General features: G+C 70.0%; 44 protein-coding genes, 2 tRNA genes, 1 other RNA gene and 1 pseudogene (2 of these 48 cut by a window edge). 26 read left to right on the top strand and 22 right to left on the bottom strand.

The window, feature by feature from the left end:
- The 5 genes from cobN to ACFW9Z_RS25830 form a co-directional block, all read left to right on the top strand.
- A protein-coding gene (gene cobN, locus ACFW9Z_RS25850; RefSeq protein ID WP_384644898.1) for a cobaltochelatase subunit CobN crosses the window boundary here: on the top strand, positions 1 to 1,691 show its 3' portion. It extends 1,915 nt beyond the left edge of the window; only the last 1,691 of its 3,606 coding nucleotides appear in the window; the start codon falls outside the window, past its left edge; it ends in the stop codon at positions 1,689 to 1,691.
- 213 nt (positions 1,692 to 1,904) lie between these two features.
- The gene (locus ACFW9Z_RS25845) at positions 1,905 to 2,984 is read left to right on the top strand and encodes a hypothetical protein (protein ID WP_384644976.1); all 1,080 of its coding nucleotides are present in this window, start codon (positions 1,905 to 1,907) and stop codon (positions 2,982 to 2,984) included.
- Between the two features lie 68 nt (positions 2,985 to 3,052).
- Positions 3,053 to 3,556 (top strand): hypothetical protein, encoded by a 504-nt coding sequence (locus ACFW9Z_RS25840; protein ID WP_384644896.1) that lies wholly within the window; start codon positions 3,053 to 3,055, stop codon positions 3,554 to 3,556.
- 9 nt (positions 3,557 to 3,565) lie between these two features.
- The gene (locus tag ACFW9Z_RS25835) at positions 3,566 to 5,389 is read left to right on the top strand and encodes an alpha/beta hydrolase (protein WP_384644894.1); all 1,824 of its coding nucleotides are present in this window, start codon (positions 3,566 to 3,568) and stop codon (positions 5,387 to 5,389) included.
- 217 nt (positions 5,390 to 5,606) lie between these two features.
- Entirely contained in the window at positions 5,607 to 6,146 is a 540-nt protein-coding gene (locus ACFW9Z_RS25830; RefSeq protein ID WP_384644892.1) for a hypothetical protein, read from the top strand.
- Between the two features lie 73 nt (positions 6,147 to 6,219).
- Here ACFW9Z_RS25830 and ACFW9Z_RS25825 read toward each other — a convergent pair whose 3' ends face one another.
- Positions 6,220 to 8,085, bottom strand: coding sequence for a lysyl oxidase family protein (locus ACFW9Z_RS25825; RefSeq protein WP_384644890.1), 1,866 nt, complete (start codon positions 8,083 to 8,085; stop codon positions 6,220 to 6,222).
- Positions 8,086 to 8,456: 371 nt separating this feature from the next.
- On the opposite strand from ACFW9Z_RS25825, the gene ACFW9Z_RS25820 reads away from it, so the two are divergent.
- The 3 genes from ACFW9Z_RS25820 to ACFW9Z_RS25810 are packed head-to-tail and all read left to right on the top strand — an operon-like array spanning position 8,457 to position 11,151.
- Positions 8,457 to 8,921: a hypothetical protein gene (locus tag ACFW9Z_RS25820; RefSeq protein WP_384644888.1), complete on the top strand. Its 465-nt coding sequence runs from the start codon at positions 8,457 to 8,459 to the stop codon at positions 8,919 to 8,921.
- Positions 8,922 to 8,929: 8 nt separating this feature from the next.
- A complete protein-coding gene (locus ACFW9Z_RS25815; RefSeq protein ID WP_384644886.1) occupies positions 8,930 to 10,441 on the top strand; it encodes a hypothetical protein in 1,512 nt (503 codons plus the stop codon).
- On the top strand, positions 10,438 to 11,151 hold the full coding sequence (locus ACFW9Z_RS25810; protein ID WP_384644884.1) for a hypothetical protein: 714 nt from the start codon (positions 10,438 to 10,440) through the stop codon (positions 11,149 to 11,151). The genes ACFW9Z_RS25815 and ACFW9Z_RS25810 overlap by 4 nt, the downstream gene beginning before the upstream one ends.
- 657 nt (positions 11,152 to 11,808) lie before the next feature.
- On the opposite strand, the gene ACFW9Z_RS25805 is transcribed toward ACFW9Z_RS25810, so the two are convergent.
- The 9 genes from ACFW9Z_RS25805 to ACFW9Z_RS25765 all read right to left on the bottom strand — a co-directional run bounded on the left by ACFW9Z_RS25805 (position 11,809) and on the right by ACFW9Z_RS25765 (position 22,931).
- Positions 11,809 to 12,705: a hypothetical protein gene (locus ACFW9Z_RS25805; protein WP_384644882.1), complete on the bottom strand. Its 897-nt coding sequence runs from the start codon at positions 12,703 to 12,705 to the stop codon at positions 11,809 to 11,811.
- Positions 12,702 to 14,831 carry a hypothetical protein gene (locus ACFW9Z_RS25800; protein WP_384644880.1) on the bottom strand — a complete coding sequence of 710 codons (2,130 nt, stop codon included), beginning with the start codon at positions 14,829 to 14,831 and terminating at the stop codon, positions 12,702 to 12,704. Before ACFW9Z_RS25800 ends, ACFW9Z_RS25805 begins: the two co-directional genes overlap by 4 nt.
- Entirely contained in the window at positions 14,828 to 15,763 is a 936-nt protein-coding gene (locus tag ACFW9Z_RS25795; RefSeq protein WP_384644878.1) for a hypothetical protein, read from the bottom strand. Before ACFW9Z_RS25795 ends, ACFW9Z_RS25800 begins: the two co-directional genes overlap by 4 nt.
- 269 nt (positions 15,764 to 16,032) lie before the next feature.
- Positions 16,033 to 16,161 carry a hypothetical protein gene (locus ACFW9Z_RS25790; protein WP_384644876.1) on the bottom strand — a complete coding sequence of 43 codons (129 nt, stop codon included), beginning with the start codon at positions 16,159 to 16,161 and terminating at the stop codon, positions 16,033 to 16,035.
- Positions 16,151 to 16,606, bottom strand: coding sequence for a Crp/Fnr family transcriptional regulator (locus ACFW9Z_RS25785; protein ID WP_384644974.1), 456 nt, complete (start codon positions 16,604 to 16,606; stop codon positions 16,151 to 16,153). The genes ACFW9Z_RS25790 and ACFW9Z_RS25785 overlap by 11 nt, the downstream gene beginning before the upstream one ends.
- A gap of 191 nt (positions 16,607 to 16,797) precedes the next feature.
- Positions 16,798 to 18,963: a hypothetical protein gene (locus ACFW9Z_RS25780; RefSeq protein WP_384644874.1), complete on the bottom strand. Its 2,166-nt coding sequence runs from the start codon at positions 18,961 to 18,963 to the stop codon at positions 16,798 to 16,800.
- 786 nt (positions 18,964 to 19,749) lie between these two features.
- On the bottom strand, positions 19,750 to 20,172 hold the full coding sequence (locus tag ACFW9Z_RS25775; RefSeq protein WP_384644872.1) for a PIN domain nuclease: 423 nt from the start codon (positions 20,170 to 20,172) through the stop codon (positions 19,750 to 19,752).
- Complete coding sequence (locus ACFW9Z_RS25770; RefSeq protein ID WP_384644870.1) at positions 20,169 to 20,384, bottom strand: type II toxin-antitoxin system VapB family antitoxin; 216 nt, start codon at positions 20,382 to 20,384, stop codon at positions 20,169 to 20,171. The genes ACFW9Z_RS25775 and ACFW9Z_RS25770 overlap by 4 nt, the downstream gene beginning before the upstream one ends.
- A gap of 105 nt (positions 20,385 to 20,489) precedes the next feature.
- Positions 20,490 to 22,931 carry a helicase-associated domain-containing protein gene (locus ACFW9Z_RS25765; RefSeq protein WP_384644868.1) on the bottom strand — a complete coding sequence of 814 codons (2,442 nt, stop codon included), beginning with the start codon at positions 22,929 to 22,931 and terminating at the stop codon, positions 20,490 to 20,492.
- Positions 22,932 to 23,788: 857 nt separating this feature from the next.
- On the opposite strand from ACFW9Z_RS25765, the gene ACFW9Z_RS25760 reads away from it, so the two are divergent.
- A complete protein-coding gene (locus ACFW9Z_RS25760; protein WP_384644866.1) occupies positions 23,789 to 24,613 on the top strand; it encodes a hypothetical protein in 825 nt (274 codons plus the stop codon).
- A 194-nt stretch (positions 24,614 to 24,807) separates the two neighbouring features.
- Positions 24,808 to 25,650, top strand: a complete 843-nt coding sequence (locus ACFW9Z_RS25755; RefSeq protein ID WP_384644864.1) for a PE-PGRS family protein — start codon at positions 24,808 to 24,810, stop codon at positions 25,648 to 25,650.
- Here the strand turns inward: ACFW9Z_RS25755 and ACFW9Z_RS25750 are convergent.
- From ACFW9Z_RS25750 to ACFW9Z_RS25740, 3 genes are all read right to left on the bottom strand, one after another.
- On the bottom strand, positions 25,580 to 27,241 hold the full coding sequence (locus ACFW9Z_RS25750) for a PE-PGRS family protein (protein WP_384644862.1): 1,662 nt from the start codon (positions 27,239 to 27,241) through the stop codon (positions 25,580 to 25,582). The two genes, ACFW9Z_RS25755 and ACFW9Z_RS25750, sit on opposite strands and share 71 nt — an antisense overlap.
- A gap of 111 nt (positions 27,242 to 27,352) precedes the next feature.
- Positions 27,353 to 28,294: an SUMF1/EgtB/PvdO family nonheme iron enzyme gene (locus ACFW9Z_RS25745; RefSeq protein WP_384644860.1), complete on the bottom strand. Its 942-nt coding sequence runs from the start codon at positions 28,292 to 28,294 to the stop codon at positions 27,353 to 27,355.
- A 65-nt stretch (positions 28,295 to 28,359) separates the two neighbouring features.
- Positions 28,360 to 29,133 carry an aminotransferase class IV family protein gene (locus ACFW9Z_RS25740; protein ID WP_384644858.1) on the bottom strand — a complete coding sequence of 258 codons (774 nt, stop codon included), beginning with the start codon at positions 29,131 to 29,133 and terminating at the stop codon, positions 28,360 to 28,362.
- Between the two features lie 355 nt (positions 29,134 to 29,488).
- Between ACFW9Z_RS25740 and ACFW9Z_RS25735 the strand changes: the two genes are divergently transcribed.
- The 4 genes from ACFW9Z_RS25735 (at position 29,489) to ACFW9Z_RS25720 (ending at position 33,166) form a co-directional block, all read left to right on the top strand.
- On the top strand, positions 29,489 to 30,925 hold the full coding sequence (locus ACFW9Z_RS25735; protein ID WP_384644856.1) for a hypothetical protein: 1,437 nt from the start codon (positions 29,489 to 29,491) through the stop codon (positions 30,923 to 30,925).
- Between the two features lie 42 nt (positions 30,926 to 30,967).
- Entirely contained in the window at positions 30,968 to 31,684 is a 717-nt protein-coding gene (locus ACFW9Z_RS25730; RefSeq protein WP_384644854.1) for a class I SAM-dependent methyltransferase, read from the top strand.
- Positions 31,681 to 32,607: a glycosyltransferase family 2 protein gene (locus ACFW9Z_RS25725; protein ID WP_384644852.1), complete on the top strand. Its 927-nt coding sequence runs from the start codon at positions 31,681 to 31,683 to the stop codon at positions 32,605 to 32,607. Before ACFW9Z_RS25730 ends, ACFW9Z_RS25725 begins: the two co-directional genes overlap by 4 nt.
- Before the next feature lie 76 nt (positions 32,608 to 32,683).
- On the top strand, positions 32,684 to 33,166 hold the full coding sequence (locus ACFW9Z_RS25720) for a nuclear transport factor 2 family protein (RefSeq protein ID WP_384644850.1): 483 nt from the start codon (positions 32,684 to 32,686) through the stop codon (positions 33,164 to 33,166).
- Between the two features lie 58 nt (positions 33,167 to 33,224).
- On the opposite strand, the gene ACFW9Z_RS25715 is transcribed toward ACFW9Z_RS25720, so the two are convergent.
- From ACFW9Z_RS25715 to ACFW9Z_RS25695, 5 genes and pseudogenes are all read right to left on the bottom strand, one after another.
- Positions 33,225 to 35,846, bottom strand: a complete 2,622-nt coding sequence (locus ACFW9Z_RS25715; protein ID WP_384644848.1) for a valine--tRNA ligase — start codon at positions 35,844 to 35,846, stop codon at positions 33,225 to 33,227.
- Between the two features lie 97 nt (positions 35,847 to 35,943).
- Entirely contained in the window at positions 35,944 to 36,555 is a 612-nt protein-coding gene (locus ACFW9Z_RS25710) for a hypothetical protein (protein WP_384644846.1), read from the bottom strand.
- Positions 36,556 to 36,853: 298 nt separating this feature from the next.
- Complete coding sequence (locus ACFW9Z_RS25705) at positions 36,854 to 37,225, bottom strand: hypothetical protein (protein WP_384644844.1); 372 nt, start codon at positions 37,223 to 37,225, stop codon at positions 36,854 to 36,856.
- A gap of 113 nt (positions 37,226 to 37,338) precedes the next feature.
- Positions 37,339 to 38,317, bottom strand: a pseudogene (locus tag ACFW9Z_RS25700) (relaxase/mobilization nuclease domain-containing protein).
- A gap of 228 nt (positions 38,318 to 38,545) precedes the next feature.
- Positions 38,546 to 40,042 (bottom strand): hypothetical protein, encoded by a 1,497-nt coding sequence (locus tag ACFW9Z_RS25695; protein ID WP_384644842.1) that lies wholly within the window; start codon positions 40,040 to 40,042, stop codon positions 38,546 to 38,548.
- 243 nt (positions 40,043 to 40,285) lie between these two features.
- Between ACFW9Z_RS25695 and ACFW9Z_RS25690 the strand changes: the two genes are divergently transcribed.
- Positions 40,286 to 41,548, top strand: coding sequence for a hypothetical protein (locus tag ACFW9Z_RS25690; protein WP_384644840.1), 1,263 nt, complete (start codon positions 40,286 to 40,288; stop codon positions 41,546 to 41,548).
- A gap of 91 nt (positions 41,549 to 41,639) precedes the next feature.
- Here the strand turns inward: ACFW9Z_RS25690 and ACFW9Z_RS25685 are convergent.
- Positions 41,640 to 41,727 (bottom strand) — tRNA-Ser (locus tag ACFW9Z_RS25685).
- Between the two features lie 133 nt (positions 41,728 to 41,860).
- Here ACFW9Z_RS25685 and ffs point away from each other — a divergent pair.
- The 11 genes from ffs (at position 41,861) to ACFW9Z_RS25630 (ending at position 55,955) form a co-directional block, all read left to right on the top strand.
- An RNA gene (ffs, locus tag ACFW9Z_RS25680) (signal recognition particle sRNA small type) lies at positions 41,861 to 41,955 on the top strand.
- Positions 41,956 to 42,082: 127 nt separating this feature from the next.
- On the top strand, positions 42,083 to 44,359 hold the full coding sequence (locus ACFW9Z_RS25675; protein WP_384644838.1) for a DNA polymerase III subunit gamma and tau: 2,277 nt from the start codon (positions 42,083 to 42,085) through the stop codon (positions 44,357 to 44,359).
- Positions 44,360 to 44,590: 231 nt separating this feature from the next.
- Positions 44,591 to 45,841, top strand: a complete 1,251-nt coding sequence (purD, locus tag ACFW9Z_RS25670) for a phosphoribosylamine--glycine ligase (RefSeq protein WP_384644837.1) — start codon at positions 44,591 to 44,593, stop codon at positions 45,839 to 45,841.
- A 445-nt stretch (positions 45,842 to 46,286) separates the two neighbouring features.
- Entirely contained in the window at positions 46,287 to 48,038 is a 1,752-nt protein-coding gene (locus ACFW9Z_RS25665; protein WP_384644835.1) for a hypothetical protein, read from the top strand.
- A gap of 285 nt (positions 48,039 to 48,323) precedes the next feature.
- Positions 48,324 to 49,787, top strand: a complete 1,464-nt coding sequence (locus tag ACFW9Z_RS25660; protein ID WP_384644833.1) for a N,N-dimethylformamidase beta subunit family domain-containing protein — start codon at positions 48,324 to 48,326, stop codon at positions 49,785 to 49,787.
- 278 nt (positions 49,788 to 50,065) lie between these two features.
- On the top strand, positions 50,066 to 50,485 hold the full coding sequence (locus ACFW9Z_RS25655) for a hypothetical protein (RefSeq protein ID WP_084747901.1): 420 nt from the start codon (positions 50,066 to 50,068) through the stop codon (positions 50,483 to 50,485).
- Entirely contained in the window at positions 50,479 to 51,456 is a 978-nt protein-coding gene (locus tag ACFW9Z_RS25650) for a hypothetical protein (protein WP_384644831.1), read from the top strand. The genes ACFW9Z_RS25655 and ACFW9Z_RS25650 overlap by 7 nt, the downstream gene beginning before the upstream one ends.
- A complete protein-coding gene (locus ACFW9Z_RS25645) occupies positions 51,428 to 52,867 on the top strand; it encodes a peptidoglycan-binding protein (protein WP_384644829.1) in 1,440 nt (479 codons plus the stop codon). Before ACFW9Z_RS25650 ends, ACFW9Z_RS25645 begins: the two co-directional genes overlap by 29 nt.
- Positions 52,864 to 53,604 carry an ABC transporter ATP-binding protein gene (locus tag ACFW9Z_RS25640; protein WP_384644827.1) on the top strand — a complete coding sequence of 247 codons (741 nt, stop codon included), beginning with the start codon at positions 52,864 to 52,866 and terminating at the stop codon, positions 53,602 to 53,604. The genes ACFW9Z_RS25645 and ACFW9Z_RS25640 overlap by 4 nt, the downstream gene beginning before the upstream one ends.
- Positions 53,601 to 54,884: an ABC transporter permease gene (locus tag ACFW9Z_RS25635; RefSeq protein ID WP_384644825.1), complete on the top strand. Its 1,284-nt coding sequence runs from the start codon at positions 53,601 to 53,603 to the stop codon at positions 54,882 to 54,884. The genes ACFW9Z_RS25640 and ACFW9Z_RS25635 overlap by 4 nt, the downstream gene beginning before the upstream one ends.
- A gap of 156 nt (positions 54,885 to 55,040) precedes the next feature.
- Complete coding sequence (locus ACFW9Z_RS25630) at positions 55,041 to 55,955, top strand: phosphoribosylaminoimidazolesuccinocarboxamide synthase (protein WP_384644823.1); 915 nt, start codon at positions 55,041 to 55,043, stop codon at positions 55,953 to 55,955.
- 61 nt (positions 55,956 to 56,016) lie between these two features.
- On the opposite strand, the gene ACFW9Z_RS25625 is transcribed toward ACFW9Z_RS25630, so the two are convergent.
- From ACFW9Z_RS25625 to ACFW9Z_RS25615, 3 genes are all read right to left on the bottom strand, one after another.
- Positions 56,017 to 56,092: transfer RNA gene (locus ACFW9Z_RS25625), tRNA-Gly, on the bottom strand.
- A gap of 22 nt (positions 56,093 to 56,114) precedes the next feature.
- A complete protein-coding gene (locus tag ACFW9Z_RS25620) occupies positions 56,115 to 56,762 on the bottom strand; it encodes a response regulator (protein ID WP_384644821.1) in 648 nt (215 codons plus the stop codon).
- A 302-nt stretch (positions 56,763 to 57,064) separates the two neighbouring features.
- Positions 57,065 to 57,671 carry the final stretch of a sensor histidine kinase gene (locus ACFW9Z_RS25615; RefSeq protein WP_384644819.1) on the bottom strand. 710 nt of this gene lie beyond the right edge of the window, so only the last 607 of its 1,317 coding nucleotides appear in the window; the start codon falls outside the window, past its right edge — the gene reads right to left on this strand; it ends in the stop codon at positions 57,065 to 57,067.

Genomic DNA, 57,671 nt, shown 5'->3' with positions numbered 1-57,671 from the left:
ACCGCCCGGAGGACGAGGGCTTCGACGACTTCATCATGCATCTGGACGGCTGGCTCTGCGAGATCAAGGACGTCCAGATCCGCGACGGCCTGCATGTCCTGGGCAACCCGCCCGCCGGGAACGACCGGGTCAACCTGGTCCTCGCTGTCCTCCGCGCCCGCCAGATCTGGGGCGGTACGGCGTCTCTCCCCGGCCTCCGCGAGGCGCTCGGCCTCGACGAGTCGGCCGCCACCCGCACGGACGCCGACGCGATCGAGGAGCAGGCCCGCGCGCTCGTCCAGGCGATGGACGACGCGGACTGGGACCCGGCGGCGGTGGCAGGGGTCGCGGCGGACCTCCCCGACGCCGTGGCGGACATCCTCACCTTCGCGGCCACCGAGGTCGTCCCGCGCATGGCGGCCACGACCGACGAACTCACCCACGCCGTCCACGCGTTGAACGGTGGCTTCGTGCCTGCCGGTCCCTCCGGCTCCCCGCTGCGCGGCCTGGTCAACGTCCTCCCGACGGGCCGCAACTTCTACTCGGTCGACCCCAAGGCCGTTCCCTCCAAGCTGGCTTGGGAGACGGGACAGGCCCTGGCAGACTCCTTGTTGACCCGCTACCGCACCGACAACAGCGACTGGCCCACCTCGGTCGGCCTCTCCCTCTGGGGTACGAGCGCGATGCGCACGGCGGGCGACGACATCGCCGAGGCCTTCGCGCTGCTCGGCATCCGACCCGTCTGGGACGACGCCTCCCGCCGCGTGACGGGCCTGGAGCCCATCCCGTACGAGGAGTTGGGCCGTCCCCGGATCGATGTGACGCTCCGCATCTCGGGCTTCTTCCGGGACGCGTTCCCGCACACGATCGGGCTGCTCGACGACGCCGTACGGCTGGCCGCCTCGCTCGACGAACCGGCCGAGCAGAACTACGTACGGGCGCACGCCCAGGCCGACTTGGCCGAGCACGGTGACGAACGCCGGGCCACCACCCGTATCTTCGGCTCGCGCCCCGGCACGTACGGCGCCGGGCTCCTCCAGCTCATCGACTCCCGCGACTGGCGCACCGACGCCGACCTGGCCGAGGTCTACACGGTCTGGGGCGGTTACGCGTACGGCCGCGAGCTCGACGGCCGCCCGGCCCGCGAGGAGATGGAGAGCGCCTACAAGCGCATCGAGGTCGCCGCGAAGAACACCGACACCCGCGAGCACGACATCGCGGACTCGGACGACTACTTCCAGTACCACGGCGGCATGGTGGCCACCGTGCGCGCGCTCAAGGGCAAGGCCCCGGAGGCGTACATCGGGGACTCCACCCGCCCCGAGACCGTCCGCACGCGCACGCTCGTCGAGGAGACCTCCCGCGTCTTCCGCGCCCGGGTCGTCAACCCCAAGTGGATCGAGGCGATGCGCCGCCACGGCTACAAGGGCGCGTTCGAGCTGGCCGCGACCGTCGACTACCTCTTCGGGTACGACGCCACGACCGGGGTCGTCGCCGACTGGATGTACGACAAGCTCACCGAGACGTACGTGCTCGACCCGGAGAACAAGCAGTTCCTCCAGGAGGCCAACCCCTGGGCCCTGCACGGCATCGCGGAACGCCTGCTGGAGGCCGAGTCGCGCGGCATGTGGGCCAAGCCGGACCCGGCGGTCCTCGAAGCGCTGCGCCAGGTCTACCTGGAGACGGAAGGCAACCTGGAGGGCGAGGACTGACGGCCTCTCCTTCCCCCTGCCCCAACTCGCCCTGGAAACGGCACAATCACGTTCATGGGGACGATGGGGCAGGGGCAGGGGCAGGGGCAGGGGCAGGGGCAGGGGCAGGGGTCGGGTCTGGGCCCGGGTTCGGGTTCGGGTTCGGGGGACGGTTCCAACGCGCTTGATACGCCGACGCGTTCGGCCGCACGCGGATTCCTGGCCGCCCTGCGCATGGCGGTTCTCTGGGCCGTGACCGGTGCCGCGCTCGCCGCCCTCGTGGTCGGGCTCGTCCTGGGCCGGGCGCCGGTCTCCGTCCCCGGGGGCGCGGTCCTGGCCGTCCTGGTCCTCGCCGTCCTCCTCGGCGGGCGGAACGCGGAGCGCCGGAAGCCGCCCGTCACCCGCATCGCCCTCGCCCGCATCGAGGACCTGCGGGCGACGGGCGGCGGCGAAACGGCCGACGTGCCGGTGGAGTTCAGACTCACCGTGGCACCGGAGCCGGAGCCGGAGTCGGAGCCGAAGGACGAGTGGCCGGACGCCCGGCCGGCGTACCGCGTGAAGATCACCCAGCACATCAACCTGGCCGACCTCCCCGCCTACCGGCCGCGCGGTACCGCGGTCGTGGAGTACCACCCCGAGGAGCCCTGGAAGGTGCGGGTCATCACCCGCCCGACCCCGGAGTGGAGCCGCCGGGCGGAGGAGGCGGAGATCGACTCGGCCCCGGAGTCCACTCTGGTGAGCGACCCGGACGCCGGGGGAGGCTCCTGGTGCGCGCTGGGCCTGCTCGCGCTGCTGGCGGGGGCGGCGGTGGTGGTGCTGGTGTTCCGGGGCGAGCTGTTCGCAACCGATGAAGACACCCCGGCCACCTCCTCCCGCACCTTCTCCACCTCCACCACGGTCTCCGGGCCCTCGTCCTCCCTGCTCACCCCGGGGCGGATGCGGGCGACAGCGATGGATCTGGAGACCCGGGTGGACACCCCGTACGTCACCGGGATCACCATCGAGGACCACCGCATGGCCGTGCGTGGCGACTCCGCCCGCCCGGTCTCCGAGACGGTGCACCTCCAGTCACTCCCGTACGAACTGTTCCCCGCCCTGGTCCGCGAGGCCCGCACCACCCTCGGCGTACGCGACCCCGAGAGCTGGCGTATCGACATCACCCCCGGCAACGGCAACGACAACAGCAACGGGGGCGGGGGCGGGGACGGCCCGAGGATCCGGGTCACGGTGAGCGGTCAGGAAGGCACGGCCCACCTGGACGCGGATGCCACGGCCCGGATCACCGACCGGCGGGCGGTGGGCGAGGAGGGGTGAGGTCCGGTTCCGGGAGACCGGGCTTGGTACGTTGCCGGGGCGACACCCGACGAGGGGGAGACAGACACATGCCATGGGAAGAGTGGGAGCAGCTGAAGCAGGACGCCTCCCAGCGCCAGGAGGCCGGGACGCAGACCGAGACCCGGACCGGGATGCGGCTCAACCAGCTCGCACCGGACGACGGCCCCGGAACGGGCCCCGCAACCGGAGCCCCCACCAGCAGCGTCACCGGCGGAGTGAAGTCCACGAAGAAGGCATGGAACGACGCGGGCGCGGGCGTCGGCGCGCTGCGGGAACCCCTCGACAAGGCGGTGGGCAAGCTCCAGGACGGGCAGCAGGGCCTCGGCGCAGGTGACGGCTGTCTGACGGCCGGGGCGCAGAAGACCGTCCTCACGTCCTGGGAGCGGTACGTCAAGGACCTCGGCAAGCGGTGCGGCAGCGTCAAGGGGATCCTGGAGAAGACCGGACACGACCTGCTGCTGACCGACCAGGCAGTGGTCGGCGAGTTCGGGAAGATCAAGGCCGAGTACGCGGACACGCCCGCCATCGGCGGCAAGAGCGCGGGGCGGTGACGGGGCCCGGTGAACCTCACGACGCTCAAGCAGCTCAAGCCCGCCGAGTGGGAGCAGGCGGCCGACGGCTACCGCGCCACCGGTGACATGGCCGCCGAGGCCAAGGACCAGGTGGAGAACGTCGTCGCCGCCGGGATACGGAAGTCGCTGCGGGGCGAGGCGGCCGACGCGGCGCTCGCGGAACTGAAGCTGCTCGCTGCCAACTTCCACTACACCCAGGTGCAGTGCGGCCTGGTCAGCGCCGCGCTGAACGGGTTCGCCCACGACATGGACGCGGCCCGCAAGAAGCTGCTGTCGGCGCTCGACGACGCCGAGTCCCGTAAGTTCACGGTCGGTCCGGACGGCAGCGTCACCTACCCGGCGGCCGCGCCCAGGAACGGTGTCGAGCTGCCCCCCGAGGGCGGCTCCACCAACGGGGCCACCGACCCCACCGCACAGGCGGTCGGCCGCCAGGCGGCCGGTTTCCACCCCAACCCGCACGCGGCGGTGGCCCAGGAGATCGCCAACCGGATCGCGGACGCGCTGAAGGCGGCGGGCGAGGCGGACGCGAAGTGGGCGCCGAAGGTCCGGGCGCTGGAGGCGGACGACGACCTCACCGTCTCCGACGCCGACTGGAAGGACGCGCGGTCGGACATGGAGGGGGTCCGGGAGGCGGGCAAGGCGTATCTGGACGCGATCGGCGCCCCGCCGAAGGACGGCACCCCGAAGGAGAACGCCGACTGGTGGGCGGGGCTCAGCCCCGAGGACCGCGAGGCCTATCTCTCCCTGGACCCGGCGCTGGTCGGCAGGCTCGACGGCCTCCCCTCCGACATCCGGGACGAGGCGAACCGGGTCGTCCTCGACGAGACGCAGGCCGCCCACCGCCTCCAGCTGAACGGCATCCCCGCCCCGCCCGCCAACGAGTGGACCTGGATCACCGCGGGCCGCTACCCCGCCAAGGTCCACACCGACGAGTGGATGGCCTGGGACAGGAAGTACGGGGACGACTACCGCCGCCTCACCGCCTCGCTCAAGGGCATGGACGCGATCCGGGGCCGCTTCGACCAGACCGGCGAACGCGGCCTGCCCGAGGCGTACTTGCTCGGCTTCAGCGCCGAGGGCAACGGCCGGGCCATCATCGCCACGGGCAACCCGGACACCTCCGAGCACCAGGCGGTGTACGTGCCCGGCACCACGTCGAACCTGAGCAAGGTCGAGGGCGACATCAACCGGATGACCCAGCTCTGGCGTCAGACCCAGGAGGCCACGCCCGGCGCGTCCGTCTCGGCGATCACCTGGCTCGGCTACGACGCCCCTCAGGACATCGTGAAGGACGCGCCCTTCGCCCACTACGCGTACGACGGCGCCCCCGCCTACCGGCAGTTCCTGGACGGCCTGGAGACCTCCCACAGCGGCCCGGGCGAGCCGCACCGCACGGCCATCGGCCACTCGTACGGCACCACCCTCATCGGGGCCGCCGCACAGGAGGGCGAGCTGAACGCGGACGACGTGATCTTCGCCGGGAGTCCGGGCGTCAAGGTCGGATCGGCCGAGGAGATGGACGTACCGAAGGGGCATGTGTGGAACGCGGAGGCCGACGGCGACCCGGTCCCCGACATCGGCCGCTGGGGCCACGGCGGCAGCCAGTGGAGACTGGGCGGCGGGGTGTTCCTCATCCCGAGCGACGAGGTCTTCGGCGCCAACCAGATGAACACCGCCCCGGAGGGCGCCGGACCGTCGGCGACCAAGGGGGTGGAGGGCCACAGCGGCTACTGGGACGAGTCCTCGACGGCGCTGAAGAACCAGGCGCTGGTGGTGGTGGGTGAATACGGTGACGTCACGAAGCCGGAGTAAGGCGCTTCCCATTCCCGCCTCTTCAACTCCCGCCCGCTCCCGCTCCTTCCCCCTCCCCCCACCGAGGTTGTCCGTGCTCCGAATCCGCCCCCGCTCCCGACCCCGCTCCCGACCCCGGCCCCGACTCCGTACCCCCGCGCGCCGCGCCCTCCGGGTTGGCGCCGCCCTCCCCCTCGCCCTGACCGGCCTTCTCCTCCTCAGTCTCAGTGGATGTGGCATGACCGACTCCGACAGCAACAGCAACGCAGGCCCGAGCTCCGGCCCCGACTCCGCTACGAACAGCGGGGGTTCGGCGGAATCCGGCGGACCGTCCGGGGGCCTCCCGTACGCGGGTGTCGCCACCACCGACGAGGCGGCGGACGCGCTCCAGGCCGTCTCCAGCCGGATCTACACCTACCTCGGCGTGCCCGGGAAGGCGTCCGAGCCGGGCCCCGGGGTCAAGGAGTGCGAGGGGAAGGACCCCGAGCGCTTCTTCAGCGTGTACCACCCGTGGAACTTCCTGCCCGCCTCCGCCGAGGACACGGACGTGGCGATGGAGAACCTCAAGAAGAAGCTGAACACGGGTGGTTGGGTGCTGAAGAGGGAGTACCGGGACAACAGCGAGAACAAGAACCTGAACCTTGTCGCCGACAACGACAAGAAGAAGGTGAGTGCCTGGATCGTCCAGTACCGGGAGCGGGCGAAGCCGAGCCTGGGGATCACCCTCACGTCGGGCTGCTACGAGGTCCCGGAGGGCGCGGAGGTGGAGAAGTTCTGAGGGGGCAGGGGCGGCTCGGGTGCCTTCCCTCTCGGGGAACGGAGCCGCCCCTCCCCACCGCCGCACGGGTGGGTCAGTTGGCGTCCACCAGGTGGTGGGCGGGGACCTTCACCGTACGGGCGCCCTTCTTTCCGCCGAGGACGACCTTCCGCAGGGCGCTGTTGTTGCTGTAGTCGGTCTCCTTGAGCTGGTTCTCCGGGTTGGCGAGGACCTGGATGTAGTACGTGCCGTTCGGCAGGTCGGTGATGTCGAAGGACTGGCCGGGCAGGTCCTGGGTGTAGGTGTCGCCGGAGCCGACGTCGAGCACCTCACGTACGGAGATCGAGTTCTCCTGGCCGCACGCGGTGGACAGGTCGGTGTTGCCGGGGTGCCAGTTGGCGTTCTTGACGGTGTAGTCGACGGCGTCGGTGTTGGCGAGGCAGAAGGCCTCCTTGCCGCTGCGCACGGTCTCGTTCCTGTCGGCCTTCAGCAGCCGGTAGCTGGCGAAGTCCGTGAAGTGCCAGTGCTCGTGGCCGGGGCGCGGGTCCCACTCCATGGTGCCGGTCGGGGTGTAGCCGACCTGCTTGCCCTTGGCGTCGTAGAAGTACTGGTAGGCGTCCATCAACTCCGCGCCCGGGGACCGGAATCCGTCCACGACGAGCTTGGCCGGACCGGCGTTCCAGACGTTGGCGCTGAAGGCGAGGTAGTCCTTGCCGGGCACGTCCTCGTAGCCGTCGCTGATGGTGATGCCGTACGCGGGCAGCGAGCGCAGGTCGGGCTTGGGGACGTCGGGCACGGTGGCCTTGCCGGTGGGCCGCTTGGCGTTGGGCTGCACCCCGGGCGCCTGGCGCGACCCGTCGGTCTGCCCGGTACGGTCCCCGATCCCGGCGGCGGAGAGGCTCTGCCGCCCGGAGGCGTCCTTCCCGGTGGCCTGCTTCTTGAGCGCCCAGGGGAGGGCGGGCGGCGCCGGGGGGTAGGGCCCGTGACCGACGTTGTACGTGGGCCCGGCGCCGTTCGTCGCGGTGGCGGGGGCGTCGGGGCGGACGGGGGCGCCATGGCCGGCGTGGGCTGCGTGGGCTGCGGGGGCGTCCTGGGCGTCCTGGGTGCGCTGGTCGTGCTGGGTGCTGTGCCCGGCATGGGCGTCCTGGGAGCCGTGGGAGCCGTGTCCCGCGTGGGCGGACCTGGCGGCGGCCTCGGGGGAATCGGCGGTGGCCGCCCCCTCACCGCTGCCGCTCTCCTCCTCCCCGTCCCAACTCCGCTCGCGGACAGTCACCTTGACACTCTGCGGCTTGTTCTCGATCCCGAAGAGATCGCGGTACTTCTTGGTCACGGAGACCGTGGCGGTGTACGTCCCGACGCCCAGGGGGACCGGCTCGGAGTAGTACCCGGCATAGGTGTTGGCCGCCCACCCGTTCTCGACGCCCCAGACGGAACCGAGGGTGAAGGGGTTGACCGGACAGCTCTGCGGATACTTCGAGTTGGCGGGAGCGTCGGGCCGTACGCGCCCGGAGGCGTTGTTGGGACAGAAGGCCTCGGTCTTCTCCAGCACGGCCCGGCCCGCCGCGTCGACGATATTGACCTGCACGAAGTCCGGCAGCCCGGTGAAGTCCTTCACCAGCCCGGCGGGAAGCGCCTTGGTCCGGGTCTTCTTCCCGTCCCGGATGACCTGCGAGGCGACGACCGGGTCCTTGTAGGACTTACGGGTCACCTTGAACTCGAAGGCCCCGTCTTCGGAGGTGAGATAGGTCCCGAGATCGAGATAGACCCCGGGTTCCCCCTTCCACGAGTCGAGCGTCACCGAGGTGGAGGCGGCGATCAGGCTGATCTTCGGCCCCGGCGTCTCCGTCTTCGCGTCGGGCGCAGCGGCGACCACACCCGCCGTCACGGCGATGGCGGCGGCAACGGCGATGGAGGGGCGGGTCAGGCGGGCGGCGCGGTTCTGCTGTGGTCTGGTCATCATTCCTCGTACTTCCGGCTTTTCCGAGTGCGTGATGGGACATGGACGAGCAGCACGGCCCCAACTCACCTGTGGCGACGCTGTGTCCGGCCTGTGAGAGGCGATGTTCGATTCCCGGGGTTGTCTGATGTCCCCCGGATGGGCGGGGGTTGTCCGAAAAGCACCCTTCGGCTGTCGTACGGGACATCGGGCTGGCATGCCTCGTCACCTGGCGTTCTGTCTGGGGCCCTTGCGCGGGGTGCCGGTGGCACGTGGTCGGTGAGGCCTCCGGGACCGAGGCCGAACAGGAACGGTTGACGGCGGCTGATAGCTTTTTCTGCCCGACGGGCCGTCATCGAAGCAATGCCCGTCGCTGTATGACGGGGGCGAAGCGCATGGCTTGGGATGAGTGGGAGCGTGCCAAGGGAGCGGTGACACAGGGTCACACGGGGATGCGGCTGAACGAGACGGCCGGGCCGGGAGGCACCGCCGCACCGGACCTGGTGGTGCACCAGGACGATCTGGGCGCCGTGGGCCACGAGGCGTTTGTTCTCCACGGTGAGCTGAAGAAACGGGCCGACATCGCGGGGGCGGGCACGGACAAGAGCGGTGCCGGGTCCACCATGCAGGCGGCCGCTGCCCTCAAGAGCCACAACCTGGGGATCGGGTCCGAGCTGGAGACCACCGTCGAGGTCTGGACCTCGCAGGTAAAGCATGTGCTGCAGGCATGTGCTCACATCTCCAACCACCTCGACTTCACCAAGAAGTCGCATCTCCGGGAGGACGTCAAGATCGCAGCCGAGATCAGTGGCCGTGCGGGCCCTGTGCCTGTATCCGTCCTGAACGACTACTTCAGGTAGGAGGCGACATGGCTCAACTCACTTACTCGGACCTTATGGCCATGGACCTCGGCAAACTGGCCACGGCGGTCTCCGACTGGCAGGCCATGGCTGCCAAAATGTCCGAACTCACCACGTCCGTACGCGACGGACTTGCCAAGAAGGCAGCCGGTGCGCGCTGGCAAGGTGTCAACGCCACGGTCACGAGGGAATTCGTGGGCAGGACCGCCAAGGAGTTCACGGACCTCCACAGCGAGGCCGAGAGCATAGCCAACGTCCTCACCGATGCGCATGCCGAACTGGCGCGGTATCAGAAGCAGGTGAAGACCCTCACCGATTCGGCGCGCAGGGGCGACCCGGGGCACAATCCGCCGGATCCCGGGCTCATCATCTCCGACGGCCCGGGCGGCACGGTCCGGGTACTGGAGGCGATGTGCACGCCCGAGGGCCCCCACCAGCGCACCAGGGACCGCATGCAGTGGTACGCGGATACGATCACCGGCATCGTTCAGCACGCTGCCGAGGTCGATGCCGCTGCCGTACGCGCGCTGCGTAAGAGCCACGGCAACAACCCGCACAACGCGGGGCACGCCACGTACACCTCACTCGATCAGGAACAGCTCCCGCGCGCGAAGGAGCTGGCGGGCCTCGGAAAGGACGCGAACGAGAAGCAGCGGGCCGAGCTGCGGCGCCTGTGGGAGTCCCTGAGCCCCGAGGCGCGCGCTCAGCTCTGGCTGAGGCAGAAGGATGACCTCACTGCCGCGGGGATTCTGAGCCCCACCATGCCGCAGATCGCGGCGGACGGCGGCGCCGGGAAACACGACTCGCAGTCGGTGGGCTTCGACGAGTGGGTATCGAAGCAGAAGATGCAGCTGCTGACGGAGGGCGCTGACTGGAAGGGCATGACGGACGCGTCCCGGCACATGGATCACTACCTGGGCAACAGCGGACGTCCCATGCAGCTGCCGGTGGACAAGATGATGGCGGACGTTCCGGCCTTCAAGTCCTACGTCGACGACACCGTGCGCCTGAACCAGGAGAAGTGGCGCAGGCAGGCCGTCGAGGAGTTCACGAAGAACGGCGGGAAGCCGGTCGCCTTCCCGGTCGAAGCCAAGCAGCCCAAGGGTTTCTACTTCACCGAGAAAGACAACGAGAACTGGTTCTATGCGGTGGGCGGCGCCAACAGCAGTGTCACCGGAGTGGTGACGGCCGTCCCGGACGCCGACGGCAACCCCAAGGTCAGCCTCGACTACCAGGCGAATGTGTGGGACCGCTACAACTGGGACGAGGGCAAGGGCGTCAACGTCGGTCCGCTGGAGATCCCCGACGGGCAGATGGCCAAGCTGCACCGGGTCGGGCTGGCCCAGGAGTTCGACATGGCGGGCAGCAGCGCCGTCCGGCACTACGATCTCGGCTCCGCGCAACCTCATGACGCCCCGCTTCCGGGGCCCGGCGAAGGCAGGGACGGACGTACGGACCCGGGCCGGGAGCAACAGCAGGACCGTACGACCCACAGGCCGGGAAGGACTTCTGCCAGGTGAACGACGTCTACGCCTACCAGCCCCCGGAGAGCCCCCCCGGGGCCGGCGGCGGCCGCGACAGGCGCCGGTGGATCATCGCGTCGGTTGTCGCCGGTCTGCTGGTCCTCTCCGGCTCGGTGGTCGCCGCCGGTCTGCTTCTCCTCGACGGGAGCGGTGAGAGCACATCCGGCCGCGTGAAGGACCACGGGGCGGACGTCGGCTGGGCCGAGGGCATCACCCCGGCCTGGATGAGCGGTCACATGGACCTCGACATCCCGGCCACCGCCCAGTCCCCGCAGGCCGCCTACGAGGTCACCTCCCGCTTCGACACCGGCATCCTGACCTTCACCCTGACCAGGCCCGAGGCAGAGGCGTACCTGACCGAGAACCCGCCGCAGGGCAAGTGGCTGGAGCCCACAGCGGCGCAGACCGACGTACCCGCCCACGACTTCACGCACCTTGGGCTCCCGGAACCGGAGACCTTCAAGAAGGGCGTCCGCTACGGATACGTCTGCCCGGGCGCCGCAGAGACCACCGCGAGCCCGGAGCCCTCCGGTGCCCCGGACATGCCGTACGAGATGGAGGACGGCTTCGACACGTCCGACAAGCGGTGCGTACGCCTGTATGCCCACGAGTACTCACCGCAGCGCACCCGCGTCTACCTCCGCGCCCACTTCGATCCGGGTATCAGCCCTCTCCCGGCCGCTTCCCCCGCGGCATCGGCGGGCTGAGGTCCTACCGGTGGGCGAGCACGCCTGATCGCCTTCGCGCGGGTGCGCCGACCGGGAGCCGACGCTGCGGGAACAGCCGACGCATAGGCGGTGCAGCGGGAACAGCCGACGCAGAGCCGACTTCTCCTGACGCCCGCTGAGGGAACCGGCGATCACCCGCCTCACGACGGCCTCGCGAAAGCGAGGGCCCGCCGACGTGATCGCCGGTCCGTGTCCCCAAACTTGCGAGCACCCGGGGCCCGCTCAGCACAGGGAGCCCTTCCCACCCGCCGCCGCCGAGATCCCCGGCCTCGACCTTCCTTTTGCGTCCGGAGCCACCGCCAGGACCCGGTGCCTCGGCCGACCACCGGGCGGTACGCCGACGGCGGCGCCCTCCCTCCCGTTACAGGACTCACACTCTCGGCTGCGGGCCACTCGCTTTCCGGTAGGGGCCTCGCGACCTCTCCGTTGGCCCGCCCGTTCTCCAGGCCGGAACGTGCACCGACGGCCAGCGCTTCTCCCAAGGGCTCCGCCACACGTTCGCGACGCGTGTAGCTCCTCGGCGCCGTCACCCGTACCGGCCATCGCGCGGCTCAGGAGGTACGCCACGCGGTCCGCTTCCATGCGCTGCGGGCTTCTTGAGGCGAGGAGGCCCTCGACCGCCTGGTACAGCGTCATCTACCGCGTTCCGCTGCCCTCCCCCGGGCCATCCGTGCCGCTGATCCGGCGCAGAACCTCGTCGCCCTGCGGCACTCCCACCTCGCTGAGCACACGTGCCAGATTGACGCCGACGAACCCCCGGTCCTCCGGTGTCAGTGACTGAAGGGTCGCGGCGAGGGTGTGCTCCCAGCTGTTCTTGTCGGTGAGGAGATCGCGATGGTTCACCGTCCAGTCGAGCACCTCCCGTGCCTGTTCCGGCCGGATCAGCAGCCAGAGGGCCGCCAAGCCCACGGGGCCGCCCGCGACCACCTCCCGGTAGAAGCGGTACGCCTCGCGATGGGCTTCGCCGAAGCCTTCGGGAAGGGTCGGTTCCGCACCGGGGCCGGCTGTGGGCAGGAAGGCGGCAGGCGGGTCCAGGAACCAGTACACGAGGCCGAAGTGTTCGAGCACCTGGGGCTGCCCGGGCGGTGCGACCTCGACCGTGCCGAAGTACGGCGGCGGCTGCCGCAGCGGATCGGCGGTGCCGGGCAGGGTGGCGGGCCCCTTGATGTGATCGATCACCAAGCCCTGGGCCCGTTCCTCGGTGAGCCGCTCCCTCGCCGCGACGACCGGGTCGGCGACCTTCCAGACGACTCCGTAACGGGCAGGGGGTTTCGGCGGCCGCCGCGGGATGTCGACCGAGATCCGCCGCTCCGCGAGCGAGACCCACACGATGTCGTAGAAGTCCCCCTCGCGCGCGGCGCGCACCGTCGGGCGCGGATATCCCCAGTGGTCGCCGCTCCGGGGCGGCATCATCCGGTCGGCCCCGTCGTTCGTGAGGAACACCAGGGCCCGGTCGTCCGAGGCGCCGAGACGGTTGCGGAACAACTGCCAGGCGGGCGAGGAACGCAGGGGCGAGATGAGCGGACCGGTCATGAGGCGAGCCCTTCTGCTGAGGGAGAGGTCCGGGTGCGGTGGCGGCGCAGGACGAACCGCAGAACGCCGCGGTGGCTGCGGGCCACGCCGGAGAGCGCGCCGAGCAGGTGCGGGAAGAAGGTCCGCTGCCGCAGCTCGGGGTCGTTCTCGATCAGGGACAGGCCCATCGCCGTCGCCTCGTGGGTGGCCGGGTCGTTCAGGGCCGCGACCACGAGGCCGAACGCCTGCTCGGGGTGGCACACGAGCAGGTCGGAGAGCCGGATGCGCTCCTCGGCCGGGGCGCCGGGCGGGGGGAAGGCCGTCAGGCTCATCGAGGTGACGGCGTGCACCGCCAGGCGGTGGCGCCGGGTCCCCGGCTCGGCGCCCTGCCACTCCCGCAGGCGTTCGAGAACGGGGAGGCGGTTGGCGGTCTCGGAGAGAAGGGCGCTGAGGGCGAAGGAGACGGCCGTGCGCAACCCGTCCTCCAGTTCCTTGCCCGGCTTGTCGAGCACGGCGTCCAGGAGTGCCAGCGCGGTGGCGGGACGGGCCAGGCCGTAGACGCCCGCACAGGTCTCGGCCACCGTGCAGTGGAGGTGCACGAGTTCGCTCCGGCTCCACTGCCGCAGCTGCCTCCGTACGGCCGCGGTGAGGTCGGGGCGCTCGACCATCTCTCCGAGCGCGTAGGCGACCAGCCGACGCCGCCAGCGCCTGTCCGAGGCGGCGAAGGGGGCCAGCTGCCGCAGCGTGTTCGGCCCGGTGGCGTGCGCCAGGACCTTGCCGATGGCCTGGCCCGCCGCCAGTTCGATGCCGGAGCGGTGAGGCGTATCGTCCAGGGCCTTCCACAGCAGCCCGGCCATGCCCTCGTACTCGAGCCACAGGAACCGGAGCAGGACCTCCGACCGGTGGCGGCCGGAGAAGACGACCGGCTGGACCGGGTAGCGCTGGGCCGCTCCGAGAAGAGGAGGAAGGAGGCGTGCGCCCACGGCCTCCAGCCGGTCCTCGAAGGACAGCCCGAGAACGTTGCGGGGCGGGCGGGCCCCTTCCCCGGCGGGCGCCGGACCGCCGCGTTCGTCGATGCGGGGGCGCAGGATCGCGCTGAACTCCTCGATGACCGTCCGGTCCTGGCCGGCCAGCAAGGAGATCGCCGCCATCAGTGAGAGGCTGTCGGCCCGGTGGGACGATTCCGCCAGTGCTCTGCGGGCCGAGTCCGGGCTGCCGGTCTGCAACTCGTCGAGTGCTGTTGCGGTGGGCCTGCCCGACACGACGAGCTCGCCCAGCTTCTCCGCCGCGGCGACGGCGTCCCGAGGCAGCGGGTGGGCGTGCAGGTAGCCGGTGAAGTCCGCCGAGGTGAGGTGTTCCAGCGCTTCGGCCTCCTGCTCGGGGGTGAGTTTCCCCGCCTCGGCCATGGAGCGCAGCCACTTGGCTGCCACCTCGGCCGGCAGTGGCGGGTGGTGCACGACCTGCCAGGGCTCCGTGTCGGCGGGCAGCGGGGTGTCCACCCGTACGGTGATGACCAGATGGGCGCGGAGCCGTTCCAGCAGGCCGGCCAGCCCGTTGAGCACGACCTCACCGAGCGCGGCGGCGGCCGCGGGGGACAGCCCCTGGAGCAGGTAGCCGCACCGCTCCCTGGGGCGCCAGCGTGCGAGGTCGTCCGGGGAGTCCAGGCCGGTGATGCCACCGGCCCCGTGGCGCTCCTCCAGCAGGGCGAACGCGGTGGTGCCCGCTCCCGTACCGCTGCCTGCCCTCAGCACGAGGATCCTGCTGTCCAGCACCTTCCGGCTCCGCACGTAGGAGGCGGGTTCGACGAATCCGCTCAGACGGTCCCGGACCTCGCCCTCGGGGTACGGGCCCTCCCGCAGCCGGGGTTTGATGATCCGGTCCGTTACGGTTTCGTCGAGCGGGGTGTTGATCACGGTGACGTCCCCCGCGATGCCGCCCATCACCGCCATGCCCTGGTCCAGCCGCTGCTGATTGTCGCGGTAGGAGTTCTCCGGCTCCGCCCGACCGCTGTCGTCCGGGCCCCCGTCGTCCGGGCCCCTGTCGTCCCGACCGTCGTAGTCCCGGTCGCTGTTGTCTGGGCCGCCGTAGTCCCGGCCGCCGTCGTCCCGGTCGTCGGAGTGGGGAGCGGGGCCCGCGCCGGTGCTCACCGGTGGTCTCCCGACTCGCCGACCCGCTTGTCCCCGGCCACGTTGTCGCCGCCGCCCCAGTGCTGGTTGGTGCCCCGGTACGTGGTGGAGCCGCCGGTGTAGTTGATGTCCCGCCCGACGTTCCCCATCACGGCGGCACCCTCGCCCACCCGCTGGGTGTTGCCGCTGTAGTGCGTGACGGGCCGCGTCACGGGCTCCTGCTCCTCGCGACCTTCCTGCCCTTCCCGGCCTTCTTGATCTTCCCGCTCGGTCTGCTGTGCAGCGTCCTCGCGCGGCCGTACACCGGCCTGGACGAGGTTCCCGGACGGCGACGGAACGTACAGCCATGCCCGCTGCGAGAAGGTCTTCCCCTCCACGGTGGCCGGTACCTCCACACAGCGATCGGGGTGCAGCCCGGTGTACCCGCCGAGCACCGCGTCCTCGTAGACCCGCTGGGAGACGATCGCCACGAGATGGGTGACCTCTTCGCTCGCCGCGGCGAGGATGGCCTTGACCGGACGGGAGTCCAGGAGCCGGTGCGTGTCGTTGCGGGCCGTTCCGTTCCCGTCGCCGGGGCTGTCGGTGTCCGGCAGCGGCCCGACGTGGACGCTGGCCCGGAGCCGGATACGCGGCCCCACGCTCTGCCGGTTGTACGCGCCGAGAATGTCGTCCAGCACCCCCAGGAACGGCCAGAGGACGAAGGGCAGCAAGGCCGGGTCGAAGCCGAACACCACCCCGTCCCCGGTATTGGCCGGAAACCGCTTGGAGTCGCGGAGCTCGTGCAGGCCTGCCCGCTCCAGCGCCTGGTCGACGAGCTGGGGGATCAGTCGGCTGACCGGGCCGTGCTGAAGGGCGGGAAGCCCGGTGAAGTCCTTCGCGTCGACGGCGAACAGGGCCCTGTAAGGGGGGAGGGGCCGGCTCTCGGCATACGGGGTGGGCAGGGGCGTGGACATGCGTGGGCTCCTCGTGGGCGGTGGGAAGGTGGCAAAGCCGGTGACCGGCTGATGATTCGAGGTTCTGCCGATCCGCCCCTGCCGACTGCACAGCGCAGGGCACTGGACGGGTGTCCCACGTCACAGCGCAGGGCAGGGCAGAGCAGGGGGGCCGGGCGGCCCACAGCGCGCAGGACAAGAGGAAGCGATCCGATCCGAACCAAGCCAATCCGAACCGACCAGAACTGAACCGAGCCAACGCCCCCGCCCCGCCCACAACCCGGGCAGGCTCACACCGCCGTGGCCGCCCAGTCCCGCAGCGTCCGCATGTCCTTGATGACGATCACCCTGCGAGCCGTCTCCACCGCACCGGACTCCCTCAGCCGCTGCAGCCCGGTGATGACCGCGTTACGGGTCACCCCCGTGGCCTGCGCGATCTCCTCCTGGCTCAGGCCGGTCAGCCGTATGCCGTCCGCCCCGGCCCCGGGGGGAGGTGAGTTCGGCCAGTCGCAGAAGTACGCGTGCGAGCCGGACGACCAACGGAAGCGTCAGCAGCTCGGTGCGGTGTGCGTCGGACTCCCGTAGCCGGTGGAGGGCCTCACGCATCAGCTCCATGACGAGCCCCCGCTCCTCGACGAACCGCCGGAACCGCTGGGCCTCCAGCACGACCGCCGTACAGGGCGTGAGCGCGACCACTTCCGCCGTACGCGGTGTGCCGTTGAAGACGGAGACCTCACCCAGCAGGTCGCCCGGCCCGCGGAAGGCCAGCCAGGTCATGACCCCGCCCGGTGCCCGGTACACGACCTTGGCGAGGCCGTCGGTGAGGGCGAGCAGATACGTCCCCTCGGAACCCTGCCTGAGCATCACGCTCCGTTCGCGGAACGTACGGGACGCCCCCTGATCCCGTAACGCACGCCATACCTCGTCCGACAGCATCCGTCCCCCGACCGCGAAGCCCACTTGGCTCCACGAGTTCTACGTCGGCCGGGCTGCTCCTGCGGCGAGTCGGTCGACCTTGTCCGATAACGACCGCTCGACGGAACGCGTCCGGTCGTTCATCCACGGCCGTGGGCCTGCAGGTACTTCTTGACGAGGCTCTCCGGCAGCCTGCCCCGTTCGTTGACGGCGAGCCCCTGGCTCTTGGCCCAAGCCCGCACCAGAGACGGTGTGATGCCGGCGGATGGCACCTGTTGGCGCGGCACCGGTACGTGCTCCGACTGCTCAGGGGCCGGTCGTGCCGGGGGAGCGGGCGGTCCCTCGCCGCTGTGGTCTCCGGTCGGCCTCTGCCCGCCGGCCGACTCGACAGCGGTGGCCAGCGCACGCAGACGGGCGGCGATCAGAGAGGGCGGCGCCGTGATGACGTGCTCACCGCCCTTTCGTTCCACCCCGGCAAGGAAGGGCGCCTCCAGGAAGGCCAGAGCAGTCTCGATCTCGCTCCTGTCCAGAGGGGTTTCAAGAGTCCCCTTGGTTTCTCGCCAGATGTCGCTGACGCCCAGTGCTCCGGTGGTGTACTCGATGTCGACGGGATCGTTGCCGCTCTTCCACAGGGTGTCCAGCACCAGGCTCAGGGCTTTCTGCTTCCGTTCCGCCGCCCGCCAGGTGAGCGCCAGTGCGTCGGCTTCCCCGAATGTCACCAGCGCGGCGATCTCACGCGGCGCGAGCGGCGTACGGCCATGCCGCAGGAGGGCATTGGCAAGATCTCGTGCGGTGAGCAGCGCTACTTTCTCCCTCGTCGCTTCCTGAACGAGCGAGGCATCGAACCGGGGGCCGACCAGCACCGTGCTCTGCGCCTTGTGGCGTTCACGGTGTTTGCCCAGCTTCCCGAACTTGACGTCCCCATCGGTCACCAGACCAGCGCCGTCCGTCTTGGCTTCCACCGCGACGCGGAGCCGATTGGTCGGTGACTGCCACAGCCCGATCACCACGTCGGTCTTACTGGGCCCGCTACCTGTCTCGACGTCGACGCCAAGGGCGCGGAAGGCAGCAGCAACAGCCCGCTCGAAGCGTTTGTAGTCAGGGCTGTCGTTTGCGGCTTGGACCACTTCGGTAGCCAACAGGCGCAAGCGGTGATGCCCGTTATCGGCCGTGGCACGTGCCACGGCGCCGGAATCTTCCGGAGCGACTTGGTCGGTGCTTTCCGAGTTGCTGGAATCCACGCCCTTGAGCAGTGGCAACGTGTGGACCAGCGCGGTCCCCAACTCCGTTCTCCGGACGGCGAGTCCGATACGTTCGGCGAGGCCGGTCTCGATGAACAGCGCGAGGCGGCGTGTGACGTCTTCCCGGGTGAGCTCCATGTGGGGGTATCGCTCCGCGAGAACACGGAAGAGTGTGGCCGAGTGCGTCTCGTCCTCCAGCGCGTCGAGGGTCTCCCCCAGCAGAGCGACGTTGAGGTGCAGCAGACGGATGAAGTCCAGGGGCTCGTCGGACGCCAGGCAACTGGTGGCGTGCTCCGTCGCCGCGAACGTATCGGTGCCTACCTGGACCAGGAGACCGAGCGAACGCAACGTTCCGAGCGTTTGCTCGGCGGAAGATTCCAGGACGCCGAATTCCTCGGTGCAGAAGGCCATGAAGTCAGATCGCGTGATTTCTGGTACGGCCGCGTTGACGAGGCGGGCCAGTACTTCCACCCGTACGCCACCCGCGATGTAGCCCAGTGGACGCTTCCGGGACCGCAGCGCGGCCTGATCGATGTCTGCCAATCCGGTGGCCAACGGGGCAGGCGGCAGGGGTAGCTCAATGGGCTGTGTGGTTGTCCGGCGGCGGTGCGGAAGCTGATCGAGGGAAACGAGGTCCACGCGCTCCAGGAACTGCCGTCCGCGTTCCGTGGGGACGATCTTGCCGTTGGTCCAGTAGTCGACGAGCCCGGCTGCGCGCAGCCAGTACACACGTCGGCGGACCTGGTCGAGAGAGCTCCACGTCAGGCCGTACTTCTTCGCCGCGATCTCATTCAACTCGTTGTGCGCGATGCCACCTCCCAGTTCGGCGAGCACCTCGCCGATGAACCTGACGTTGGCGTGCAGAACGGCGATGAGATAGAGGTCGTCCCCGGAGTCGAGGAAGTGCCTGGCCTCGTGGGTGAGTACCAGGCGGGTCGGGCGCCCTTCGCGTCTCACCAGCCCGCAGGAGCCGAGCGCATGCACCGCATCCCGCAAGGGAAGCGACCTGTCGGCGTCGGGCCAGGTGAACGGGCGATCGATCGCTCCGTCCTCCGCGATGTCCATGAGGAGGACGCGGAGGTTCCTGATGATCTCGAACTGGCTGCCAGGAACGTGTGGTGAGGCTCCGGCTCGTGTCGGCCATGAGCGTGGTGCCGGGAACTCTTCAGGGTCCAGCTGCTGCGTTGGCCTCATGGATTCTCCTGGTGATCGAAACGCTCTGTGGCTGGATGAGTCTCGATATGGTGACACTAGGGAGTCGCCTGGATCCTTTAAGTGACTGTCTACGGCGTTTCGCGGGTCGCCTGGCCATCTGCGGGGAGAATCGACTCAAGATCTGTTCGCGAGCTGGTCCGGCGCCGACGTGGCGTGACTCGCCACCGAGGGGTCTGCCGCCACCTCGACGGCTCGGTTGTCCGAATGCGTGGCCGGCTGCTGGTCGGGACTCACGCGGCGTCGATTGCGATCGCATGTGCCGTGTGGCGGACCCGTTGAGGACCATGTCCTGCGGAACGCGACGAGGAGGAGCGCTCCGGATCTACGCGCGCTGGGCCGTTCTCGACGGGCGGCAGCCGGGAACGGCAACCACCAACGTCGAAGGGCCCCACCGCGAACGGTGGGGCCCTTCGACGTATTGCCCGGTGAGAGCAATGGCGGAGGATACGAGATTCGAACTCGTGAGGGGTCGCCCCCAACACGCTTTCCACATGTCCGTACGGGTGTCCGGCGGGGGTCATACCCGTCCTGACCTGCGGCGGAGCGTTCGGGGTGGCCCCGCCCGGACGGCCCCGGACGGGGGTGGATGAGACCAGAAGTGAGACTGCGAACAGAGAAAGCTTGGCGTCTTCCTGCCTACTTGCCGGTGTCCGGTCCGTACCACTGAAGGGCCTGGCCGGTGACCGCCGCGATGCATTCGAAGTCGCGGTCGCAGTGCAGGAGCGTCAGCCCCTGCAGTTCCGCCGTAGAGGCCACGACCAGATCCACGGCTCCGGCGCTGCGGTGCTGTCCTCGCTTGGTGAGCGCTTCCTGTACCTGCCAGGCGCGGTCGTAGGCGCGGTCATCGACCGGCACCCATCCGAACAGCAGACGCATGTCCTCGATGCCTTGGGCGCGGTCTGCCGCGGAGCGGGCGCTGTAGAAGAATTCGAGCTCCGTGATCGGGCACGTCGCGATGAGTCCGGCGGCGGCTGCCTGGTCCCAGCCGAACTGCTCGGCGTCGGTGAGCATGAAGCGTGCCAGGGCGCTGGTGTCGATCAGGAACTGTGCGGCGTTCACCGACGGTAGTGCCCCTTCTCCTGGAAGAGCTCCAGGTCGAAGGCTCCGTCGGCGGAGGCTGCGCGCAGCCGGGCGAGTGCGAGCGCCCTCCGCCGGTTTTCCAGTACTTCGCGCAGCGCGGTGTTGACTGTCTCCTTCTTGGTACTGGTGCCGAGCGCTCGGGCGACATCGGCCAGCAGCTCGTCGTCGAGGTCGATCACGGTTCGACTCATGGGGCATCCCTCCTGATATCACCTATGCCATCGAATATATCTCGATGGATGGCAGGTGTCCCGGATTCCGTCGGGGAGTGATGCCGCCGCTCCTCGGCGTGGGCGTTACGCCCGGTCGTCTGCCCACGCCGGCATGACGCCGTGGATACGGGAGAGGGTAAAGACACGCTCGGCGTCCCGAAGGTGACACCACGCTTCCAGGTAGGGCGGGTCGAGTTCGAGGCGGCCGAGGGTGCGCACGGTGCGGTTGCCCGAGGCGGCGACGTACTCGACGGTGATGGCGGTGCCCGTGTCGATGGCGTGGGCCAGCTGGCGGATGTCGGTGTACGTCAGATGCTTTGCGTATCCGGTGACGATCTCCTCGGTGTCCGTGCCGAGGAGAACCCCGGTGCCGAATGGATCGGGCTCCGGAACGGTCGGCGGGGTGACCAGCAACCGGACCGCCAGCGCGGACGGATCGACTGCGGCAGGCGCCTCCGCCGTTCGGCGTGCTGAGCGTCCGGTGCCGGCCTTGGTGGTGGCTTTCCGAGGGGCCGGAGCGGCGGCGGCCCGTCGAGACGGCGCCTTCTCGATGCGTACGGTTCCGTCCGCGGCTTCGGCGACGGGCGCATAGCCCTGGCTCCGGAGTGAGGCGAGGGTCTTGTCGGGCGAGCTGCCGCTGACGAGCACCGTCGGGGCGAGCTGCCGCAGCCCGAGTGCGGCGAGTGCCCGGTGGGCGGCGAGCTCGGCCAGGAGCGCGGGTTCGTCGCTGTGGATGACGCATGCGGCGGGGGCGATGCGCATGCGGCCGTGACGGCGGGCGGCGTCGGCGACGAGATAGGACAAGGGCTGCGGCAGGGGCCCGTCGGCGACGGCGGCCAGCTCGGCCGAGATCTCGTCCGGAGTGCGACCGGTGTCCAGGGCGCGGCGGACGCTGTCACCGCTGAACCGCCATACCGAGGCCGTGCCACTGCTCTCCCGGTCGGCGGCCGAATCCAGGAGCTCGGCCAGGCACACGGAGGGCGTGCCGGTGACGACGGCGGTGAGGTCGCCGCCGAACCGGGCTGTTCTCGTGGCCTCCGGCAGCAGCTGCCGACATGCGACGGCCAGTTTCTCCCGGTCACCGGTCGCCAGGGCCGCACCGATCCGGGAGAGGGCGCCTCGGGCGATGACGCCCGTCAGCTCGGCCTCGCGGACCGCTGTGGCGAAGGGCGTCTCGTCCTGGAACGACGGATGGGCGAGCGGACGGTGCCAGGCCACGAGCGGACCCAGATCGGTGCCGACCCGCACACCCTGGCCCTCCGGAAGCGCTGCCGCCGCTGCGAGCAGCCCGCGCCGGGCCTGCAGGCAGGCGCCGCAGCGAGGGGCCCCGGCCACGGCGGCAAGCGACTTGTTGTCCTCGTCGCGGGACTGCGAAGGAGTGAGCTGCAGGTTCCACCATGCATGAAGCAGGTCGGCGAACTGCGCTGCAGGTTCCTGCACCGCCCAGGTGTCGTATACCGCGGTGGGTGCGATGCGGTCGCCGTCGGCGCCCAGCAAACCGACCGAGTAGGCGACCTCCAGGGTGATGCGTACCACCGCGTCGTCGGCCTGCGCGGCCTTGCCGATCCGCCCCAGTTCACGCGCGCCGATCCCGCCGGACTTCAGCCGGACCGGTGGAGCCGCCGAGCAGGCCGACAGGACCGAGGCGGCGTGGATCGCGAAGGCCGTGGCAGCTGCGGTCGCCTCCCGTTCCACCTCCACCGCGGTGACGGGCACCAGCTCCGCCACGGGCGGTACGGGATCGAACGGCGCACTCCAGCCCGGCCCGCGCAGCGCGAGTGTCACTTCGGCGGGTATGCGGCCCGGCCCGTATCCGTGGAGGTCGCGGATCAGGAATCCCCTGTCCAGGGCCCATCGCTCACCCAGCGGGACATTGGCCATGGGAGCTCCGAACACGACGAATTCCGTGTCCTGTGGTGCGGACTTCGCCCGTCGCTCCAGCAGTTGCCGGGTGGCCGAAGGGGCCTTCGCGATCACCGCGGCGACGCGCTGTGGATCGCTATGGTGTTCCAGGACGGCGGCCGTGCGCTGCCGCCTGGTGCCGGGCGGCTTGATGCCCAGCGCCACGAGCATGCCGCGCAGCTCCTCGGAGGTCACGCCTTCCAGCAGCTCCCCCAACGGTGCGTCCAGCCCGAGGGGCGCGTCCCACGCCTGCCGCAAGGGGGCGACCATGCGGAGGTTCCCGTCGCCGTCCGACCAGACCAGTGCGCGATCGGCCAGAGCCTCCAGAACGGCGTTCAGTTCCCGAGAGGCGGTGGGTGCCGTTGCTCCCAGTGCCTTCGCCAGGGCGCCGCGTGACAGGGGAGCTCCCAAGGCGGCCAGGGTCTCGGCCACTTGGAGGCAGGGCAGCGGTAGCTGTGGCAGGACGAGCGCCACCGAGCCTGGCCGCAGAAGACGTTCCGCCAACTCCTCCATGGAACGTGGCTCCGGTGACGCCACGGCGTCCTTCCGTATCCCGAGTACGCGCGACAGTCGTGGGGCGTCGAGGCCGGCCAGCCAGGCTGTCAGCGTGGACCGGGACGTCATGGGGAACACCTCGCGAGGTCGGGGAACACGGCTTCGCTCGGGGCGGCCCCGAGCGAAGCCAAGAATCGCGCATTCGACGGGTCCACCGTCGTCATCCGGTGGGGAGTTCACCCGCAGAGGGCGCTTGTCGACGGGGATGGAGTGCGGGCGATCCTGGCACACCGCGCGAGATGTCGCGAGTACCCGAGATAAACGAGACTGGAACTGAGACCAGGAAATACCGAAGAACCCGGCCGCTGAAGCGGTCCGGGTTCTTCGTTTCGCCTGGTCAGGCGGCTGCGGAGGATATGAGATTCGAACTCGTGAGGGGTTGCCCCCAACGCGCTTTCCACATGTTCGTACGGGGGTCCCGCGGGGGTCGGGGGCATCCTGACCTGCGGCGGGAGCGTTCGGGGTGGCCTTGTCTGGATGGGGCCGGACGGGGGCGAATGAGACCAGAACTGAGACCACGAAGCTGGGTCGCCTGTCAGGGCGGCAGCGCGATCCCGTCGCTGGTCACGGGCCTGCGGTGGCCAGATCGACGGTACTCGGCTCGCACAGGGCTTCGTACCGACAGTGAGGCGTTGGTGAACCTCCCCGGGGCATAGGGATTGGTGATGGGGCTGAGCCCTTGATGTTCCGGAGGGGAGAACGTGTCGGAAGCCGAGTTCGGGGCGCTCATCTTTGCTGCTTGGACATTGTCGCTGTGGGCCCTGACCATGACGGCAACATCGCAGCGCCGACGTAACAGAACGCTCTTGGAACGGATCTGCTGGGCTCACGCGCGGGCATACGCAAGACGCCGTCGCGCTCACCTGGTGCGCCAGGTCCGCGACAGCTCCTTGGCAACGAGTCCAGACCGTCCGACGCTGGACTACTTGCAGCGCGAAGACGTCCTGTATCAGGCGTCCCGGAGGGCACTCGCTCTCAAGAGGGTCGTCCCCGTCGCGATGTCCGTTTCAGCGGGTGGTGCCCTTGCAGCAACCATCCAACGCACAAGCTGGCATGTCTGGCGCGACGCCGTCGCCCTGGGGGCCATGGTGACGCCTATGTTGATCACTGCTGTGATCGCCTCGCTCGTCACGAACCAGGGCATGCAACGGTGGACAACCGAGGCGGTGACGGTCACGGTACGTAGGGCCTATGAGGCACTCCTCCAGCCTTTGGAGGTAACGGGGAAGGAGCCCCCGACGGCATCGCCCTTCAACTCTCCGCACGTTGCGGCAGTCCAAGCGTTGGAAGACTTCGCCATCGCGCTGGAGAGGTATGCCGTGCAACGTGCGCTTCCTGACGGCCGCAACCCCATGCCTCAGGTTGTGGCCCGGTTCGCTACAGCTGCTGCCTTCGTGCGTGAGCTTCGGGACGGGGTTGAGCTTGATCGGATCGACGGTGCGAAGCGTGCTCTGCTCGAAGTGGAGCGAATCCTGAAAGTGCTCGCCAGCGGCCGACTGCAAGATCTCGCACCTGGGAACGTATCCGCCGACGGGCTGTTGCACAGCCACCGCGAGCGCAGAGCGTGGCGGCAGCAGGTGCTGCGGGGATCTGCGTTCACCTTGTGTCTCGCCGGCATCGTCTTTGCCTTGGCTTCGTCAGCTGTGGGCGTCGCCCTGGCCACGGCTGCCGCGGCGGGGCTAGTGGTCACCTGGGACAAGATCCTTCGTCTTTCCACCAGCTCGGACGCGAATAGGCCAGCGAGCACCTGACCGCTGATGGTCGACTCAGATCGGGACGTGTGGACGCTGAGCACACGCCGGGAAGATTCAACGCGTCGCTCGACCGCAGATGACAGAGGCATTGGCCCCGGATCGCCCCTGAAGAAACCTTCCTGGCGCTCAGTTCCGTGCTGGTTTCGGCGATCGCCGGGCAAGGAGATCAGCGGACCTGGCTCAATGGACAGATGGAGATTGGTGAGCACTGGGCCTACCGGGCGAGGCCGAAGGAGCTGGGCGGCCCGGTTCGTCGGGTCGAGGTCGTACGGGTAGGCGGTCGCGGCCGGGCTGACTGGCTCCACGTGCGGTTCCTCGACGGTGACGACGCCGGACTGCAGGAGTGGGTCGACGCGACGTCCCTCGTGGCGCGCTGGGAGCACGTCGAGGCGTTCCGTGCGGACGACGCGAGCGAGCTCGCTCTGGCCGAGGCGTCGCGGCATGTACGGGGGAGTGCCGACTTCGAGGCCGCACGGTTGATCCTCGGGTTCGTCCGCCCGAAGAGCAAGCTGCGGCTGCGGCGCAGTGTCGCGGACGCAGGGATCCTGGAGATGGGCAGTCTCGACGGCAGCGCTCCCCTTGTCGGCATGGATCCCGCGGAGCTGCGAGGCGATCCGATGGTCTACGAGAACCGCCACGGCAGGTGTCTGGCAGGGTGGCCGGTCACCGAGCGCATCGCACGCCTCGTGGCCGGCCGTCTTGCCGAGGACATCCTTCCGGAGGTGGACCGTAGGCAGCAGGCCATCGATCAGGAGCGCACGCAGTCCTCCTGGTACTCCTACAGCCGCCGGGACGACCGCAAGCTGGACGCGGAGGCGGCCGTCCTGCGGACCGTCCGGGAGTGGTGTGGTCAGGACAAGGCCGAGCGGTACGACGAGCTGGTCGCCCTGCGCGAGGAGGTTGTCCGGCTCGGGAAGCTCGTGGAGAAGTCGGTGAAGGCCCTACGTGACCGCGGGCACGGCGTCATCGCCTCCACCATTGAGCGCGACCTTGGGGTCCATATCTCCAGCCTTGGTCCAGACGTTCGTCGGTGAAGCCGCGCCACCGCTCTGGCTCCGGCTCGGGCGGTTCGGCCTCCGCCTTGGGCTCTTCCTGCTTCGGAGGCTTCTCCTTCTCCGGCCGCTGCGGGTGCCAGCCGTCGAGGAAGGGCCTTAGCTGGTCGTCCGTGGGTTCCGCGTGGAGGCTGTGGCCGGTCAGGCTCCTGCCGGCCACGGTCGGGTCGAGCCGGTCTGCCTCCGCCTTCCCCCACGCTGACCACTCGCGAAGCCGCTCGGCTTCGTGGGCGTCGTCCGAGGTGGAGGCGGCCTCGTCGAGCGCGGCGCAGAAGGCCCGCATCTCCCCTGCGGCCCGCCACTGCGCCAGGGCGGTGCCGAACCGGTCGACCCGTACGGCGTCCACTGCCTTGACCGTCGCGACGCTGACCGCCGCTTCCCAATCTCGCCGCGTGCGCTCCTTCTTCTCCGCCTTCCGCCTGCGGTGCTCCTCTTCTTCCTGGACCTCTCGCAGGCGGCGTTCCTCCTCCTGACGCTCCTGCTCCTCACGCTGACGCTGTTGTTCCGCCTCTCGCGCCAGCCGGGCCTGCTCCTCTTCCTCCGCGCGGGCCTTCAGCGCTCGGAGGACGGAGTCGATCTGGTCCTCCAACGGCTTCTTGGCGGTGTCGGACCATTCCTTCGTCCAGCCGTGGCGGTAGCCGTAGCTGTACGCCGATTGCTGGGCGACCTGCAACTCCAGCTCGCCGGACGGTTCGAGCCGGTGGGCCGGGGTGACCCGCTGCCATTCGTACGTCCGCCGACCCGGCTGTGTGGGCACGTATCGGACCTGCTTCTGCCGTTCCTTGAAGCTGATCTCGTACGTTCTGCCGTGGACTGTGAGCAGCGGCCTTACCTGCCTGCGCTTCTTCGACACCGCGATATCGCCGTGCCGCGCGAGGGCCTGCTCGGCGAGGAGCCGAAGGAGGGTAAGCACCCGTGGGAGTACCTCGTCCGAGATCTCGAAGGCGCTGTGGTCCGCGGTGACCGCAGCGATCACGTCCTCGACGTCGGTGATCACGCGGCTGCGGGCCAGGCGGATCCGGTTCCACTCGGTGTCGTCCTCGCCCGTCACCCGCAGCAGGCCGAGGAAGAAGTCTCCCTTCGCTCGCCCGCTGTACTTCAGGTGGAAGCCGTCCGGGGCACACTGCCGAGCGGCGTCGAATGCCCGGCGATAGCGGGCTCGCTCTTCGGCACTTGGATCGGGGATCCGAAGGAATCGGCCGGCCTTCTGCACCTCCGCGATCAAGGCCGCGCCGACTTCCGCCGGTGACTGGCGTGGCGGCTTCGCAGGGCGCGCTGGCCCCGGCTTTGCCTCAGCAGGCGGGGGCGTCACCCGCTGACGGAGAGGTGCCGTGGTCTCCGGCTTCGGCTTGGCGGCTGCCGGTCGTTGCTTGCGCGGGGATGGCTCGGGCCGATCCGGGTGGTGGCCGTGTTCCAGGTAGAAGCGACCGTCATCGGTGATCTCGGCCTGCCACCTCCCACCGTGCTTGGGCATGGTGACGAGACCCCGACTCTTGAGAGCACGGGCGGTGACGGCGAGTTCCGGGCTCCCGGAGGTAACGGGATCCGTTCCCGCTTCGATCCGGGTGAGCATGGCTAACTGTCGATCGTTGAGCGGCGACCATCGGTACATGGTGACCGTCGTACCGGCCCCACCGAGCGCTCACAAGCGGAACGCCGACATTCCCACCCTCGCCTGTCTGAGTCAGGTGTCGAGCAGCATCTCCACCGCTGTCGCGGGAATCGCGCAGCGGAACCCCGTGTCGTCGTCGAGCATCTCCATGGAGGCGTCGTTGAAGACGGCGGGGGTGGCGCGGGCGAAGGGGCTGGTCCAGGCGCCGGCCTTGAGCTCGTAGCGGCCAGGCTCGGAGCGGGTCGAGCACCACTCCCAGGTGTTGCCGCAGAGGTCGTAGACGCCGTACGGGGAGACTCCGCTGTGGTAGCGGCTCACCGGGGTCGTGGAGCCGATGCCGCTCTCGCGGGAGTTGCACTTGGCCGGGGTGGCGTTGTTGCCCCACGGGTATGCGTCGCCGCGCGTGCCACGGGCCGCCTTCTCCCACTGCTGGGCGGTCGGCAGTTCTTTGCCCGCCCAAGCCGCGTACGCGGAGGCGTCGTGCCAGGTCACGAAGACCACCGGGTGATCGAGGGTGGCCTCCGGGCACTTGCCGCGGTGCCAGTGCTGGGGCGGCTCGTGGCCGGTGGCGGTCACGAAGCGCGCGTAGTCGTTGTTGGTGACCGGGAAGACGTCGATGTAGAAGGACGGGAGCCAGACGGGCTCGTTCTTCTCGCCGCACAGGAACGTGCCGGCCTCGACCAAGGCCATCTTCTTGCCGTCGCGGGGGTGGCGGACCTGGTGTTGCTGTGGCTGGAGGCCAGGGCTTGGGGTCTCCTGGGTGGGAAGCACCGTGCCCAGCGAGCGGGCGAGACTCGCGAACCGCTCGTGGACATCGGGTGCGGAGCCGGCGAGCAGTGTGTCCAGAGCCGCTTGGTTCACCTGCCTGAGCCGGATCGTGTCCTTGCGTGCTTCCCACTTGGACACCATGCGGTCGCTGACACCGAGTCGTGCCGCGAACTCCTCCGTACTCATCCGCGATGCCTCGCGTAAGGCCCGGACCTCCAGTCCGGACCATCGCTCAACTGTCGCCACTCCAGGACTCCTTGTTGCTGGCCGGTCCCGTTCAGCCTAGCCAGTGGGAGCCCGGCTTCGGAGCGTTACAACAAGTCGCCCTCGATCTCCATGTACTCCTTGCGGAGCGTGTCGATGATCGCGTGGGATTCGGGCAGCTCGATTCCGTCGATCGCGCTGACGGCGCGGACGCCGATCGCCGCGTTGGTCGCGAATGCGGCCCGCATGTTCGTCAGGTCGGCCAGGTGGACCGAGCGGGTTTCGTGGTCATGGGCGGCCTTCAGCAGGTCCATGGTCACACCGACGAGGCAGTCGGCGTTCGGCCAGATCACGCGGCTTCCGTCGAAGAAGCCGATGTTCCAGGTGCCTCCCTCCGAGATCACGTGCTCCTGGTCGACGAAGAGGGCGTCGTCGAATCCGTTCAGCTGTGCCTGACGGCGGTGGTGCAGGGTCGCGAAGAGGCCGACGCTCTTGACGCTCGGTACGTCGCGTACGTAGGTCGTGGACTGCACCTTGAGCGGTGGCAGCGGGAGGGAGCCCGCCGGCCGGGAGGTCACCAGGATGTGCGGGTCGTCGGCCTTGTCCGGGTGGCCGAGGTCGAGGCTGGGGTCGAAGACGGTGACGCGGACCGTGGTGGATCCGGTGGAGGGAGCGGCACGCCTGGCCAGCTCGCGTACGCGCTGCGGGTCGATGTCAGTGCCGAAGAGCGTTCGGCAGTCGCGCTGAAGTCGCTCCATGTGCAGGGACAGGCCGCGTACGCGCCCGTCGTCCACTCGCATGGAGGTGAAGTGGCCGTAGTTGGTCAGGGCTAGGTTCTGAAGCCGGGCCGGCTCGACCGGTTCTCCGTTGAGTTCTGCCATGCGGCCAGCGTGCCACCTGGTTCACGCCTCTCAGCCATGAACGGCCTGGTAGGGCACCTAAGTTCGGTGAAAGTTCGGTCCTGGGGCGGTGGGAGGACGTTCCGACGGGGCGGACCAGACAGCAGCCTTGTGGTGTGAACACGAGCCCCCGCCGCCTCCTCGTTGGCGCCGGGGAGGACAGCTCCGTCTCCGGCTGGTACGCCACCTTCGCGATCTTCAGAAGAAGGCGATCACGGCCGGGGCCATCAACGTCCGATCTGCTTCGGAACAGCTCCGAACAGTCACAGCACGAGTGGGAGCAACGCGGATGAGAACCGACTCTCGAACGTCTCCGGCGACATCGACGCCGATCCCCATGCAGCCGACCCTCCGCTCTATTGAGGAGCCCGGGGGACGAGCTGCTGCTCCCGGTCCCCGCCCCGACACGCGTCGCCACAACCTCGTCGTGGTCGGCTTCGACGAGATCGTCGCCAACAAGTACCTGCCCTGTATCAAGGACGCCATCGAGGCAGGCCACGTCGACTCGTACTCCGTCATCGACCTGGAGTCGGAGCGGCCGACGATCGAGGACCGCATCCAGGGCGTCGACTTGAAGCCCCGGGAGGTCGTCTACCTCCCGGAGTCGGGCCGTGGCCCGACCGCGCAGCAGACGCAGCCCGAGCTGATCGGAGCCGCATTACAGCGCCTCCGCCTGCCCGAGCTGCCGACGAAGGTGTACATCGCGACCGAGGTGCGGGCGCACGAGGCGTACCTGCGCTACTGCGTCGAGAACGGGATCGACTCCCTGGTGGAGAAGCCGGTCCTGGCGCCCATGGCGGATGGCTGGTTCGCGCCGTCCCGGATCACCGAGGTCATGCGGGAGCTGATCGCTCAGGCCGGTCGTACGGGTGCCAAGCATTCCGTGATGACGCTGAGCCGGTACCACCGCATCTACAACGGGGAGGTGCTGCGCTCGCTCGAAGAGCGGGTGCGGGACTGGCAGGCCCCCGTCACCTCGTTCCACCTGCGCGCCGCCGGCGGTGTGTGGAACCTCCAGCACGAGTACGAGACGCGGGACGATCACCCCTACCGGTACGGCTACGGGATGGTGATGCACGGCGCCTACCACTACGTTGACCTCGCCGTGCAGTGCCTGTCCCTCAACAAGCTCGTGTTCCCCGATCGCCGCTTCCGGCTCGAAGTCAGCTCCTTCGGAGCCTTCCCCGCCGATCAGCACCTCCGGATCCCGAAGCCCGCCGCCGGCCGGTTCGAGGACGGGCACCCCCGCTGGCCGCACTCCGCGATCCTGGAGAACGTGTTCGGCGAGACGGACATCACCGCAGCGTTCCGCCTGGTCGACGTCGAGTCGGAGCGGACCCTGACCGTCGGGACGCTGTCCTTCGAGCAGACGACGCCGTCCGTCCGCAGCTGGCGTGACCTCCCGGACGACGTCTACAACAAGAACGGCCGCACCTCCAGCGTCGACCTCGAAGCGCAGCTGTCGACCCTCTACTCCGCGCACGTCCACTGCTACGACGTGCCCCGAGGGCAGAACGCGGACCGGATCGACGCCTTCGCCCGGCTGACCACGAGGGCGAACGCTTCCCTGCTGCCGGACGAGCATTACACGTCGGTCAGGACGTTCGACGGGCTGTTCCACAGCGACAGCAACCGGCAGCTCATGGAGAACTGGCTGCGGGGCACCGAGAACAGGAGCTCGCTCGCCGCGCACCTGCTGCCGATGCAGGTCACCGAAGCGCTGGCGACCTCCCTGCTCACGCCCGGTCGGCCCGTCGAGATCGCCGACTTCTAGATGCCTCCCCTCGCTCATCCCTCCAGCCTCAGGTGGTGCCCCGTGCCTGTACAGCACTCGAAGGCGTCCCTCCACGCCTTCTACGCGGACGCGTTACGGAACGGTCGAAGCACCGGAGAGCAGCTGCGTGCGCCCGTCTCGGCGCGGTTCCGCGCCCTGCTGACGTCCCTCCCCGCCGACATCCCGCGTCGCGCTCTCGACCTCGGATACGGCGCCGGGGCCTACACCATCGCCCTGGCGAAGGCCGGCTTCACCGTCGTCGCGGTGGACCAGGCCCCGGCCGAACCGCTGCTCCGGCGACTCTCGCCGCACGAGGACCTGGCGGAGCGCGTCACAGTGGTGGAGTCCCTCATCGAGCAGTACGTGGTCGAGGGGGACTTCGGCCTGCTCGTCGCCAAGGACGTGCTCCACTACCTGTCCCGGCGCGACATCGAAGCCGTGCTCACCCAGGCCGTACAGAGCTCCCGGTCGGTCAACGTGCACTACCTGGAGGTCTTCACCGGGATCTCCCGGACGGACGCCCAGGGCGGTCAGATCCACATCGAGGGCGAGGCTCGCTACACGCCGGAGACCCTCAGCCGCGCGCTGGAGCGGATCTACGAGGGCTGGGACGTGACCGTGAGCTGGGACGACCACGCCGAGCAGGACACACGCTCGCGGCGCACCTACTTCGAAGCGACTCGCGCGACCGTCACCGCGGTGCGGAGATGCCACGCTTCGGCCGGCACCACGACCACGAAGGGACGGGACGCTTCGTGACGACCACGGGCCATGGAGGCATCAGCTTCGTCATCCCCTGCCACAACGCGGGCGACTACCTCGTCGAGGCGGTGGAGTCGGTTGTCGGGCAGCCGCTTCGGCGTCCGTACGAGGTGGTGATCGTGGACGACGGGTCGGACGACGACACGGCCCGGAAGGCCATCGACACCTGCGCCGAGCTGCCCGGCGTACGCGTCGTCCGCCTCGAACAGCGCCAAGGGCACCATGCTGCCAGGAACGCCGGACTGGCGGCCGCGCGGCTGGAGTACGTGATGCAGGTGGATGCCGACGACCGGCTGGCCACCGAGCCGTTCCTCCTGGCGGCCGGGTCCTACCCGGACAGAGCGGTGGAGATCCTCGAATCCGACCCCGGCACCGCGTTCGTGCACACGATGTCGTGGATGTTCGGCGCCTTCGAGGGCTTCACCATCTCCTCGTACCCGTGCCGCGAGGACCTGGTGGTGCGCAAGCACCACGTGCCGACGTCGATCGTCTGTCGGCGGGCTGATGCCCTGGACTGCAGCCTGTACGACCCGAGGGTGCTCAAGTGGGGAGACTGGGCCTTCGCCGTCAACCTGCTGGCCAGTCGGTTCAGGCGAGGGGCGGCCAACAACATCCACTGCGTCGCCGGCCCGTTCTACGAGTACCGGGTGCACTCGCGAGTCGACCGAGTGTCCGACGCGGAGGTCTCGGAGCTCGACATGACTCGTCTCGTCGTGGAGAAGAACCTCGACTTCTTCCGGGACCGGCTGGACCGCAACGATGGGGCTGCCGCGATCGCCCTCGACGTACTGGGGCAGAAGCCGACACGCCTCGACGACCTTCTGTACATGGCGCAGTTCGATCTCCACCAGGCCCAGATCGTCGCGCAACAGCGCGAGTTCTCTCTGTCGAGCCCGTACGAGGCGCTGGGGATTCCGTAGGGCCACTGCCGGAGTGGCGTGTCACTCTCCAGGAAAGCTGTCGCGGCGCTCTTGATCATCCTGATACGACATGGGGGTGGATAGCGAAGCGCTGAGTCCCACAGAGCGTCTGCTTGCAGAGCGGGCGTGCGAACGCCTTATCGTCGAGTTCGTCCACAAGCTCGACCTCGGTGACCCGGGCGACGTGGCCGATCTCTTCACGGACGTCGGGGTCTGGGAGTGGGCGGAAGGCGACCGCCGGATTGAGGGCCGTGACGCACTTCGGGCGTATTTCGCCGGTCGGCCCGCGGACCGGATCTCGCGCCGGATCTGCACGAACATCCTGGTCACCGTCACGTCGGAGTCGACGGCCATCGCGACCACCTACTTCACGACGTACCGTGTCGACGGACATGCCGGCGGCTTCGTGCCCCCGCGGGCCCCGACGCAGGTCGGCCACTACGAGGACACGTTCCTCAAGGTCGAAGGCCGTTGGCTGCTCAGTTCTCGGTCCTTGTATCTGGCCTTCGCCGGACCGACCGAGCGGATTGAAGCACGATCCGCCGTCCCGGAGGCATAAGAACCCGGAGGGGGCCCAGACCAGACGATCTGGGCCCCCTCCGGGCATGTTTCGGCGCCTACTGCTGCGGCAGCCGGTCCAGCTGGGCCTGGATGCGGGCGATGTCCTCGTCCGCCTTGGCGAGCCGACCCTTGATCTTGTCCACGACGTTGTCGGGGGCCTTGGCCAGGAACGCCTCGTTCCCGAGCTTGCCCTCGGCCTGCGCCTTCTCCTTCTCGGCGGCGGCCAGATCCTTGGCGAGGCGCTTGCGCTCGGCGGCCACGTCGATCGTGCCGGACAGGTCGAGCGAGACCGTCGCGCCGGCGACCGGCAGGGAAGCGGTGGCGGAGAAGCCCTCGCCCTCCGGCTGGAGCCGCAGCACCTGACGGATGGCCGCCTCGTGCGGGGCGAGCGCGGTGTCAGCCAGCTCCAGGCGGGCCGGGACCTTCTGGCCGGGCTGGAGGCCCTGGTCCGAGCGGAAGCGGCGGACCTCGGTGACGACCCGCTGGACCAGCTCGATCTCCTTCTCCGCGGCCTCGTCGCGGAACCCGGAGTCCTTCGGCCACTCGGCGATGACGACCGACTCGCGGCCCGTCAGTGTGGTCCACAGGGTGTCCGTGACGAACGGAACGATCGGGTGCAGCAGTCGCAGGGTGACGTCGAGGACCTCGCCCAGTACGCGTGCCGAGACCTTGGCCTGCTCGCCGCCCGCGAAGAACGTCGTCTTCGACAGCTCGACGTACCAGTCGAAGACCTCGTCCCACGCGAAGTGGTACAGCGCGTCGGCCAGCTTCGCGAACTGGTAGTCGTCGTAGTAGGTGTCCGCCTCGGCGACGACTTTGTTCAGTCGGGACAGGATCCAGCGGTCGGTCGCCGACATCGCGGAGGTGTCCGGCAGCGGTCCCTCGACCGTGGCGCCGTTCATCATCGCGAAGCGGGTCGCGTTCCAGATCTTGTTGGCGAAGTTCCGGGACGCCTGGACCCAGTCCTCGCCGATCGGGACGTCGACGCCCGGGTTGGCGCCCTTGGCCAGGGTGAAGCGCAGGGCGTCGGAGCCGTACTTGTCCATCCAGTCGAGTGGGTTGACCGTGTTCCCGAACGACTTCGACATCTTCTTGCCGAACTCGTCGCGGACCATGCCGTGGAACGCGATCGTGTGGAACGGCGGCTGGCCATCCATCGCGTACAGGCCGAACATCATCATCCGGGCGACCCAGAAGAACATCAGGTCGTAGCCGGTGACCAGGACGGAGTTCGGGTAGAACTTCTCCAGGTCCGGGGTCTGCTCCGGCCAGCCGAGCGTGGAGAACGGCCACAGGCCGGACGAGAACCACGTGTCGAGGACGTCGGTGTCCTGCGTCCAGCCCTCGCCCGCGGGCGCCTCGTCGTCGGGGCCGACGCAGACCAGCTCGCCGTTCGGGCCGTGCCAGACGGGGATGCGGTGGCCCCACCACAGCTGGCGCGAGATGCACCAGTCGTTGAGGTTGTCGACCCAGTCGAAGTAGCGCTGCGACATGTCGGCCGGGTGGATGGTGACCCGGCCGTCGCGGACCGCGTCACCGGCGGCCTTGGCCAGCGTCTCGACCTTGACCCACCACTGCAGGGACAGACGCGGTTCCAGCGTCGTCTTGCAGCGCGAGCAGTGGCCCACGGAATGGACGTACGGACGCTTCTCGGCGACGATCCGGCCCTCGGCGCGCAGGGCGGCGACGATGGCGGAGCGCGCCTCGAAGCGGTCCAGGCCCTGGAAGGGGCCGTGGGTGGTGATCACGCCGCGCTCGTCGAGGACCTCGACGGATTCGAGGTCGTGGCGCTGGCCGATGGCGAAGTCGTTCGGGTCGTGCGCCGGGGTCACCTTGACGGCACCGGTGCCGAACTCCGGGTCGACGTGCGTGTCGGCGACGACCGGAATCGTACGGTCGGTCAGCGGCAGCTTGATCTGCTTGCCGATCAGGTGGGCGTAGCGCTCGTCGTCGGGGTGGACGGCGACGGCGGTGTCACCGAGCATCGTCTCGGCGCGGGTCGTGGCGACGACGATGGTGTCGTCGCCCTCGCCGTACTTCATGGAGACGAGCTCGCCGTCGTCGTCCTGGTAGTCGACCTCGATGTCGGAGATGGCCGTCAGACAGCGCGGGCACCAGTTGATGATGCGCTCGGCGCGGTAGATCAGGCCGTCGTCGAACATCTTCTTGAAGACGGTCTGGACAGCTCGGGACAGGCCCTCGTCCATGGTGAAGCGGTCCCGGCTCCAGGCCAGGCCCTCGCCGAGGCGGCGCATCTGGCCGGCGATCTGGCCTCCGGACTCGGCCTTCCACTCCCAGACGCGCTCGACGAAGGCTTCGCGGCCCAGGTCGTGGCGGGACTTGCCCTCCTTGGCGAGCTCGCGCTCGACGACGTTCTGGGTGGCGATGCCGGCGTGGTCCATGCCCGGCTGCCACAGCGTCTCGAAGCCCTGCATGCGCTTGCGGCGGGTGAGGGCGTCGATCAGCGTGTGCTCGAAGGCGTGGCCCAGGTGGAGCGAGCCGGTGACGTTGGGCGGCGGGATGACGATGGTGTACGCCGGCTTCTCGCTCTTCGCGTCCGCCTCGAAGTACCCGCGCTCCACCCAGCGCTCGTACAGCGGCCCCTCCACCTCGGCCGGCGTGTACTGCGTCGGCAGTTCGGTGGTGGGCGCTGTCTGCTGCTGAGTGTTGTCGGTCACGGCGGCCATTCTAAGGGCGTGCCCCGGCTGCTCTCGCCTGGCTTTTGCCGGCGTCACCGGGGCCCGATTACTCCCTTTACCGCCTCCGGCAGGTGAATCACTGTCGAACGGGGAACGCATTGTCGAGCGGTGGCACCAGGAGCTTGCCCGACTCCATGGCCTGCTGGGCATCGTGGATGGTCACATAGCGTCCCTGCTGGATGACTGGAGTGATCATCTCGACGCTTCCCACCTCGGAGAGGAAGAAGATCGTCCACGGGTACGTGGTCCGATCCTCGCTTTCTCTCGTGCGCGTGATCTCCACGGTCTCGGGAGTCGTGGCCCGGGTTCCGGGAAGCTCCTGCTCGACGGTCTCGACGGCCGTGACTTCGAATACGAGACCGCCGCCGCCAGGGGTGTACATGACCAGAAGTCGTGGCCGGGCCAGGCTCAGGTGGTTGCTGGTCGCCGGGCACATGTAGATGCCGTGGTCGCGCAGCTCGGCGAAGGCCAGCTCGTTGCCCGGAACGACGACCGCGTGGTCGTGCAGTGCGCGGAACCAGTCCATGGCCACCGACTTCTCCCAGATGGGCTTGCCCTGGTGCTGGTGGGTCGGTTCGGCCAGGAGGCCACGGCTGGCCATCTTCGCGACGCTCTTCGGCTCCCGCTTGGCGAGACCACCGAAATCGGCCCGGTTCAAGATCTCTGGCAGCTCGGGGCGTACTGGCATGTGGCTGTTCCTGTTCGGGTGTGATGTCGTGCGAGCTTGTGGGGGCGATTCGGCCCGTACGTTAGTCGGTTGCCGTGTGAGTGTGCTCGGTCCCAGGAACCGCGCTATTCGCATGTTCGATCTGTCGGATGCGTAACCGGGCTATAGCCGGCCGGAAGGGTTCTGTGCGCCGACTGCCGACTCTCGCGGTCTGACTTGTGCGGGGCTGTCCGGTGGACGACGGGTCGCGGCCGGTGGTGGGGACCACTGCCGACCACCGGCCGTCGGGGGTTTTGTGGCTGGGGCCGTGCCTCTGCGCTCAGTCCTTGTACCGGCGGAGGCTGCCGGCGCCCGCAGCAACGACGGTCTCCAGCCGGCCGTACTCGAGCATGTCCTCGTGCGTCATGAAGAGGATGAGGGTTTCACGGTGCGGGATGACGTACTTGAACAGAAGCTCGGCCATTTCGTACGCGGCTGCCTGGGCCTCGGCTCCAGCCTCGGGGTTGTGGACGTGAACGCCGGCGGCCTGGAACTCTTCGAGGGTGGCGTCATCGGCGAGGGCCTGTTCCTCGTCGGTGAAAGGGCGTCCGTCGAGGTGGCGGAAAGTGCGGGTGCCCGGAGGCCGGTTGAAGTTCGTGTCGAACAGCAGGGCCATGACGTGGGGCCGGATTTCTGTCTGGGGCATGGGCATACGGATTCTTCTTGAAGGGGCGGGTTGGGTGCCGGCGTGTTCTATGTTGCGGAGAATTCACGGTTTACCTAAACCGGGAATTGTCTGCTATGTTCCGCGGCTCGGTTTTGCGGTCAGCGTCGCCACGGCGAACTGTTCGCGAGCCTGGTACCGGTTTGCGCTGCCTGTTTCGGTGAGGTGACCGCGTACGTTCCTCGGGCGCGCTGGCCCTGGGAGTTGTCGGGGCCGGCGGGGAGGTCGGCCATCCGCCGCAGTCGCCACACGAGCACGTCGCTCACGCGTTCCGCCGTGCCCAGCTCCCGTCGTGCGGCTGCCTGGGCGAGCAGGGTGGCGGGACTGTGACCGGCTGCCTGGACCTCGACGAGGGTGGCTGTGAGGGCCGGCCAGCCGGGTTCGGCGAGGATTCGGGCGGCCGGCTCGGGCAGGGCTTGGCTTACGGCGGTGGCGTGGTGGCGTTGCCAGGCTGGAGCCAGGCGTCGGCCCTGGTGGTTGAGCATGGCCATGGGGTACTCGGCGGAGGCCTGGTTGGCGGCGCGCAGGTGTTCGGCGCTGGTGGGGCGCTTGGCGGTGGTGCCATCGCCCGGAGTGACCCGGTGCAGGCCGTAGTCCGCTTCGATGAGGCGGGCCTCGGCCTGGGCGCGGCGGGCCTCGTTGTGCAGGCGGGGCCTTCGGCCGTCCTCGCGGACCGGGGTGGCGATGATGTGGATGTGGTCGTCGGCGTGCCGGACGGCCGCCCAGTGGCAGCCGGCGTCGTCGCCGTCGGGGGCGATGCCGGTGGCGGCGACCATGCGGCGGGCGATGGCTGCCCAGTCGCCGTCGGACAGGATTGGGTCTTCGGGGCCGGCACGTACGGACAGATGCCACACGTGCTTCTCGGGGCGCCGGCCGGCGGGCAGGGCGTTGACGGGCTGGTCGAGCAGCAGCTGCAGCTGCCCGTAGGTGGCCTGCGGGGCGCGGCCGGGGTCGGGGGTGAGCGGGTCGAAGGCGGCCACCAGGTGGGGGTCGGTGTGCTCCTCATGGGTGCCGGGTCCGTACAGGTAGCGGATCAGGCCGATCGTCTCGCTGCCGCGTTTTGTGGATGCGGGGGATCATGAGGCGGGTCCACTGTCCCGGTGGGCGAGTAGGGCGTCGGTGGCGTCCTCCATGCGGCGGGCCGCGTCAGGACGGCCTGGGCGGTGGTGTCGAGGTGGGGTGTGTCGGCACCGGAGTTGAGGTGATCCGTGCAGCAGGGCTCAGCCGGTTGAGGCTGCGCCCCGCTGCACGGCGTCTCCGTGCTTCCGATCCCGAAGCAGCGGAGCGCTGAAGTCATAGGGCGACGGATCAGGCGCCAGCAGGGTCGGGCTCCCCGTCCTGGGGGCTCATCTCCTCCGGCTCCTGTTGTTGTGCTGGGATATCGACGGGATGGGTGCAGCGCCACAGGGCCCTCGTCCCGGACTCGGTGCGAACGGTTTCCTTGAGGCCCTGGTGGTCGCATTGGGCACATGAGCCGATGACTTCACGGTTGTACACCCAGCGGATGTCGGCGTGCAGCCGCCGGAAGCTGCCGAGTGCGAGAGGCGCTTCGTGCCAGCGGGGCGTCTCGTACTCGGGGATGGAGTGGTGAAGCTCGATCGCCCTGTCGATCTTTCCGTTGAGGCTGGTCACCGAGGCGGATGCTGCCTCCGGCGGCCCCATACGAGGATTGCGTTCCTTCCAGGCTGCGGCGGAGTCGGCAGCTCGCCAGGCGAAGCAGATCATCTGACCAGGCGTGTACCCGTGCTTGAAGCCCTTCCGGATGACCTCCGTGAGCTCCTCGCGTCGAGCTTCGGGTACTTCGGGATAGCCGTACTTCTTCGTGAGCAGGTTGTTGAGGTAGGCCGCGATGTCCGCGATCTCCATCCGGTCCATCAGAGCTGCGAAGGCATCACGCGCTGAGGCTCCCCGGGGTCCCGGCTGCGTCTGGAGGACGTACTTGACTTCCCTGGCGCGTTCCTGCGCGGCAGCCAGACCGCCGATGACCCGCCATGCGACTTCTGTGGAAACGAAGGCGATGCCGTCGCCATCCTGAGAACGAGCGAACGCCTGCGTCGGACTCTCCGGTGCGATGGCGAGCAGACCGGCGTAGTAGAGGGCCAGGAGGAGTTCCCTGTCCTGCTCTCCATCGCCGGTCCACCCCATGGGACCGATACTCGTGAGGCTGGGGACTGCCTTGCCGGGGTTGCTCGTGGCGTAGCTGATCAACGCCACGTAGAGGGCTAGGGCCAGAGGATTTTCCACCGCGAGGGGGCCGGTTGGTTCGCTCTTCCCATCCTCATCCTTGATCACACCAGCAATCAGGCGCTTGAAGCGCTCGCTCTCCTGCTGTACGCGCTCCTGCTCGACACGCCTCTGTTCAGCGGCGCGTTGTTGTCGCTCGATCTCCTCGCGTCTCTGGATCACCGTGCAATCCCCGCAGAGGTACGAGGAAGCCTCGGCATCCAGGTACTTGCCGCCCACCTTGTTTGCCCAGGACCGGTTGGTGACGCTGATCGGTTCGGAGCAGTTCACGCAGGGGCAGTTGAGCAGGACGGCGTGAGAGTGTGCCGTGGCCACCGCACCGATGTTGCTGGTGACGCCGATGCTGCTCACAGTCCGCGCCCAGGTTCCGTCGCCCTTGACCTCCCAGTAGAGGACGCTGATCCTCTGGGCATCTTCGGGAGCGTCGTGCTTGATCACGACGCGGATGCGGGGAGCGTCTTCCGGGAATGCCCAGATGATCGGCTGCGGAGTAGCTGCTCGTTGTTGTGACTGGTGCTTGTTGGCCCGTTCCCGCTTGCGGCGGCGCTCGCGCTTACCCACGTGTCTGTCCCTGGTCCATGTGTGGATGGTGGCGCACCCCGGGCGTCGGCAGGGCGGGATTCTGCCAATAGTGATGGCTCCTGGGGCAGACTCGGTCGAAGAACCCCACCAGCCAAGGTAGTTGCAGAACTGGCACCACTTGTCTGGCTGAGTGCGCAGGCCAGCGGTTTGAGCGATGGCCGCGTGGCCCGCTGGACTCGTGGCGCCCTGTTGAACGTCAGTCGTTGTCCTTACCGTTGAGATATGGCAAATGGGGTATGGCACACCGGATATGACATAGAGATCAATCTGTCCCTGCCCGGTCTCGGTCACCCGGACCGTCCGGATCTGCTCCAGGAGATCACCGCCAGCGTCTCCGAGCGCGACCCGCAGCTGCTCGAATGCCTGTCGCACCACGACAAGCGCGAGTGCCAGTCGGAGTCGGGCGGCAAATCGCCCTGGATGTTCATCCGCCGAGGGCGCGTGGGGGGCCGACGGCCGCTCGTCGCCTCGCACCTGCCGATCACGCACAAGGCGACGCCGGCGGAGAGCGCACAGCACAAGGCCACCAAGGAGCGGATCGTCGAGACCGCCGGGCGGTACGGCCTGGACGCCGAGGCCGAGGTTCCCATCGGCAATCGGCGTAGCGTCTCGGATGCCGTAGTCGTCGGACCCGGCGGCACGCGGATCGGCTGGGAGATCCAGTACCACCACCTCAGTCCCAGCAGCGTGCACCGGCGCTCGGTGAACGCCGTCGAGCACGGCATCACTCCTCTTTGGGTAGCGAAGGACCGGACAGCCTCGCTGATCGACCGGGCGCCGTGGGCACGGGTCGACGACATGCCGTGGAAGGACATCGCCGACGGCAAGGAGATGGTGATCCGCGGCGGGTACCGGCACCTCGAAGTCTGGAAGTGCGTAGCGAGCAGCGAGCGCCACTGCCTCATCAGCGAGGGTGCCGGCCATTGTGGCGCGATTCACGCGGACTGGTTCGTGCCTGCGCTGTGCCTCCCGGAAAAGAAGCCGGTCTTCATCGAGGACTTGGTCCTGCAGAGCGCCACAGGTGAGAGCGTCCCGGTCTACGTGCCCAACCGAGGAAGCGGCCGTGCCGGTCGGCACATGTGGGTCTCGGCCGACGACTGCGCACTGTGGCAGGAGCTCATCGGCGAGAGGACGCCTCTCCCCGCAGCCCCGGCCGAAGAGGAGGACGACGTGATCAGCTTTGCCGAGCAGGAAATCGACCGCGCCTGCCGAGCAGGGGAGGAGGGCTGGTTCGTCAGCGACGGCCGGCCCATCCGTGACCTCGACCAGCCGACCGGCGGCTTCACGCTTTCCCGCATGCCGGTCCAGCACTCCCGCGGCCCGCTGCGGATCACCACCGTGGAACGCGCCGCCGCCTCCGCTGCGCTGGGGTGTCCGCCGTGGGAGCTCGGGCTGTGCGCCGGCTGCGGCCAGATGATGCGGCGCTACGGGCTGAACGCCGCCATGTACTGCAACGTGTGCCGGTCCGTCCTCAACGCGCGATAGCCGGGAACTGCAACCAAGACTGCAGCCACCAACGTCGAAGGCCCCCGCAGCGAGCTGCGGGGGCCTTAGACGTATTGCCCGGTGAGAGCAATGGCGGAGGATACGAGATTCGAACTCGTGAGGGGTTGCCCCCAACACGCTTTCCAAGCGTGCGCCCTAGGCCACTAGGCGAATCCTCCGCCGCAAACAATACAAGACGTTGGAGGGTGCTCGCGAACACGTTCGCCGGAGATCGTCTTCGGGGGGTGTGCGGGCCGTCCGGCGGGGGTGGGCGGGTGGACCTGAGGGGGTGGGGATCCGCTAAGGTGGGCGTCAGCCCCTCACGTGGCGCTATCTGACTGAACTCCCCCAGGGCCGGAAGGCAGCAAGGGTAGGTTGGCTCTGGCGGGTGCGTGGGGGGCCCTTTGCGTTTCCGGGGGTGGTGGGGTGCGGTGGGCTTGCGGGGCTGTGTTCCGGGGTGTCTGAGCTGGGGCGGGGGCTTCTGCTCGGGGCGTGTGGGGTCGGGTGTCAGTCCGCCCCGATAACCTCGTAGATGTGTCGTCCCTTGCGCTGTACCGCCGCTACCGCCCCGAGTCGTTCGCCGAGGTCATCGGTCAGGAGCATGTCACTGACCCGCTCCAGCAGGCCCTGCGGAACAACCGGGTCAATCACGCGTACCTGTTCAGCGGGCCGCGTGGCTGTGGGAAGACGACCAGTGCGCGCATCCTCGCCCGCTGTCTGAACTGCGAGCAGGGGCCCACGCCGGCCCCGTGCGGGGAGTGCCAGTCGTGCCGGGACCTCGCGCGCAACGGGCCGGGGTCCATCGATGTGATCGAGATCGACGCCGCCTCGCACGGTGGTGTGGACGACGCCCGTGATCTGCGCGAGAAGGCGTTCTTCGGGCCCGCCTCCAGTCGTTACAAGATCTACATCATCGACGAGGCCCACATGGTCACCCCAGCGGGGTTCAACGCCCTGCTGAAGGTGGTCGAGGAGCCGCCGGAGCACCTCAAGTTCATCTTCGCCACCACCGAGCCCGAGAAGGTCATCGGGACGATTCGGTCGCGTACGCACCACTATCCGTTCCGGCTCGTTCCTCCGGGGACCCTGCGCAGCTATCTCGCCGATGTGTGCGGCCGGGAGAACAGCCCCGTTGAGGACGGTGTCCTGCCGCTCGTCGTGCGGGCCGGGGCCGGGTCCGTGCGTGACTCCATGTCCGTGATGGACCAGCTGCTGGCCGGTGCGGGCGACGACGGTGTGACATACGCCATGGCGACCTCGCTCCTCGGGTACACGGACGGCTCGCTGCTCGACTCGATCATCGACGCCTTCGCCGCCGGTGACGGGGCCGCCGCCTTCGAGGTCGTGGACCGGGTGATCGAGGGCGGTAACGACCCCCGGCGGTTCGTGGCCGATCTGCTGGAGCGGCTGCGCGATCTGGTGATCCTGGCCGCCGTGCCCGACGCGGGGGACAAGGGGCTCATCGACGCCCCCGCCGATGTCGTCGAGCGGATGCAGGACCAGGCCTCCGTCTTCGGTGCCGCCGAGCTCAGCCGCGCCGCCGACCTGGTCAACGACGGGCTCACCGAGATGCGCGGCGCCACCTCGCCGCGCCTCCAGGTGGAGCTGATCTGTGCCCGGGTCCTGCTTCCCGCCGCCTTCGACGACGAGCGGTCGATGCAGGCCCGGCTCGACCGGCTGGAGCGCGGTGCGTCCGCCGCCGCTGCCGCCTCGTTCGCCGTGCCGCCCGCCGGAGCCGTTCCGATGGGGTACGTACCGGGGACGGAGGCCCACGCCCCGCAGGCCGTCCCCGTAGCCCCTGCCGGTCCCGATGTCGCCCGTGCTGCCGTACGGGGTGAGGCGCCGGCCTCCGTGCCTGCCGCCTACGCACCGCCCGCCGCCCCGGCCGAGCCCGTGGTCCAGCAGCCCCCCGCCGAGGCCCCCGGGCAGCGGCCCGGGTCCTGGCCCACCGCCGCCGGTGCGGGCGAGCAGGCCCGGCGCCCCGGTGGCTGGCCCACCGCCTCCGCCCCCGGCAGCGGCCCCGCCTCCCCGCCCCCCGCCGCACCCGCACCGGCCGCCCCGGCCCCGGCGGCTCCCTCCGCACCGGCCGCCGCCCCGGCGGGCCAGGGCCAGGGCATGGCTCAGGGCGCCGGCCAGGTCCAGAGCATGTGGCCCGACATCCTGGAGGCGGTGAAGAACCGGCGCCGCTTCACCTGGATCCTGCTCAGCCAGAACGCCCAGGTGACCGGGTTCGACGGGACCACCCTCCAGATCGGCTTCCTCAACGCGGGCGCCCGTGACAACTTCACGAGCAGCGGCAGCGAGGACGTCCTGAAGCAGGCGCTCGCCGAGCGGTTCAACGCCCAGTGGCGCGTCGAAGCGGTCGTCGACGCCTCCGGCGGCGGTGCGGCGCCCCCGTCCCTCGGCGGCGGCCGCCCGGCCCCGCAGTACCAGCCCGCCCCGACGCCTTCACCCGCCGCCCCGACCCCGACGGCGTACGAAGGGAGGCCGGCTCACGCCCCCCAGCAGCACACCCAGCACCAGCCTCAGTCACAGGGCCAGGGGCAGGCACAGTCCCAGCAGCCTTCGTCCCCTTCCGCTTCGCAGCAGACCCACCAGCCCCAGCAGCAGCGCCGGGACACCGCTCCACCGCCCGCCCCCGAGCCCTCTCACGGTGGGTACGCGTCGGAGCCGCCGCGCTCCGTGGCCCCCGAGGACGACACCCCGGAGGCCGACGATCCGGATCTCGTCGACTCCGCCCTCTCCGGCCATGAGCTGATCGTCCGCGAGCTGGGCGCCACCGTGGTGGAGGAGTTCAACAACGAGCAGTAGCCCCCCATGGTCGGTAGCCACGCGAGCAGTACGTGAGGAGCAGCCCCGCGGGCAGTCGTCGGCCGAGGAGTGGCCGCTCCGAGAAGTGGCCGCCCCGAGCCGTCGTCGAACCAGCTGGAGTCCCCGGACGGGCGGTCAGGCCGTCCGGGCGGTGGCCCGGGAAGACCGCCAGGCCGTCCACGGACCGGTGGCCGTCCTGGCCCGTGCCGCCCGGCGGTTAGGCTGCACCCCGTGAAGGTCCTCGTCATCGGCGGCGGCGCCCGCGAACATGCCCTGTGCCGCTCTCTGTCCCTCGACCCCGATGTCACCGCTCTGTACTGCGCCCCCGGCAACGCCGGCATCGCAGAGGTGGCCGAACTGCACCCGGTCGACGCGCTCGACGGTGACGCCGTCGCGCGCCTCGCGGCCGGGCTGGGCGCCGAGCTGGTGGTCGTCGGCCCGGAGGCACCGCTCGTCGCCGGGGTCGCCGACGCCGTGCGCGCGGCCGGCATCCCCTGCTTCGGCCCCTCCGGCGAAGCCGCCCAGCTGGAAGGCTCCAAGGCGTTCGCCAAGGACGTCATGGCCGGGGCCGGAGTGCCCACTGCCCGTAGCTACGTCTGCACCACCCCCACGGAGATCGACGAGGCCCTCGACGCCTTCGGTGCTCCGTACGTGGTCAAGGACGACGGCCTCGCGGCGGGCAAGGGCGTCGTCGTCACCGACGACCTCGCCGCCGCCCGCGACCACGCCCTCTCCTGCGACCGCGTGGTCATCGAGGAGTTCCTCGACGGCCCCGAGGTCAGCCTCTTCGCCATCACCGACGGCACCACCGTGCTGCCGCTCCAGCCCGCCCAGGACTTCAAGCGCGCCCTGGACGGCGACGCGGGCCCGAACACCGGTGGCATGGGCGCCTACTCCCCGCTCCCGTGGGCCGACCCCAAGCTGGTCGACGAGGTCCTCGAAACCGTCCTCCAGCCGACCGTCGACGAGCTCCGCCGCCGGGGCACGCCCTTCTCCGGGCTGCTCTACGCGGGCCTCGCGATCACCTCGCGCGGGGTCCGGGTCATCGAGTTCAACGCCCGCTTCGGCGATCCGGAGACCCAGGTCGTGCTGGCCCGGCTCCGTACGCCGCTGGCCGGGGTCCTGCTCGCCTCCGCCAACGGCACCCTGGATGTGCTCCCGCCGCTGAAGTGGCGCGAGGACGCGGCGGTCACCGTCGTCATCGCCTCGCACAACTACCCGGACACCCCCCGCACCGGCGACCCGATCGACGGGCTCGCGGATGTGGCGGCGCAGGATGCGCCGGATGCGTACGTCCTGCACGCCGGGACCCGTACCGAGGGCGGCGCGGTCCTCAGCGCGGGCGGCCGGGTCCTCTCCGTGACCGCGACCGGCAAGGACCTCGCCGCGGCCCGTGAGCGCGCCTACACCGCGCTCGGCCGCATCCGCCTCGACGGCTCCCAGCACCGGACCGACATCGCCCTGAAGGCCGCCGGAGGCTGATCAGCCCCGGCTCGCCTCCCCGTAACCGCCGTAACCCCCGCAGCCCCTCCCGCCCCCCTGAACGCCACTGGCGTACGCAGGCAGGCGCGAGGGGCTGCCGCGTAACCAGTCCCCGGCCGTGCGTAACCAGTCCCCGGCCGTGCGTAAGCCAGTCCGGCCGCGCGCAAAAGTCCCCGGCCGCTCGCGCGAAGGCCCCCAGGCGCTTGCGTGGAGCTCCTCAGGTGCTTCAGCACTGCCCTACGGACGCGAACACGTCAGCAGCTTTGCCCAAAGCCATTCCATCGGGTGACGACTGGGCCAGACGGATGACGCCCGCCGAGGCCCCAACTAGGGTGCGGCGCAAGCGTTCCGGCACTTGGCCCACCGGCATTGCGATGTCAGTGACGGGTGCCACAGTGGGGGAGTGAGCAACACCGTCGCGGAGCAGAGGGGGTGACATCCGGCCGTGTCCGGTATCGACGTGGGTGAGGAGCTGGGTGCGCGGGCCGCACAGGCCCGGGCGCTCGCCCTGCTGCGGATCCGCAGCAGGGCGGTGGCCGCGGTGATCACGCCCGCGGCCGTGGCCGTCGTGCTGTTCGCCGCGGGCGCCCAGGGGCATCTCGGCGGGCCCTTCTGGGACGGCGTGCGCTGGGTGGTGCTCGGGGTCGCCGTCGTGGTGCTGCTGGTGGCCGCCGCCGTCGCGGTGGCCGTCGCGCGGGCCCGGCCCGCCGTGAGCCCGACCGTCCCCGTGTCGGAGGAAGGGGCCCCCGATCTCTACCGGCTGGTCCGGGACCTGGCCGACCGGCTCGGCGTCCCCGCGCCCTCGGCCATAGCGCTGACCCCGGACTGCGACAGCTGGCTGGAGGACCGTACGCACCGGACACACCGCGCGCACCGTACGCACCGCGGGGCGCCCAAAGCCGATCAGGCGGCCGGGGAGGCCGGGGGACGGGATACCAAGGGCAGGGAGGGCAGGGAGGACCGGGAGGGTCGGGAGGCCAGGGAGACCGCACCCGTCCTGGTGATCGGTTCGCCGTTCCTGTGGTGGATGCGGGTCGCCGAGCTCCGTGCCGTCCTCGCCCCCGTCGTGGCGGGCACCGGCTCCTCCGCGCACCCCGACATAGCCGCCGCCCGGCGCTTCGTCCGAGGTCTGGACGCCGCCGTGGCCGACGCCGCCGCCCCCGGCCGGGGCGTGCTGCGCGGGGCGCCGGTCACCTTCACCGGCTGGGTCGCCCGGCTGCTGCTGCGCGCCTGCCGGGAGCACGCCGCCGAGATGGAGCGGTGCGTGGCGGCCACGGCCTCGATGCGCGCCCAGAGCGTCGACTACGCGCTCCGCATCGCCGCCCAGGAGCAGGTCGGCCTCGCCTACGCGGGCTGGGACCGGCTGCTGACCCGGGTCGCGCTGCCCGCCTGGCGGATGGGGCGCTGGCCCTCCCGGCTGGACGCCGGGGTGGTCTCCGCCCTCACCGAGCTCTCCCGCCGGGACCGGCTGGCCGACGGCTTCACCTCGCGCCTCGGTGAGCGTCCCGCGTGCGACCTCCTCGAAGAGCCCGGCGTCGCCGACGAGGCCACCTCCCTGCTCGCCGCCCGGCTCTTCCACGGCGGCCCCGCCGAGAGCGGTCCGGGCTGGGCGCCGGTGGACTGGCAGCAGTATCCGGAAGAGGTCGTCGACCGGAAGTGGCGTACGGAGGCGGCCCGGCTGCACCGGGTGCTCGACGCCATGGGCGTACCCCCGGCCTCCGCTGCCGATCCGGCGGTGCCCACCCTGGCCCGTGTCATGGAGCACCTGGCCGGTCCCGGCGGGCCCGGGGAGGAGCTCGCGGCGGGCATCGGGGCGGCCGTCGCCCGCGACGACGCCCAGGCCCCGGCCACCGGCCCGGCGGCGCAGCAGCAGAAGGCGCCCGGTGCCGGTCCGGACCCCCTCGACCTCTGGGGCCCCGACCCGCTGCCCCTCTTCCCGCTCCAGCCGCCGCGTACGGGCACGGAGCTGCTCGCCGATCACGTCGCGGCCATGGTCTGCTGCGCGGCCGTGGACACGGCGGGCGCCGCCCCCGGCCTCGACTGGCTGGACGGCCCCGCCCTGCTCGTCGACGGCGAGCGCCGGGCGGACCTCGCGGTGCCGGTCCTCAGCCTGGTCGAGGACGGCGACCCGGACCCGCTGCGCTCCTGGCTGGCCGAGGTGGGCGTCCGCTCCGACAAACCCGTACGGCTGGTGTGAGCGCGAAGGTGAGCACCGCGTACCTGAGCACCGCGCACACCAGCACCGTACGTATGAGCACTGCACGTACGAGCACTTCACGCACGAGCACCGCGCACGCACGAGCACTTCACGTACCAGCATCGCTGTCGTGACCACGGAGCCGTGGCCATGGAAGGGAACGTTCCGTTCACGTCAATTAACGACGAAGGGTGACGGAGTGCGTGCGTTATGTGATGTGCTGGGGACCGGCGCTGATACGGAGCGCGCCGGAGTTGTCCGGGGGACCTGAGGGAGGGGCGCGGCATGGGGGCGGAGCAGATTCGCCGATGGGAGTCGGGCGCCCTCGCGCACGCGGTGAGCGACCCCTTCGGACAGGGCCCGCTGCCCTGGCTGCGCGGCAGTGAGAACTACTTCGACGACACCGGCCAGGTCGTCCCCTGGTACGCGGACCCCGACCTCGGCCGCAGCGGTACCGGCGGCGGCACCCGCACCGCCGACGACGTGCGCCGGCAGATCAAGGGCTTCGCCTCCCCCGGCGCGGCGGCTCCCGGCGAAGCCGTCGACTTCCACATCACCGTGGACCCGCCCCAGCAGTTCTCCGTGGACATCTACCGGATCGGTCATTACGGCGGCGACGGCGCCGCCAAGATCACCACGAGCCCACGCCTCTCCGGCATCGTCCAGCCCGCCCCCCTCGCCGCGGACCGGACCGTCTCCTGCCACCACTGGTGGATGTCCTGGCGGCTCCAGATCCCGAGCTACTGGTCGGTCGGCGCGTATGTGGCCGTCCTGACGACCGCCGACGGGTACCGCTCGCACATCCCGTTCACCGTCCGCCACGACCACCCCGCCGACCTGCTGCTCCTGCTCCCGGACATCACCTGGCAGGCGTACAACCTCTACCCGGAGGACGGCCGGACCGGTGCCAGCCTCTACCACGCGTGGGACGAGCGGGGGCGGCTGCTCGGCGAGGAGGACGCCGCCGTCACGATCTCCTTCGACCGCCCGTACGCGGGGGCGGGCCTGCCCCTGCACGTGGGACACGCGTACGACTTCATCCGCTGGGCCGAGCGGTACGGCTACGACCTCGCCTACGCCGACGCCCGCGACCTGCACGCGGGCCGCATCGACCCCAGCCGCTACCGGGGCCTGGTCTTCCCCGGCCACGACGAGTACTGGTCGCTGCCGATGCGCCGGGCCGCCGAGCGCGCCCGCGACTCCGGCACCTCGCTCGTCTTCCTCTCCGCCAACACCATGTACTGGCAGGTGGGCCTCGCCCCCTCCGCCTCCGGCATCCCCGACCGGCTGCTGACCTGCCGCAAGCGCCGGGGGCCCGGCAAGTCCGCCCTCTGGCGCGAGGTGGACCGGCCCGAGCAGCAGCTGCTGGGCATCCAGTACGCGGGCCGGGTGCCCGAGCCGAGCCCGATGGTCGTGCGCAACGCCGAGCACTGGCTCTGGGACGCCACGGGCGCGGTCGACGGCGACGAGATCGCGGGCCTGGTCGCCGGGGAGGCCGACCGCTACTTCCCCCGCACGAGCCTGCCCGAGCACGACAACCGCATCCTGCTCGCCCACTCCCCGTACCAGGACTCCGAGGGCGCCACCCGCCACCAGGAGACCTCGCTCTACCAGGCCCCCTCCGGCGCGCTCGTCTTCGCCTCCGGCACCTTCGCCTGGTCCCCGGCCCTGGACCGCCCCGGCCATGTCGACTCCCGCATCCAGCAGGCCACGGCCAACCTCCTCGACCGGATCTGCAAGCGCGACTGAACCGGGGCCGGTACGACGCGGCTGGCCGGTCTGCCGGTGCGGTCGGCCGGATTTACCGACGCGGCCAACGATCCGGAATCGCCCGTGGCGTTCACGCCGCCTGATCGCGAGCCCCTATTCAAAAGATCTTGTTCCGTGTGTAGTTTACGTGTAAGTTCGTTTAGTCTGCGGCGAGTTGAGCATCATCAACAGCCGCGCTGCCCAGGGGGGAATCCCTGGTGTTCTCCAATCCGAAGCCAAGGCCCTCGAACGGTTTTGCACCATGGGGAGATGACGAAATGGGTGCCAAGAGACCCGTGCTGACGCGCGCCGCCACGGTGGCCGCTGTGTCGGTCGCCCTGCTTGCCTCCGCCACCTCGACGGCTACGGCCGACGGCGACGGCGATTGCACGAACACTGGCAACATCTGCGTGTTCAATTACCAGCAGCCCACCAGCTACACCGAGGGCTACTACGACTTGAACGACCCGCACCCGAACTTCCACGGCAAGTACTACCTCATCAAGCGCGCGTATCTCGGTGACTCGATCGGTGCCGCGTCGAATGACGCCAAGGCGCCCACCTCGTGTGCCGGATTCACCTTCTACTGGCACACGGGCTATGGCGGTACGAGTTACTTCGCCAGCCGGAACTTCCGGTATCTGACCTTCTACGACAACAACAACGAGTTCTCCTCGTTCCGGAAGACCGGGTGCTGACGAAGGTGACCGGACTTCCGCGCGTCGTCGGGGCGACCGCCCTGCTCGCTCTTGCGATGTGCGCCTGCTCTTCCCCGGGCGCAGGGGGCGGAGAGCCGGAGATCGGCTCCGTCCCCACCCCGGGCCATCTCGACGCAGCGCAGATCACCACGCCGCTCGACGCCTACCTCCCGACACCGGAGGAGAACTACACGCTCAAGAAGGCGCGTGTGCTGCTGGTCAACGCCTGTATGCGGAGCCTGGGTTACGAGCAGAACCCGCAGCCGCTGGCGCGGTTCAGCGGGAAGCCGTATCTGGAGCACTCCGAGTTTCTGGTGGTGCCGATCGCCCAGGCGGAGAAGTACGGCTACAAGCCGCCGCCCGCCCCCGACCGGGAGAGAGGGTCAGGGGCCGAGTCGCTGTACGCCAAGAACGTGACGGACGTACAGGGCAACCTGTTGAGCGGCAGGGTCTCCACGTTCAATGGCAAGAAGGTTCCTGCGGGGGGCTGCGAGGGCGAAGCCCTGCGGACCATCACGGCGGGAGCGGCGACCTCGGAGGAGGTCACCTTGCCGGACGGCTCGGCGGCCGGTGCCGGCAAGGGAGGTTTCGGCGAGGGTTTCGCCGAGATGGTGGTCGCCTCCGCGAGGGGAAAGGCCATGGCCGAGGTCCGCGAGGACAGCCGCTTCCTCGACGCTTCCGAGCGCTGGTCGGACTGCATGAAGAAGCAGGGTTACGACTACGACTCCCCGAGCAGCGCCTGGAACGAGAAGAAGTGGTCCGACGCCACCCGGGCCGGGAAGCAGGAGATCGCCGTCGCGGTCGCCGACATGGGTTGCAAGAAGAAGGTCAACTACCTGGGCGTGGGCATCGCCGTGGAGACGGCCTACGAGAAACAGGTGATCGAAGAGAGCGCCGAAGTTCTCGAGGACGCCAAGGACAAGACCGCCAGGTGGATCGAGAATGCGAACCAAGCGATCGAAGCACGCTGACCGTGGTACGTCCGTCGGCGGTCCGGCGCACGGTGCACCGCCACCGCCGCCACCGGCCCTGGCCCGTCGCAGGCGCGTACTGATCGCGGTTGTCGTGGGGGCGCTGGTGGCAGGAGGCGTCGGCTTCGGGGCCTCCACGATGATCAAGTCACCGGCTCAGGCCGCTGCGGAGGCGGGAGCCCCGGAGCGGGACGTGCTCACGGCCGACGTCGAGCACCGCGTGCTGCGCGCCTCGCTGGTGGTACGCGGGCAGGTCGCCGCCGAGCGGACCCTCACCGTCTCCGCGGCGGTGAGCGCCGCGGAGGGGGCCGAACCTCTGGTCACCAAGGCGCCGCTGCGGCCCGGCGACCGGGTGAAGGCGGCGAGCGTGCTCGTGGAGATCTCGGGGCGCCCGGTCTTCGCGCTGCCCGGCTCTCTTCCCGCCTACCGCGACCTCAGGCCCGGGGCCCGCGGGCCGGACGTGACCCAGCTGCGCGAAGCGCTGGCCGGGCGCGGCTTTCCCTCGACCGCCGATTCCGCGGGTGAGTTCGGCGCCGGAACCCAGGCCGCCCTGGACGCCTTCTACCGGTCCCTCGGATACGACCCACGCCCGGTCGCCGAGGACGGCGCCGCCCAGGTCGAGGCGGCCATGACGTCCGTCACCGACGCCGAGAGGGCTTTGCAGGACGTCCGGGCCGCGGACCGGCAGGAGGAGAAGACCGTGGTCCGGGCCCAGGAGGACCTGGGCCGGGCCGAGAAGGCGTTGGCCGCGGCGCGTCTCCAGGCCGGTGCCATGCTCCCCGCCTCGGAAGTCGTCTTCCTGGACCGCTTTCCGGCCCGGGTCGAATCGGTCACCGCTGGAGTGGGTGACCGGGCTCCGGGCAGCGTCATGACGATCTCCTCCGGTTCGCTCGGCATAAGGGGAGCGCTCACGCCGAGTCAGCGCGGCGCGGTGCGGTCCGGGCAGAAGGTGCGCATCCTCGCCGAGGCCACCGGCGACGAGTTCGACGGCACGACCACCTCGGTCACCGAACCGGGCGGCTCGGTGCGGCGGGAGGGGGGCGACGGCGAGTCGGAAGGCGGCGGGGAGGGGGAAGCCGACGGCGCGGGCGCCCTGGCCACCCTGAACGTCACACCGGACAAGAAGATCGACGCGGCGCTCGTCGGCCAGGAGGTGCGTCTCACCATCGAGATCAAGGCTTCCCGGGGCAAGGTCCTGGTCGTCCCCTTCTCCGCCGTATCGTCCGCCGCGGACGGCAGCACCGTCGTCACGGTCCTCGCCCGGAACGGAGAACGCCGTCAGATACGGGTACGCCCCGGCCTGGAGGGCGACGGCAGTGTCCAGGTGACCCCGGTGCCGAAGGACGCCCTCGCGCCGGGTGACCGTGTCATCGTCGGCAAGGCGCCCGGTGGCGAGGTCAGCGTCCGATGACCCCCGCGCCGGTCATCGAGCTCCGCGGCGCCGGGCTCACCTATCCCGGCCCGCCGCCCGTCCCCGCGTTCCTTCCCGTCGACCTCGTCATCACAGGCGGTGAGTACGTCACCATCACCGGGCCGTCCGGGTCGGGCAAGTCGACGTTCCTCAATATCGCGGGCCTCATCGACGCGCCCACCGAGGGGCGTTGTTTGCTCGACGGCATGGACACCACCGGCCTTCCGGACTCCGATCGGGCCGGGCTGCGGGGGCGTCGCATCGGATTCGTCTTCCAGTCGTTCCACCTGCTGCCGCACCGCAGTGCCCTGGACAACGTGGCGCTCGCCATGGTCTACGGCGGGGTTCCCCGCCGGGAACGGGCCGCCCGCGCCCGGGACGCGCTGATGAGGGTGGGGCTGGGCCACCGCATCGACGCCATGCCGACCAGGCTCTCCGGTGGTGAGCGGCAGCGCGTGGCCATCGCGCGCGCCTTGGTGGGACGCCCCTCCCTCCTGCTGTGCGACGAGCCCACAGGCAACCTCGACACGGCGACCGCCGACTCGGTCCTCGCACTTCTCGATGATCTGCACAAGGACGGAATGACTCTCGTCGTCATCACCCACGACGCCGCGGTCGCGGCCCGCGGCAGCCGCGCCCTGGCCATCCGGGACGGCAGGCTCACCGAGCCGCGCCCGGCCCGTGACGCGACGCCCGCCCCGCTCCACGCCTCGGCCGACCACCGGTCCGGCGCGTGAGGCCCCCGGGTCGCGGAGCCCGGCGAGCCGGACGCCGTCGGGGCGGACGCCGCCGGACCGACCGGGCCGACGTCTCCCGCTTCGCGCTGCGCGACCTCCTGTCGGAGGCCGTCGCGGGCGTGCTCCAGCGGCCGACGCGCTCGGCGCTCACCGCACTGGGCACGGTGCTGGGCATCGGGTCGTTCGTGGCCGTCCTCGGTCTGACGGCGACGACCTCATCCCAGATCGACGGCCGCTTCAACGCGCTGACCGCCACCGAGGTCACGGTCGAGGACATCGGCCCGGCCGACGGATCGGCCATCGGCGTCTCCTTCCCCGATGACGCGGCCGACCGGATCGAACGTCTCAACGGCGTCTCGGACGCCGGCGTCTACTGGCCGGTGAGCCTGCCGGACGGCGACAGCGTCCGGGCCTCCCCCGTCGGTGCCACCGTGGGTGAGGAGGAGACTCAGGTCGCGGCCGCCGGCCCGGGTGTTCTGCGCGCGGCGCAGCCCACGCTGAAGGCGGGGCGGCTCTTCGACGAGTACCACGAGAAGGAAGCCGTCCCGGTGGCCGTCGTCGGCTCCGGGATGGCCGCCAGGCTCGGCATCACCACGCTGGAGAGCCGTCCGGTCGTGTTCATCGGGGACCGGCCCTTCACGGTCATCGGCATCATCGGCGACGTGCGGCGCAAGGCCGATCTGCTGCTCTCCGTCGTCGTACCGGGCAGTGTCGCCGCCCGCGAGTGGGGCGAGCCCGGCGCGGAATCCCCCGCCAGGATGCTGATATCCACGGAGCTGGGCGCAGCCGCCCAGATCGCCGACCAGGCGCCCCTGGCCCTCGACCCGGCCCACCCTGAGCGGTTCAAGGCGGTTCCGCCGCCGGACCCCAAGGCGCTGCGGGACACCGTCGGCTCGGACCTGAACCAGCTCTTCCTGCTGCTGGCTGTCGTGTGCCTGGTCATCGGGGCGGTCGGTATCGCCAACACGACCTTGGTGGCCGTGCTTGAGCGGACGGGAGAGATCGGTCTGCGTCGCACTCTGGGAGCGCGGGCCGGGCACATCACCAGCCAATTCCTGGCCGAGTCCGCGGCCCTGGGAGCGGTGGGCGGGCTGGTGGGGACCGCGTTGGGCGCACTGACGGTGGTGGCCGTCGCGGTGGCGCGGGAGTGGACACCGGTCGTGCACCCCACCACGCTGCTCGCAGCGCCCCTGATCGGCCTGGTGACGGGGCTGCTCGCGGGGGCGTACCCGGCATGGCGGGCCAGCCGGATCGAGCCCGCCGAGGCGCTGCGCCGCTGAGTACGGGCGTGTGAGGGCGGAAGGGAGGGCCGGTGGTGGGCCGGGAGGGCCGGGTGGCGGCCCGGGTCCGCACGCCCCTCCGGGCCCCGTGCGCGCCCTGCCCCCTCCGTACGGGACAATCGGAACCGCTCCTGGATCAATCTACGCGGAGGCACCGTGTCCGGTTTTGTAGAAAAGCCCGAGCCCGTACAGGTTCCGGGCCTCACCCACCTGCACACCGGCAAGGTGCGTGACCTGTACCGGAACGAGGCGGGCGACCTCGTCATGGTCGCCAGCGACCGTATCTCCGCGTACGACTGGGTCCTGCCCACCGAGATCCCCGACAAGGGCCGCGTCCTCACCAAGCTCTCGCTCTGGTGGTTCGACCAGCTTGCCGACCTCGTCCCCAACCACGTCCTCTCCACCGAGCTGCCGCCCGGCGCCCCGGCGGACTGGGAGGGGCGCACCCTCATCTGCAAGTCGCTGCGGATGGTCCAGGTCGAGTGCGTGGCGCGCGGCTATCTGACCGGTTCCGGGCTCACCGAGTACAACGCCTCCCGTACGGTCTGCGGCATCGGCCTCCCCGAGGGCCTGGTCGACGGCTCCGAGCTGCCCGGCCCGATCTTCACCCCGGCCACCAAGGCGGCCGTCGGCGACCACGACGAGAACGTGACGTACGAGGAGGTCGCCCACCAGGTCGGCGTGGAGACCGCCGCCGAGCTGCGCCGGACCACGCTCGACGTCTACCGCCGCGCCCGGGACATCGCCCACCACCGCGGGATCGTCCTGGCCGACACCAAGTTCGAGTTCGGCTATGAGACCACCGAGGACGGCGGCGAGCGGCTGATCATCGCCGACGAGGTGCTGACCCCGGACTCCTCGCGGTTCTGGCCCGCCGCCACCTGGCAGCCGGGGCGCGCGCAGCCCTCATACGACAAGCAGTTCGTCCGCGACTGGCTGACCTCGCCGGCCTCCGGCTGGGACCGCGCGAGCGAGCAGCCGCCCCCGGCGCTCCCGCAGGAGATCGTGGACGCGACCCGCGCCAAGTACATCGAGGCGTACGAGGTCCTGACCGGCGCCACCTGGGCGTGACGGGCAGCGGATGAGAACGGAGAAGGCCCCGGTCCTTGAGGACCGGGGCCTTCTCCCTTTCTGGAGCGGACGACCAGGTTCGAACTGGCGACCTCAACCTTGGCAAGGTTGCGCTCTACCAACTGAGCTACGTCCGCGTGCGCCGAAGTGCGGTGCCCACTATACCCAACCCCGCTCGCGTGCGAGACGCACCGCCGTGTGCCGGTTCTCCGCACCGATCTTGGCGGCGGCCGAGGAGAGGTAGTTGCGGACCGTCCCCTGCGAGAGCGAGGCCCGCTCCGCGATCTCCGCGACCGGCGCCCCGTCCGCCGCCAGTTCGAGCACCTCGGCCTCCCGGGCGGTCAGCGGGGAGTCCCCGGCGGAGATGGCGTCGGCCGCCAACTCCGGGTCGACGTAACGGTTTCCGGCGTGGACGGTACGGATGATCTCGGCGAGCCGGCGGGCGCTGACGGTCTTGGGCACGAACCCGCGTACGCCGGCGGCCAGCGCCCGCTTGAGGTGTCCGGGGCGGCCGTGGCTGGTCACGATCATGGTGCGGCAGCCGGGGAGTTCGGCGCGGAGCGATGTGGCGACCTTCACACCGTCCGCGCCCGGCATCTGGAGGTCGAGGACGGCGACATCGGGCCGGTGGGCCAGGGCCATCGCGAGCGCCTCGGGCCCGCTCGCCGCCTCCGCGACCACTACGAGGTCGTCCTCCAGCGCGAGCAGCGCGGCCAGCGCGCCCCGGATCAGGTGCTCGTCATCGGCGAGCAGGACCCGCAGGGGGCGGTCGGAACCTTCGGCGGTCACGGAACCTTCGGCGGTCATCGTTCCTCTGGAGGGTCGGTACGGGGGCCGGTGGGCGGGTTCTCGGCCAGTGCGGGCCGGGAGCTGGGTGGTGGGGTCCCGGCCGGTGCGGTCCGGGAGCTGGGCGGTGGGTTCCCGGCGGTTGCGGGCCGGGCGGTGGTCATGTCCTTCCCTTGGGGAGGGCGGGCCGTGGCCATCGCCTTCCTTCAGGGAGGGAGGTACGGGTGGTGGTCATCCAGGGGAGAGCGGTACGGGTGGTGGTCATCGGTTCTCCGGGGGAAGGGCCCGGGCTGCGGGGGACGGGCCCGTAGATCCGGCGGCGGTCATCGTTCCTCCGGAGGCGCGGACGTGGCGGGGGAGAGGCGGTCCTGTGGAGTCGCCGTCAGCGGGACCGTCGCCGTCACCCGGAACAGGTTGTCCCCGACCGCCCCGGCCTCCAGCGAACCGCCCAGGGCCGCGAGCCGTTCCCGCAGCCCGGCCAGGCCGGAGCCGCCGCCTCCGGCCGGGTCGGTCCCCGCAGAGACGGCCCCGTCGTTCTCGACCTCCAGCACCACCGCGCCCGCCGTCGTCGTGAGCCGGATCACGCAGTGCCGGGGGTCGCCGTGGCGCAGGACGTTGGTCGCCGCCTCGCGGACCACCCAGCCGAGGGCCGCCTGGACCGCCGGGGGCGCCCCGACCCCCGCCGGGCCGTCGGCGCCCTCCACGGTGCAGGTGATCCCGGCGGCCTCCAACACGCCCTTGGCGCCCAGGAGTTCGGTGGGCAGGTCGGCCTCGCGGTAGCCCCGTACGACATCACGTACCTCCTGCTGCGAGGCGCGGGCGATCCGCTGCACCTCCACCATCTGGTCCACGGCCGCCGCGTTCCCGCGCTGGGCCAGCTCCACGGCCAGCTCGCTCTTCAGCGCGATCACCGCGAGGTTCCGGCCCAGC

It is taken from the genome of Streptomyces sp. NPDC059452 (assembly GCF_042750035.1).
Lineage (GTDB): Bacteria > Actinomycetota > Actinomycetes > Streptomycetales > Streptomycetaceae > Streptomyces.
The sequence above is the reverse complement of the archived record's forward strand: the minus strand, read 5'-3'. Positions and strand labels throughout refer to the sequence as shown.

Excerpts from the sequence above, each read along its gene's own strand:
- ACFW9Z_RS25845 (WP_384644976.1), top strand. The coding sequence starts at position 1,905 with ATGGCGGTTCTCTGGGCCGTGACCGGTGCCGCGCTCGCCGCCCTCGTG.
- ACFW9Z_RS25840 (WP_384644896.1), top strand. The coding sequence starts at position 3,053 with ATGCCATGGGAAGAGTGGGAGCAGCTGAAGCAGGACGCCTCCCAGCGC.
- ACFW9Z_RS25830 (WP_384644892.1), top strand. The coding sequence starts at position 5,607 with ATGACCGACTCCGACAGCAACAGCAACGCAGGCCCGAGCTCCGGCCCC.
- ACFW9Z_RS25825 (WP_384644890.1), bottom strand. The coding sequence starts at position 8,085 with ATGATGACCAGACCACAGCAGAACCGCGCCGCCCGCCTGACCCGCCCC.
- ACFW9Z_RS25820 (WP_384644888.1), top strand. The coding sequence starts at position 8,457 with ATGGCTTGGGATGAGTGGGAGCGTGCCAAGGGAGCGGTGACACAGGGT.
- ACFW9Z_RS25815 (WP_384644886.1), top strand. The coding sequence starts at position 8,930 with ATGGCTCAACTCACTTACTCGGACCTTATGGCCATGGACCTCGGCAAA.
- ACFW9Z_RS25805 (WP_384644882.1), bottom strand. The coding sequence starts at position 12,705 with ATGACCGGTCCGCTCATCTCGCCCCTGCGTTCCTCGCCCGCCTGGCAG.
- ACFW9Z_RS25795 (WP_384644878.1), bottom strand. The coding sequence starts at position 15,763 with ATGTCCACGCCCCTGCCCACCCCGTATGCCGAGAGCCGGCCCCTCCCC.
- ACFW9Z_RS25785 (WP_384644974.1), bottom strand. The coding sequence starts at position 16,606 with ATGCTCAGGCAGGGTTCCGAGGGGACGTATCTGCTCGCCCTCACCGAC.
- ACFW9Z_RS25780 (WP_384644874.1), bottom strand. The coding sequence starts at position 18,963 with ATGGACATCGCGGAGGACGGAGCGATCGATCGCCCGTTCACCTGGCCC.
- ACFW9Z_RS25770 (WP_384644870.1), bottom strand. The coding sequence starts at position 20,384 with ATGAGTCGAACCGTGATCGACCTCGACGACGAGCTGCTGGCCGATGTC.
- ACFW9Z_RS25765 (WP_384644868.1), bottom strand. The coding sequence starts at position 22,931 with ATGACGTCCCGGTCCACGCTGACAGCCTGGCTGGCCGGCCTCGACGCC.
- ACFW9Z_RS25755 (WP_384644864.1), top strand. The coding sequence starts at position 24,808 with ATGGAGATTGGTGAGCACTGGGCCTACCGGGCGAGGCCGAAGGAGCTG.
- ACFW9Z_RS25750 (WP_384644862.1), bottom strand. The coding sequence starts at position 27,241 with ATGCTCACCCGGATCGAAGCGGGAACGGATCCCGTTACCTCCGGGAGC.
- ACFW9Z_RS25740 (WP_384644858.1), bottom strand. The coding sequence starts at position 29,133 with ATGGCAGAACTCAACGGAGAACCGGTCGAGCCGGCCCGGCTTCAGAAC.
- ACFW9Z_RS25735 (WP_384644856.1), top strand. The coding sequence starts at position 29,489 with ATGCAGCCGACCCTCCGCTCTATTGAGGAGCCCGGGGGACGAGCTGCT.
- ACFW9Z_RS25710 (WP_384644846.1), bottom strand. The coding sequence starts at position 36,555 with ATGCCAGTACGCCCCGAGCTGCCAGAGATCTTGAACCGGGCCGATTTC.
- ACFW9Z_RS25705 (WP_384644844.1), bottom strand. The coding sequence starts at position 37,225 with ATGCCCATGCCCCAGACAGAAATCCGGCCCCACGTCATGGCCCTGCTG.
- ACFW9Z_RS25690 (WP_384644840.1), top strand. The coding sequence starts at position 40,286 with ATGGCAAATGGGGTATGGCACACCGGATATGACATAGAGATCAATCTG.
- ACFW9Z_RS25660 (WP_384644833.1), top strand. The coding sequence starts at position 48,324 with ATGGGGGCGGAGCAGATTCGCCGATGGGAGTCGGGCGCCCTCGCGCAC.
- ACFW9Z_RS25655 (WP_084747901.1), top strand. The coding sequence starts at position 50,066 with ATGGGTGCCAAGAGACCCGTGCTGACGCGCGCCGCCACGGTGGCCGCT.
- ACFW9Z_RS25645 (WP_384644829.1), top strand. The coding sequence starts at position 51,428 with ATGCGAACCAAGCGATCGAAGCACGCTGACCGTGGTACGTCCGTCGGC.
- ACFW9Z_RS25640 (WP_384644827.1), top strand. The coding sequence starts at position 52,864 with ATGACCCCCGCGCCGGTCATCGAGCTCCGCGGCGCCGGGCTCACCTAT.
- ACFW9Z_RS25620 (WP_384644821.1), bottom strand. The coding sequence starts at position 56,762 with ATGACCGCCGAAGGTTCCGTGACCGCCGAAGGTTCCGACCGCCCCCTG.